This is a genomic window from Pseudovibrio sp. M1P-2-3, assembly GCF_031501865.1.
In the GTDB taxonomy this organism is placed as follows: domain Bacteria; phylum Pseudomonadota; class Alphaproteobacteria; order Rhizobiales; family Stappiaceae; genus Pseudovibrio; species Pseudovibrio corallicola.
Genome location: NZ_JARRCW010000001.1, coordinates 2156373 through 2214043, shown reverse-complemented (window position 1 = coordinate 2214043; position 57671 = coordinate 2156373). Strand labels below are relative to the sequence as shown.

23 protein-coding genes, 4 pseudogenes and 1 riboswitch (1 of these 28 only partly in view) are annotated in these 57671 nt (G+C 52.0%); of the genes and pseudogenes, 17 read left to right on the top strand and 10 right to left on the bottom strand.

All coding sequences use genetic code 11. From position 1 onward, the window contains the following. Nucleotides 1–171: 171 nt before the first annotated feature. Nucleotides 172–1440: an NAD(P)-binding domain-containing protein gene (locus tag P6574_RS09570; protein ID WP_310620081.1), complete on the bottom strand. Its 1269-nt coding sequence runs from the start codon at nt 1438–1440 to the stop codon at nt 172–174. A 156-nt stretch (nt 1441–1596) separates the two neighbouring features. Beyond that, complete coding sequence (locus tag P6574_RS09565; RefSeq protein ID WP_310620080.1) at nt 1597–3285, bottom strand: thiamine pyrophosphate-binding protein; 1689 nt, start codon at nt 3283–3285, stop codon at nt 1597–1599. 394 nt (nt 3286–3679) lie between these two features. Further along, nucleotides 3680–3800, top strand: a riboswitch (TPP riboswitch). Nucleotides 3801–3912: 112 nt separating this feature from the next. Here P6574_RS09565 and thiC point away from each other — a divergent pair. From thiC to P6574_RS09515, 10 genes and pseudogenes are all read left to right on the top strand, one after another. After that, nucleotides 3913–5712, top strand: a complete 1800-nt coding sequence (gene thiC, locus P6574_RS09560) for a phosphomethylpyrimidine synthase ThiC (protein WP_310620079.1) — start codon at nt 3913–3915, stop codon at nt 5710–5712. Continuing rightward, nucleotides 5709–6647 carry an FAD-dependent oxidoreductase gene (locus P6574_RS09555; RefSeq protein ID WP_310620078.1) on the top strand — a complete coding sequence of 313 codons (939 nt, stop codon included), beginning with the start codon at nt 5709–5711 and terminating at the stop codon, nt 6645–6647. Before thiC ends, P6574_RS09555 begins: the two co-directional genes overlap by 4 nt. Next, complete coding sequence (thiS, locus tag P6574_RS09550; protein WP_310620077.1) at nt 6647–6844, top strand: sulfur carrier protein ThiS; 198 nt, start codon at nt 6647–6649, stop codon at nt 6842–6844. Before P6574_RS09555 ends, thiS begins: the two co-directional genes overlap by 1 nt. Before the next feature lies 1 nt (nt 6845). Continuing rightward, complete coding sequence (locus tag P6574_RS09545) at nt 6846–7613, top strand: thiazole synthase (protein ID WP_310620076.1); 768 nt, start codon at nt 6846–6848, stop codon at nt 7611–7613. Beyond that, the gene (locus tag P6574_RS09540; RefSeq protein ID WP_310620075.1) at nt 7613–8206 is read left to right on the top strand and encodes a thiamine phosphate synthase; all 594 of its coding nucleotides are present in this window, start codon (nt 7613–7615) and stop codon (nt 8204–8206) included. The genes P6574_RS09545 and P6574_RS09540 overlap by 1 nt, the downstream gene beginning before the upstream one ends. 126 nt (nt 8207–8332) lie before the next feature. Beyond that, a pseudogene (locus P6574_RS09535) lies at nt 8333–9360 on the top strand (IS110 family RNA-guided transposase). Between the two features lie 407 nt (nt 9361–9767). Then, nucleotides 9768–10743 (top strand): annotated as a pseudogene (locus P6574_RS09530) (IS3 family transposase). A gap of 129 nt (nt 10744–10872) precedes the next feature. Then, nucleotides 10873–40539, top strand: coding sequence for a non-ribosomal peptide synthase/polyketide synthase (locus P6574_RS09525; RefSeq protein ID WP_310620074.1), 29667 nt, complete (start codon nt 10873–10875; stop codon nt 40537–40539). Between the two features lie 278 nt (nt 40540–40817). After that, nucleotides 40818–41618, top strand: coding sequence for an SDR family NAD(P)-dependent oxidoreductase (locus P6574_RS09520; RefSeq protein ID WP_310620073.1), 801 nt, complete (start codon nt 40818–40820; stop codon nt 41616–41618). Nucleotides 41619–41906: 288 nt separating this feature from the next. Beyond that, nucleotides 41907–42749: pseudogene (locus P6574_RS09515) on the top strand (helix-turn-helix domain-containing protein). Between the two features lie 40 nt (nt 42750–42789). Here the strand turns inward: P6574_RS09515 and istB are convergent. The 3 genes and pseudogenes from istB to istA all read right to left on the bottom strand — a co-directional run. Then, nucleotides 42790–43521, bottom strand: coding sequence for an IS21-like element helper ATPase IstB (istB, locus tag P6574_RS09510; protein WP_310619952.1), 732 nt, complete (start codon nt 43519–43521; stop codon nt 42790–42792). Further along, nucleotides 43518–43811: a hypothetical protein gene (locus tag P6574_RS09505; RefSeq protein WP_310619951.1), complete on the bottom strand. Its 294-nt coding sequence runs from the start codon at nt 43809–43811 to the stop codon at nt 43518–43520. The genes istB and P6574_RS09505 overlap by 4 nt, the downstream gene beginning before the upstream one ends. A 323-nt stretch (nt 43812–44134) precedes the next feature. Next, nucleotides 44135–45019 (bottom strand): annotated as a pseudogene (gene istA, locus P6574_RS09500) (IS21 family transposase); the annotation flags it as partial. A gap of 288 nt (nt 45020–45307) precedes the next feature. Here istA and P6574_RS09495 point away from each other — a divergent pair. From P6574_RS09495 to P6574_RS09465, 7 genes are all read left to right on the top strand, one after another. After that, nucleotides 45308–46105 carry a TatD family hydrolase gene (locus P6574_RS09495; protein ID WP_310620072.1) on the top strand — a complete coding sequence of 266 codons (798 nt, stop codon included), beginning with the start codon at nt 45308–45310 and terminating at the stop codon, nt 46103–46105. Then, nucleotides 46105–46917 carry an MBL fold metallo-hydrolase gene (locus P6574_RS09490; RefSeq protein ID WP_310620071.1) on the top strand — a complete coding sequence of 271 codons (813 nt, stop codon included), beginning with the start codon at nt 46105–46107 and terminating at the stop codon, nt 46915–46917. Before P6574_RS09495 ends, P6574_RS09490 begins: the two co-directional genes overlap by 1 nt. Nucleotides 46918–46950: 33 nt before the next feature. Further along, complete coding sequence (locus P6574_RS09485) at nt 46951–47778, top strand: alpha/beta hydrolase (RefSeq protein WP_310620070.1); 828 nt, start codon at nt 46951–46953, stop codon at nt 47776–47778. 125 nt (nt 47779–47903) lie between these two features. After that, the gene (locus P6574_RS09480) at nt 47904–48146 is read left to right on the top strand and encodes a hypothetical protein (protein WP_310620069.1); all 243 of its coding nucleotides are present in this window, start codon (nt 47904–47906) and stop codon (nt 48144–48146) included. A gap of 118 nt (nt 48147–48264) precedes the next feature. Continuing rightward, nucleotides 48265–49185, top strand: a complete 921-nt coding sequence (locus P6574_RS09475) for a tyrosine-type recombinase/integrase (RefSeq protein ID WP_310620068.1) — start codon at nt 48265–48267, stop codon at nt 49183–49185. Next, on the top strand, nt 49182–50735 hold the full coding sequence (locus P6574_RS09470) for a hypothetical protein (RefSeq protein ID WP_310620067.1): 1554 nt from the start codon (nt 49182–49184) through the stop codon (nt 50733–50735). Before P6574_RS09475 ends, P6574_RS09470 begins: the two co-directional genes overlap by 4 nt. Continuing rightward, the gene (locus tag P6574_RS09465; RefSeq protein WP_310620066.1) at nt 50732–52882 is read left to right on the top strand and encodes a hypothetical protein; all 2151 of its coding nucleotides are present in this window, start codon (nt 50732–50734) and stop codon (nt 52880–52882) included. Before P6574_RS09470 ends, P6574_RS09465 begins: the two co-directional genes overlap by 4 nt. Nucleotides 52883–53333: 451 nt before the next feature. Here P6574_RS09465 and P6574_RS09460 read toward each other — a convergent pair whose 3' ends face one another. The 5 genes from P6574_RS09460 to P6574_RS09445 form a co-directional block, all read right to left on the bottom strand. Further along, nucleotides 53334–53801 carry an acyl-CoA synthetase family protein gene (locus P6574_RS09460; protein ID WP_310620065.1) on the bottom strand — a complete coding sequence of 156 codons (468 nt, stop codon included), beginning with the start codon at nt 53799–53801 and terminating at the stop codon, nt 53334–53336. After that, complete coding sequence (locus P6574_RS22095; RefSeq protein ID WP_405048164.1) at nt 53788–54174, bottom strand: hypothetical protein; 387 nt, start codon at nt 54172–54174, stop codon at nt 53788–53790. The genes P6574_RS09460 and P6574_RS22095 overlap by 14 nt, the downstream gene beginning before the upstream one ends. A 48-nt stretch (nt 54175–54222) precedes the next feature. Next, complete coding sequence (locus P6574_RS22090) at nt 54223–54975, bottom strand: AMP-binding protein (RefSeq protein WP_405048088.1); 753 nt, start codon at nt 54973–54975, stop codon at nt 54223–54225. Between the two features lie 216 nt (nt 54976–55191). Continuing rightward, nucleotides 55192–56255, bottom strand: a protein-coding gene (locus tag P6574_RS09450) for an IS630 family transposase (protein WP_310619047.1) whose coding sequence is annotated in 2 segments (ribosomal slippage) — nt 55192–55772 and nt 55772–56255 — 1065 coding nt in all. Because the reading frame shifts where the segments join, the coding sequence is not laid out codon by codon here. 420 nt (nt 56256–56675) lie between these two features. Further along, nucleotides 56676–57671: the end of a non-ribosomal peptide synthase/polyketide synthase gene (locus P6574_RS09445; protein ID WP_310620064.1), read on the bottom strand. Its footprint extends 34491 nt past the window's final position; only the last 996 of its 35487 coding nucleotides appear in the window; its start codon lies off the right edge, out of view — the gene reads right to left on this strand; its stop codon occupies nt 56676–56678.

Sequence of the window (57671 nt, the reverse complement as noted above, 5' to 3'; positions counted from 1 at the left end):
AACGAGTAGATAAAATAAGCTAATTGACCATAGTGAATACTTGATATGTGCATGCACTTAAATCGCGCCTAGGTCACTTACATTCCTATCACATACTCCAAGTTCTTTATTTTACGCGACTACTTTAACTTATGGGGGGGGCTAAAGTAAGAAAATATGGGCTTCAGGAACCTAAATAGGGTCGTTTGTTAATCCCTTGATGTCGTACGAGAATAAAAAATTACGATAATCTTCCTGATAATAACGTTTGTGTTCGTTAAGAGCGGTTAAGTATCCTCTCCAGTCAGTAGAGCAATTTCCGTTAAGCCGGCTCAATTTTTTGAAACTTTCAAATACTTTATCATGGTATTTTTTCAAATTTGCGGGATCTAATTGAAGGGCGCAGCCCTCATTGGCTAGTTCCCGCTTCATCTCTTCAATCGGTGGAAGCACAAGCTCTCTACTTAGAATTTTTGCACAATAAAGGCTTTGCAAGTGTACATAGGCAAAATGAACAGAAAACCGCGGCAAACCGAGAAAAATTAAGGTGGGATCTACTGGATAGAACATATTTAGATACAGCGGCCCAACGAAACGACCTCTTAATTCAACATCGGTCAAGGCATTCTGTAATAACGGAAAGCTATAAATATACCCAGTACAAAGAATGATGATGTCCACATTGGAAAGCACCGTGTTATCCTGAAGGTGGATGTTATTTCCTTCAACTTTCATAGGTCTTGCGTGTTGGCTTATATTGCGCATTTGCCCATAAATGCCTGATTTTGCAAAACACTTGTGCCCACTTGAAGGAAAAGTTCCACAAATATAGATCCGCCGTGCCCAAGCACTTAGGTCATGCGAGATATCCTGTGCCGAAACGCTGGCACCAATCAATACGATGCGTTGGCCTTTATAATGTTGTGGGAGGCGGTAGAACTGGGAGTGCGTAACCTTACCTGTAAAACTTTCCAAACCATCTATCTCAGGGACACTTGGAAAGCTATCCTTGCCAGTTGCTACAATGACATGTGAAAAAGCCTCTTCAGATTTTTCTGTTGTAACATGCCAACAGCCGCCCACCTTTTTTATATTTTTGACTGGCATGTTGAAGCTGATCATTGGAAGGATATTTTCCACGTTTACCGTGGCTTCCAAATAGTTCAAAACATCAAGACGTTGCGGAAATTGCGGTAAATCTTCAGGAAGTTTATAGTCACAGACCTGCATAGCACGTTTTGTGAGGTTTGTCCGAAGCTTGGGATACATAGCAGAGGAAATATATTGACTTTGTGTGCCCCGAATATCTACAGGTTCATCGATAACCTCTTCGTAAGCCCACTGACCACCTATGCAGTTTCTGGTCTCAAATATGGCTGCTACTATACCATGACGTTTGAGCTCAATAGCTGCAGAGATCCCTGTTGGGCCCGCCCCGACAATAGCAACTTTGAATACCATGAAGACCTCACTCCGATTATTGAGTTTATCGTGTTCATTTGCATCACGTTTTACACTTCAACTTATTATTTTGATCGAAAGTTGTGAGTATTCAAAGCCTGTTTTACTTACTATTTCTTCCGCATCAAAGAAGGAGGGTTAACAGTGTTACTGTTCCTAGATCATCTTAGGTGGTCGGCCGTTATTTTTGGCAACATAAGCACCCCATTGCGATAGCTTCTCGCTACAGTCATGACGGTCTACCACAACCTCAATCAAACTTACTCCACAATTGTTAAGCGCGGTTTGTATTGCCGTATCCAACTCACCAAGGGATGTAACTGTCATTCCCAGCCCCTGACCGTCTTCTGCGCTAAATACATCTACAAGCTTTGCATAGTTCCAGTTCTTAATAACATTATAACTGCCATCATGTATTTCTACTTCGATCGTATACCCGCCATTATTGACAAGGAAAATAATAGGATTGAGCTCATAGCGGATCATTGTAGAGAGCTCCTGTCCAGTCACCTGAAAAGAGCCATCACCAACTATTGCTACGACACGGCGCTTGGCATTGGAACCTACGGCATATCCCAAAGCGGCTCCAACCGACCAGCCGATAGAACCGTACTGCATCTGTATTTCAAAGCATGTACTATCAGGTAGTTTCAAAGCGGTTGCGTTGAACCATGTATCTCCAGTTTCAGCGATAAGAGCAAAGTTGGGTTGAAGCATATTTTGAATCCGGGAAAACAATGCCCGAGTTGTAACCTGTCCTTCCGGATCCGCCGCGACCTGAATTTGCGTAGGTTGGAAGTTTCGACGAAAAGCCTGCAGTGCCATCTCATTATGCACCAGTTTCTCACTCAGCTGGTCAAGAAAAGATTCCATAGACACAGGCCCGTAGGTTTGTCCTTCAACAACAATTCTGCCAGCATCAACCAATATCATCTTGGATCGATCCAGTAGCGCAGCATGGCCGACGGTACTGTAATCATTGAATCTCCCACCAGCTGCCAGAATCATATCTGAAGCTTCTATAATTTCTGCACATCCGCGTGAGCTGACAGGTCCCCAGTAGATGCCTATAAAATTATTATCACTTTCACGGTAAAAACTTTTTGCATCTGCCATCACTGCAGTCGCATATCCTGATACAGAAGACAGTTTATGAAAGGCGTCGATTGCGTTGAACGCACGTAAACGCGCTCCCCCAAGCAAAACAGGTTTTGTAGCATCATTTAACAGGCGTGCCGCATGCGATACCGCAGCAATACAGGCAGCCTCATCATTCTGACAGATCCTATCAAATTGTCGTGGCATAGCCGCAGACGTGATTGCAGAAGAAATGTTACAGGCAATTTCGATGTACACTGGCTTACGTTTCGTGAGGGCAACTTGAATCGCCTCATCTATTTGCCTAGGTGCCTCTCGTGGATCGATAATGACAGCATAAGCTGCCGTTACATTATTGTAGATACGCCTTTGATAGCCATAATCAATAGTTCCAAGTGTATGATGAAGAACTTCAGCTTCTGCAAGTGAATTGGTATTGGGAGCGCCAGAAACCACAATCAGTGGTAAATCCTCTGCAAAAGCACCTGCGACTGCATTTAGAGAACTTAACCCACCTACACTGTATGTCACAATGATGACACCGGGTGTTTGTGTTGCCCTTGCATAACCATCGGCAGCATAGCCAGCATTGAGTTCATTGCAGCAGCTGATCAATTGCAATCTCTCATTTGTAAGTAACTCATCAAGTAGGACAAGGTTGTAGTCTCCCGGCACTGTGAAGTAATGCGTTACACCTATTTGCTCCAAACGAGATGCAAGGTATCCCCCCACTGTTAAGTATGACATGACATATTTCCTTAATCTCATTAGAAACGCATCTAAGAAAATACTTCACATAGTCATTGTAGAATGTTGATAAATATATGATATATCGTCTTCAATGTGAAGTATATTTGATCATTTGTCAGTGTAGTACATGTCAGTCATCGGGCGCGATAATACTGTGCATGTACATCTTACTCACTTGCAATATGAACAAGCTAATTTAAGATATCCTTGCTGTACGATATTCTTCTGAGTTCTGTTGAGAGTGACTTAGTGTAATACTCACTATTTCCAATTTATGGATTTGAGTAGGCTTCCGAAGCTTGGAAATCAGTAAAACAAAATGGTTCAACAGTTCTTCACCGCTCTTAGGGGGAACTTGTCTTGACACTCATTCACATTCGTTCTAGCAAAACCACTTATGCAGGGGAGTCTCACCAAGGAGACTGAGAGGCTGACAGAGCAAATGCTCGGCGACGCGACCCTTTGAACCTGACCCAGTTGATACTGGCGGAGGAAGCACGGATCGCGTGGGGTGTTACAAAACCAGTGTAGAGTCCACGATCCAAACGGCAGAGTGTCTTCTGCAGTTTCCAGCCAAAATTCATCTGGTGTCTTTTTCGAGTTATGAACTTGAGGAGCACCATAATGACATTGTCCCAACCATCTATAACCACTGGGCGATTGCCCGCTTCGCAAAAAATTTATGTTAACGGTGAATTACACCCTGATATACGCGTCCCCATGCGAGAGATTTACGTTCACCTAACTGCCGGTGAACCTCCGCTTCCAGTTTATGATAGTTCTGGTCCATACACTGACCCTGAAGTACTGACGAATATTTCGGAAGGTTTACCAACCCTACGACAGAGCTGGATTGAAGCAAGAGGCGATACAGAAGAATATGAGGGACGCCATATCAAACCTGAAGACAATGGCTTTGCGAAAGGTGACCACCTTGTTGCTGATTTTCCGGTAAAACCACTCCCACGACGTGGTAAGGACGGACAACCTGTTACTCAGCTCGCTTATGCACGCGCAGGCGTGATCACACCGGAAATGGAGTTCGTCGCAATTCGTGAAAACCAATTACGAGAAACTCTACCCGAAGAGCGCTCAGGTAATGATTGGGGAGCCAATATTCCTGACTATGTAACACCGGAGTTTGTGCGCAAGGAAATTGCAGCAGGCCGCGCAATTATTCCCTCCAATATAAATCACCCAGAGAGCGAGCCGATGATTATTGGACGGAACTTTCTGGTCAAAATCAACGCTAACATGGGTACATCCGCCGTTACTTCCTCTATGGAAGAAGAGGTTGACAAGATGGTATGGGCGATCCGGTGGGGCGCGGATACCGTAATGGACTTATCTACCGGACGGAATATTCACAACACCCGAGAATGGATCATTCGTAACAGCCCTGTACCAATTGGGACTGTACCGCTTTATCAAGCTCTTGAAAAGGTGAATGGAATTGCCGAAAACTTAACCTGGGAAATTTTCCGTGATACCTTGATCGAGCAGGCAGAGCAGGGTGTAGACTATTTCACCATCCATGCTGGGGTGCGCCTGCATATGGTACCTATGACCGTTAACCGCGTTACTGGCATTGTATCACGCGGGGGCTCTATCATGGCAAAATGGTGTCTGCACCATCATAAGGAAAGTTTCCTCTATGAACACTTCTCCGAGATCTGCGATATTTGCCGACAGTATGATGTGGCCTTTTCATTGGGGGATGGCCTTCGTCCGGGGTCAATTGCTGATGCCAATGATGATGCTCAGTTTGCGGAGTTGGAAACACTTGGTGATCTGACAAAAATTGCCTGGGCCAGGGATTGTCAGGTAATGATCGAAGGACCAGGGCATGTGCCCATGCACAAGATTAAAGAGAATATGGATAAACAGCTGGAATGCTGCCAAGAAGCTCCTTTCTATACACTTGGCCCACTCACCACTGATATTGCCCCAGGTTATGATCACATCACTTCAGGTATTGGTGCTGCCATGATCGGCTGGTTCGGCTGTGCCATGCTTTGTTATGTCACGCCTAAAGAGCATTTAGGGTTACCAGATCGTGATGATGTCAAGACAGGTGTGATCACCTACAAGATTGCTGCCCATGCTGCAGATTTAGCTAAAGGCATACCAGGCGCTGGGCGCCGAGACGATGCCCTTTCCCGCGCGCGCTTTGAGTTCCGCTGGGAAGATCAGTTCAACCTGTCCCTCGATCCTGACACAGCCCGCGAGTTTCACGATCAGACTTTGCCTAAGGATGCGCACAAAGTTGCACATTTTTGCTCCATGTGTGGACCAAAGTTCTGCTCTATGCGGATCTCGCATGACATACGCGCGGAGGCCCAGAAGGAAGGCATGGAGGCCATGGCAGCAAAATTCCGCAAAGAAGGGGAACTTTATCTGCCACTTGCTGAGGTAGAGCAATGATTACGATTGCAGGAGCTGGCCTTGCCGGACTGGCTTGTGCCTTCGAGCTGGCAAAAAAGGGGGGGGCTGTCACCATCTATGAAAGAGGTGTAGCCCCAGGAGAGAAAAGCGTTGCCCGGTTTGCTGGAGGCATGCTCGCTCCCTATTGCGAACTAGAAAGCGCTGAAAAGGAAGTTGTGACACTTGGGAGGCAAGCTGCTGACTGGTGGTCGCAAATTACATCCGTCACTCAGCGGGGAACTCTGGTTGTGGCTCCGTCACGCGATCAAGCGGAATTGACACGATTTTCCCGGCGAACATCACACTTTGAATATGTTGATGGGCAAGTCATCAGCAAGCTTGAACCGGCCTTGGAAGGACGTTTCAACCGCGGACTCTTTTTCAAAGAGGAAGCTCACCTTGACCCAAGGCAGGCACTGATAGATCTCAGCGCAGCTGTTCAAAAGCTTGGTGTGGAGATTGTCTACGGGACAAACGCACCTGCCAAAACGGATATGGATTGTACTGCAACTGCAGCCAACCTTCCTAACTTACGCTCTGTGCGTGGGGAAATGGCTATTTTGCATTGTCCTGAGCTGGATTTGTCCCGAGTTGTTCGTCTGCTGCACCCCCGCATGCCACTGTATCTTGTACCGCGAGCAGATGGACTATTCATGATCGGCGGTACAATGATAGAAAGCGATTCTAAACGCCCGCCAACTCTACGTTCCTTAACCGAGATGATGAGTGCAGCCTTTACTATTCACCCAGCTTTTGCAGAAGCCAGTGTCGTGGAAATAGGGGCAGGGTTACGCCCTGCCTTTCCCGATAACCTGCCACGCCTTGTCGAACATATGGGGACCCTTCATCTCAACGGGCTTTATCGCCACGGTTTTTTACTTGCCCCAGCAATGGCGCAAAAAGCTTCAAAACATTTCTTAGTGGAGAGCCATTGATGAAGATCATCGTTAATGGAGAGTCTCGAAAAGCCACTGGAAACACCTTAGCTGATATCCTTGTAGAAATGGGCTTCACAGGTCCTGCAATAGCAACAGCTTTGAACGGCTATTTGGTTCCCCGCGAAAATTATCAGCACACCGTTATCGAGGAAGGTGACCAATTGGAAGTTCTCGCACCTATGCAAGGAGGGTGAAATGCAGCTATATGGCACAAAAGTAACTAAGCGCTTATTACTAGGGACAGCACAATACCCCTCTCCAGACATCTTAAAAAAAGCGATTACCATCAGTAAAACTGAGATTGTTACAGTTTCCCTTCGCCGTGAAACTGCCGGAGGTTCTGGAGCTGGTTTCTGGGAGTTATTAAAAACTAGTAACTGCAAAATTCTTCCCAATACCGCCGGATGTCACAGTGCAAGGGAAGCGGTTACAACAGCCCACATGGCCCGAGAATTATTTGGGACCAACTGGATTAAACTGGAGGTTATCGGTGATACTGATACGCTTCAGCCAGATGTATTCGAGCTCGTGGAAGCTGCAAAAATTCTCTGCGCAGACGGCTTTAAAGTTTTCCCCTACACAACTGATGACCTTGTCGTCGGTACTAAGCTTTTGGAGGCTGGGTGTGAGGTGCTAATGCCATGGGGGGCTCCCATCGGTTCGGGTCAGGGTCTGCGCGCCCCAGATGCGTTAAGGGCTATGCGCGCGCACTTTCCAGATACTCCGCTGATCGTCGATGCCGGTATCGGACGCCCTTCGGATGCAACAAGGGCTATGGAACTGGGTATGGATGCTGTTTTACTTAATACAGCAGTAGCCAAAGCGGGGGATCCCGTTTTAATGGCGTTAGCTATGGCACAAGCAATTGAGGCGGGGCGACTAGGGTATTCTGCCGATCCCATGGAGCCGCGTGACATGGCCGAGCCATCTACTCCAATTATTGGCATGGCGGAGTTGTTTTAATGGAACGCTTTTATTTAATTACCGAGCATGTGGACTGGATCGAGAGACTTGCACCCTTTGGAGTGAATCTGGTTCAGCTCAGGATAAAAGATCAACCGGAAGAAGAGGTCCGCCGCCAGATTGTAAAGGCCCGGGATTTTTGCAACCAGCAAGGCCTGCAACTTATCATCAACGATTACTGGGAGCTGGCTCTGGATCTCAGCTGTGACTTTGTCCACCTTGGACAAGAAGATATGGATAGCGCGGATTTTAAAGCCATCCGTAAAGCTGGAATGCGTTTTGGCCTTTCTACTCACGATGAGAGTGAGTTGGATCGTGCTTTATCATATACGCCGGAATATATTGCTCTGGGCCCAGTGTACCCAACTAAACTAAAGAAAATGAAATGGGCACCACAGGGCCTTGAACGTGTGAGACGCTGGAAGCAACTGGTAGGCAAAACACCTCTGGTAGCCATTGGGGGGATCACACCGAAGCGGCTTGCAGATGTATTTGCTTCGGGGGCCGATAGTGCTGCTGTTGTTACTGATATCCTGCGGGCAAGTGATCCGGTTTCTAGGACGAAGGAGTGGGTAAAAGCCTGTAAACAATAATCAGGCTTTATTCTCAGAGGACTTTTATGCGAACTCTTCGAAGGTAGTGATGGAATGGATGCCTCTCCCGGCGCATTTCTGCAATACTGAGCAGAGTGTAGCTTTTGGAAAAAGAGGGACGCAACCATGAAGAACCTTGCCGTTGTTGGAGTTGATTTATCAAAGAACGTCTTTCAACTGCATGGAGCCGCTGCAGACGGACATGTCGTGTTTTCAAAGAAGGTTTCTCGTGCGGGTTTTTGAAAGCTTTGGGTAAGCTGCCAACTTGTCCTGTCGCAATGGAGGCTTGTGCGAGTTCCCATTATTGGGGAAGAGAGGTGGGAAAGCTGGGGCTCGAGGTTCGCTTGATTGCGCCGATTTACGTCAAACCCTTTGTTAAGCGCCAGAAAAACGACGCCAACGATGCTTTTGCCATTGCCGAAGCCGCCGCCCGTCCCACCATGCGCTTTATGGAGGTCAAAAGCGAAATTCAACAGGCCCGTTCGATGGTGTTCCGCACCCGTGAGATTCTAGTGCGACAGCGAACCCAGATGATTAACGCGCTGCGGGCGCATTTGGCCGAACATGGACTGGTCGTCCCTCATGGCGCGGTCCATGTTGAGAAGCTGAGGCAGCGTCTTGAAGCGGATGGGGGACATCTTCCTGAGATTGTTCATGAAATGGCGAGGTTGTACTTTGAACAGATTGGCGAGCATACGCAAAAGATTAAGGTGCTTGAGAAAAAACTTCAGACATTGGCCAGAAACAGTGGTACGGCAAAAATTCTGCAAACCATTCCCGGGCTCGGCCCAATCACCGCGATAGCGATAGAGGCTTTTGCCCCCGCAATGGCCACGTTCAAGCGCGGGCGGGATTTCGCCGCTTGGCTGGGCCTGGTTCCCAAGCAGCACTCAACGGGGGGCAAAACGCGGCTTGGGAAGACGTCTAAAGCCGGCCAGCGTGATATTCGCAGGCTGCTGATTATTGGCGCGACAACAGTTATTTGGTGGGCCCGCAAAAAAGGCGCGCCCCGGCATCCGTGGCTTGAGGCCTTGCTGGCAAGAAAAGCTCCTCTGGTGGCCGCTGTGGCGCTGGCAAATAAAATGGCGCGAACAGTATGGGCAATGATAACAAAGGGAGAAACCTATCGAGATCCGGCAAGCATGGCTGTGTGAACGTGGCTTGTCTCGTCGGTAAGCCGGGAGGGATTGCAAGGGACATCTGACAGTTAAGGACCCAGGATCACTAAGATCGGATCAGGAAAACCAGTTTGCGACACGGAGCTTTGAGCTCGTGGTTATGATATTGGACCTGATCGGCGCTTATCCATAACGGCCCGCGAGGACAAAATCTCGCAAAAAGGCCTGATACACGTGCGCACTTGATCCCATGGTTTTTACGTCTGAGAAACTCTCGCATTGACTAAGGCATCCATACATGTCGCAAACTTTGTCTGGTCTTAGGTTCAATCTATGGTCTTGACGCAATTATCCTGCGAGTACCATGAACTGACGATAGGCTGGAATGGACTTACCCCGTAAAAGTGGAGGTACTTCTGCTAAAGTAGCAACAGGAGGATCGCATGAAGCGACAGGGGCAAAAGAATTATACAGATGAGTTTAAGCAGGAAGCAGTACGTTTGGTGGAGAGTAGTGGACGCAAGGTTGCAGATATTGCCGACGATCTTGGTGTCCCACGCTCTACGTTAAACCGCTGGACTCGAGAGTATCGGGACCAGGATTTGCTATCGGGGCCGCATAATGATGTTGAAAAAGAGCTTGCTCGCCTGCGTAAGGAGGTCACGCTTCTTCATCAGGAAAGGGAGCTACTAAAAAAAGCGGCAGCGTTCTTCGCCAAGGAAACAAGTCTTTGAAATTTCAATTCATTGATGCGCAGAGCGCCTCCTACCCTGTTCGTTTTTTGTGCTCATTTATGGGCGTGAGCTGTAGTGGGTACTATGCTTGGAAGCAGCGCTGTGCCAGCAAACGTCAACAGGAGGGTATGGTACTTCTGGCCCATATCAAAGAAGTCTTTGCAACCTCACGCCAAACCTATGGTGACCCTCGAATTCACGCAGAACTTAAGGAGGTAGGCATTGCTGTGGGTCGCAAACGAGTTGCCAGATTGATGCGGGACAACGCTTTGCGGGCCATACGCAAACCCCACATCAAGAAAATCACCGACAGTTCTCACAACAACTCTTTTGCGCCCAAACTCCTTGAACTGGATTTTACCTGTACAGGTGAAAATCAAAAGTGGGGAGTAGACATCAGCTTTCTCTGGACAACTGAAGGATGGTTGTATTTGGCGATTGTCCTGGATCTATATTCCCGCCGGATCGTTGGTTGGGCCACAAGTAAACGGATGACTGCAAAGCTGAGCTGGTGTGGCGCACTGTCTTTCAACCGCGAGAACAGGCTGAAAGAGAGGTTGGCATTTACATTGACGGATCTTATAATTCGCTAAGATGTCATTCCGCATTGGGATATCAATCACCGATAAAGTTTGAGAAATCGGCAAGAAAAATGAGACAGTGTATCTCCACTAAAGTGGAGTAAGTCCATTCTACGAGATGCCGCATTAATGCTATAGAGTAATTGGTCTGGAGGAAACATCACAAATATAGAATAGTTCTGGAATAACAAGCTGCAGCTGGTGGGGGTTCTCGTTTTTTGAAGAGTACCCTGATGAATATAAGATCGTTTTCGCTGGAAACTTTATCTCACTTGTTAGAGATACGGGCGCAAGGGGGAGCAGATCAGCTTGCCTTCCGGTTTTACCGTTTTGGAAGTGCTGAGGGTGAGAGTTCCACCCAGCTGTCCTATCAGCAGCTGTGGCAGCGGGCGCGCATGGTTGGCGCACAGTTGTCCCGGCAGCTAGAGCCGGGCGAGCGGGCCTTGGTGGTGTGCCCGCCGGGGCTGGATTACATTACCGCCTTTTTTGCCTGTCAGCTGGCTGGAGTGATCGCCGTTCCAGCTTACCCGCCGCGCAATAGCAAACATATGGAGCGGCTGGAAGCAATCCTCAAAGATGCCGAGGCCCACTGTGTTTTGTGCCTGCAAGACCAACTGGGGAGGCTAAATTCTTGGGAACAGGCAGATCATGCACTGGCCTGTCTGGCTGTTGATCAGAGCGAGCTGGGGGACTGGGAAGACTGGCAGCCTGTCAAATCTGATCCCGATGCGATTTCCTACCTGCAGTATACATCTGGCACCACCGGATTGCCCAAAGGGGTGATGGCCACCCACCGGCAGATCTTGGAGAACCTGCAGCGCATTCAGGAACTGGTCTGCGGCGGCTATGAGGGCGCAGAGGAGACTGCAGAGGCCATGTGTAGCTGGTTACCGCCGTTTCATGATCTGGGCCTCATTGGTACCATCTTGCTACCGCTGTATCTGGGGTGTCCGGCCCACCTGATGGCTCCGGCGCACTTTGTGCAGCGCCCGTTGCGCTGGCTTGAGGTGATCAGCCAGACCCGCTCGACACTCACCATGGCCCCCAACTTTGCCTATCAACTGTGCTGCGATGACATTTTGCCGGAACATCGGGCAGGGCTTGATCTGTCCAGTCTGCGGTTCGCCCTCGTTGGTGCAGAACCAATACTGCCGACAACTCTGGAATCGTTTACCCATGCTTATGTTGACCATGGCTTTCAAGCCTCCGCATTCTGCCCTGCCTATGGTATGGCGGAAAATGTACTGGTAGCCACCGCCCGGCAACCGTGGAAAGAGGAGAGTTCTGCCAGCAAAGAGAGGGCAGGTCACATTCATACTCACCCCGGAACTGTGTTTGATCAAGCGGAGAATGTTCAGCTTGGCGAACGGGCTGTGGTCTCGTGTGGGCAGGTGTTAAACACACAGCAGATTGTTATCGTGGATCCGCAGACCTGTGCGGAGCTACCGGACGGGATAGTGGGCGAAATCTGGCTCAGCGGTCCATCCAAGGCCAGCGGCTATTGGCGCAAGGCAGACCTGACCCGACAAGTATTTGAGGCACAGGTTTACGGAGAGACCAGCGGGCACAGGTGGCTGCGCACCGGCGATCTGGGGGCTTTGCGGGAGGGAGAGCTTTACGTACTGGGCCGGGTGAAGGAAATGGTGATCGTTCGCGGTCAGAATTACTATGCAGTGGATCTGGAGGTGACGGCCAATGGCAGTGATCCGCTTTTGGGCAATGACCGCACCATCGCCTTCGGGGTAGAGCAAAATGGCCGGGAGGACCTGGTGTTTGTTCATGAGTTGAGCCGCTCCAGTATGAAGCGGTTCGATCCGAATGTGTTGGGAGAGGCTATTCAGCAGGCGGTGCTTGAGGCACATGAAATTGACGTTGCAGCGGTTGTTTTCATTCGCCCCGCTAGTTTACCGAGGGCCAGTTCTGGTAAGTTGCAACACCTGAAGGCACGGCACCAGTACTTAACGGGGATACTGGCCGAAGTGGCCCGCTGGTATGGAAACGCAGGTGTCTCCATTTTGAGTTTGCCAGCGGTGATCCGAAGGTTTGCGGGCTGGCCACGGGGGGGGAGCGTACCTTCAGTCGTTGATGTGGCCGAACAAGTGCACGCACTGCCACGCTGTGCAGGAGCTCGGGCCCTCTGGTGTCTGCGGGGGGATCAGGTGCACTTGCAGGTTGGGCTGGTTCCTGCACAGGAATGTTTAAAGGTTTTGGATTTCAGCGACTTAAATGACGAGCAAACCAAAGATTTTGTTGTGTCGGTGGAGACGCACTTGCTGCAAAACTTCCCCCAGCTTGCACCGTTTTTGGAGTTCATTCTGCTACAGCCTGTAGAGCTTGCTGGATGGGAGGGAGGTACGCTTCACAAGGGCAGGCAAGCGGGATATGGGGAAGCACCGCAAGGGCTCTTGGAGGCGTTGGTGGCCAAGACGTTTGCAGAAGTGCTTCAACAGGCCCCCGTTTTTCGGGAGAGCGACTTTTTTCACTGTGGCGCCAATTCTGTACAAGTGATGCGTTTAATCGGGCGGTTACAGGATCAAACCAACGATGAAATCCCACTGCAACTGATTTATGAAGCCCGGACAGTCTGGCAGATTGCCGCCGCTTTGAAAGATTGCAAGCCGATAACCGCTGCAAAGTTGAAGACTGGCACGCGTGCGCAGCAGATCCCTTTGTCCTATCAGCAAGAGGCCCTATGGTTTTTGGCAAGGCTCGATCAACGGGCGAGTGTCGCCTATAATGAGATTTATAGTTTCCAACTTGATGGTCCGCTAGATTCCCTTGCTTTGAAAACAGCTATTTATCGCCTTCAGGTGCGCCATGAGGCCCTGCGGACGATCTTTACTCAAGGGAGTGAAGGACAACCGTACCAAAGAATTGTTGCCCAATCGAAGGTTGATGACCTTTGTGTGGAAGCTGGCGAGGGCCTGAACCATGAGACCTTGATAAAGCGGGTGGATGCTCTGGGCAACTGCCCTTTTGATTTAACCCATGGTCCGCTGTTTCGTGCTGTTTTGTTATACCTTGCTCCCCAATCGCATGTACTGGTTATAGGCGGGCACCACAGTGTTCTCGATGGCTGGTCTCTTGCTGTTTTATGGCGTGAGCTTTCTGCTCTTTATCAGGAATCCAAGACCGGGATGCCTGCCCGGTTGCCAGATCTACCCGTACAGTATGCAGATTATGCCCTGTGGCAACGGCAAGTGCTGTCACAAGAGTATTTGCAAGGCGAGTTGGACTGGTGGCGGCAGGAGCTTGTCAATATACCGGAGGCGATCTCCTTGCCGCTGGATCGTCCCCGGCCATTACAGCTGGACTATAACGGGGCCAGAGTTCCGGTTTGTATTCCACTGCACACAAGCAAGGCGCTGTCAGAATTCGGGCACAGAACAAACGCTACCTTATTTATGGTCTTAGAGACGGTGTTTGCGGTGCTTCTTACCCGTCTTGGGGCCGGTGAGGATGTGGTGATTGCCACTCCTGTGGCGGGACGGCCTAGGCCCGAACTGGAAGGTTTGATTGGTTTTTTTGTCAATACGTTGGCTCTGCGCAATCGTGTGGATTTGAACCTGACTTGCGCGCAGCAGGTGCAGCGATGCCAACAGACGATTTTATCCGCCTTTGCCCATGCGCAAACCCCATTTGAAACGGTGGTGCAAGCAGTGGAACCAATCCGTTCCATGGGGATCGCCCCCCTGGCGCAAGTGTCTTTGGTCCTACAAAATACACCGGACGGGGAAAAAACGCTTCAGTTGGATGCGGTGGAAGTCTCACCCTTTTCTCAGGCAAGCGCACCATCGGCGAAGTTTGAATTGACGCTTGAACTGATGGAGCGCGAAGAGGGGCTCTCCGGTTCTCTTATCTATGCCAAGCAAGTCTTTGAGCCTGACACTGCAGAGCGCATTGCTGCTATGTTTTTACGTCTACTGGAAGGAGTTCTGAACCACCCGCAAGCCTGTCTCAATGACCTTCGGCTTCTGGATGAAGCCGAGCGCACTCAACTGTTGCACGGCTTCAATGACACTGTGGTTGACTACCCAGAACAGCAAACGGTAGTGGATCTGTTTGAGGCGCAAGCCCGCCAGCAGCCCGGCGCTGTCGCGGTGATCGATGGGGAACACCAGTTCAGCTACGGTGAACTGGAGGCCACTGCCAACCGCTTGGCCCGCTACTTGATGGCACAAGGGGTGGGGCCGGAGCAGGTGGTAGGCGTGTGTCTGGAGCGCTCCGCTAAGCTGATCGTCACCCTTTTGGCCATCTGGAAAGCCGGCGGGGCCTACCTGCCGCTGGTGCCAGATGATCCGCCAAAGCGGCTGGCGTTTATGGTCAAGAACGCTGGTGCAAAGCTGGTTGTGGCTCAGCGCTCTACGATGGGAACTCTACCATGTATTTTATTGGATGATTGGAAAACAAGACAAGCTCTTTCAGCCCTATCACTAACCCCCATCACCAACGAAGAGCGCCTCTCTGCTATCTGTCCAAGTTCCCTCGCTTATGTCATTTACACGTCAGGCTCGACGGGACAACCAAAAGGGGTTTGCCAAACACATGCAATGTTAACCAATTTGGTTTTCTCAATGGCAGGTGATGAAGCTGGCCGTGAGCGATCTGCAACAGCGGTTTCAACGACAATTGGTTTTGATGCCTCTATTCAACAAGTGATTTTTCCTCTGTGCTTTGGCGGCTGTTTGGTGCCCTGGTCGAAATTCGATATTTTTTCTCCCCAGTCCCTGCATAAAACACCCGAAACTGCCGTTAGAAATTTATATGTTACTCCAACGCAGTTTGCGTTCTGGAGCAGGCTTCCCCGAGCAGAATTCGGGACTGGTATTGCACTTGATACAATTACATTTGCGGGTGAACCGCTGCACATAGATGAAGCTATGCAGGCCTATTTGCAGGCGATAGGAAACCCAATTTTAATCAATGCATACGGGCCTGCAGAAACGCATGTGGTCACGCGAAATATTGGAGTTCATCACTGTGGAAAGGTCTCTATTGGGCGGCCTCTATCAAATATCCAGATATACATTGTGGATACCCATTTGGAGCTTTGTCCTGTTGGCGTCAAAGGGGAAATCCTTGTAGGTGGTCCACATGTCTGCCGCGGCTATTTGGGACGTCCTAGCTTAACAGCCGAGAAGTTTATTGGAGATCCCTTTTCAGGTAAACCCGGACAACGTCTTTATCGTACGGGAGATCTGGCTCACTGGTGTGCAGATGGGACTCTGGATTACCTATGCCGCATGGACCGCCAAGTGAAGATCCGAGGAATGCGGGTAGAGTTGGGCGAGATTGAATCTGTACTTCGAGAACAAAGAGAGATTGTACAGGCTGCTGTGGAAGTGCACGAGAGCGAAGATATGGGCGCTCAGCTCGTTGCATACGTGGTGCCGCAATATGTTCACGCTCAGAACGGGGAGGTGCCTCATGATCACAAGGATATGAGTGCTGAAACTCTGTTCGATCAGGTTAGCCCTCAAGTTTTGTCACTGGATGTTCTGCCTGACCTGATGCAATTTCGTCGGGATTTGCAAAGAACACTGCCACAGCATATGGTGCCAGCATATTTTGTGGGGCTTTCCCATTTGCCATTGACATCGTCGGGTAAAGTTTACCGTAAGGCTTTGTCGCAATATACAGATTTCACAATCCACAAACAGTATCTCCCACCGATTAGTTCTATGGAGTGGTTGGTTGCAGAAAACTTCTCCGCCATTTTAGATGTGGAGCAGGTGGGGCGGCATGACAGTTTTTTTGATCTAGGCGGCCATTCTCTCAGTGCAGTACGATTAGTGTCACGGTTGTCTCAGGCCATGGGCAAGGCCGTCGCGGTGCGTGATGTATTTGAAGATCCGACTGTTTCAGGGATGGCTCAACGCCTGCAGACCATAACGCCCTTGTACGATCAGGTGCCGCTGGTGCCTCAAAACCATGAGCAGCCCCTGCCTTTGTCGTTACAGCAAGAGCGGCTGTGGTTTCTGGACCGTCTTGATGCTCGGGCCGGGGCGGCCTATCACACGCTGATGGCTGTCTGTCTGACCGGTCCATTGAATATTGCGGCTTTGGATTTAGCTGTTGCCAAATTGATTGCCCGACACAGTGTCTTGCGTACCACTTTTGAGGAACGCGGCCAAGGTCAAGTCTATCAGTGTATTGCCCCAGCAGCAGAAGGTGGGCTTCTGCGCGTGGAGGGGGGAGACAACTTAAGCGAAACGGAGCAGGATGAATGGGTACATGGCTGTCTCACCTGTCCTTTTGACTTGGCAAAAGGCCCCTTGTTTCGGGTGAATATTTTGCAGTTGGCTCAGGAATGCCACTTGATGGTCATTGTTGGTCATCACAGTGTATTGGATGGCTGGTCCTTTGGGATCATACGCAAGGAGTTAGCTGCATTTTATCATGAAGCCGTGGCGGGGGATATAGCCCATCTGCCACCCCTTTCTGTAGATTATGCTGATTATGCGGTGTGGCAACGGCAGGCGTTGACAGCAGATCGCATAAAGCAGAAGTTGGCGTGGTGGTGTGAAGAGCTGTCAGGCGTCCCTGAGGCGATCATCCTGCCGTTTGATCGCCCAAGACCTCAAGTTATGGACTATCAAGGAGGTACGGTAGACCTAACCGTGTCGGCACAGCTTACTCAAGAGCTCAAACAACTGGGACAGGACCATAAAGCTACTTTGTTCATGGTGCTGGAAACGGCGTTCGCGGTGTTGCTGTCCCGTCTGGGGGCGGGGGGGGATGTGGTGATTGCCACGCCGGTGGCCGGAAGAACCAGAACAGAGCTGGAAGGTTTGATCGGGTTTTTTGTTAATACGGTGCCGCTTCGCAATCGTTTGGACCTGAATCGGTCTTTTTCTGAACAGCTGCGTGTGTGTCAGGAAGCGATTCTAACCACACTTGCCCATGATACAGTGCCTTTTGGTCAGGTTGTGGACGCTGTGGCACCTGACCGCTCCATGGGGCATGCACCGGTCACCCAGATATTGTTGGCTTTACAAAACGTGCCCGATTGGGATGTGGAATTTACTCTTGGTGAGGCTGTTGTGACTTCGGTGCCCGTAACCAAGGGGCTGAGCGCGAAGTTTGAGCTGGAGCTTGTCCTTTGGGAAACCCAGCAGGGTCTGGAAGGTACACTTGTCTTTGCAACTCAAGTATTCGATCAGCAGACGGCGAAGCGTATTGTCGCTCAATACGGCCGGTTACTCAAGCTGGTAACACAGAGCCCGCAGACTTGTCTTTATGACCTACCACTGCTTGATGAAGCCGAACGCACTCAACTGCTACACGGCTTTAACGATACACATGTGAGCTATCCAGAATATCAAACGGTTGTGGACCTGTTTGAGGCGCAAGTCCGCCAATGGCCAGAGGCGGTTGCTGTGGTCGATGGTAAACATCAGCTGAGCTATGGCGAGTTGGATGCTGCGTCCAACCGTCTGGCCCGCTACCTGGTTGCTCAAGGCGTGGGGCCGGAGCAGGTGGTAGGGGTATGCTTGGAACGCTCAAGAGAACTGATCATTACCCTACTGGCCATCTGGAAAGCTGGCGGGGCCTGTCTGCTGCTGGATCCAGACTATCCTCAAGAGCGGCTCGCCTTTATGCTGAGGGACGCAGACACTAAAATACTGATAAGCACAGGTGAGTTTGTCTTAAGTCTTACTGGTGGTTCAGCCTCCTTCGGCACAATCTTGTATAATGTACCGTCTACCCTTGAACACATCGAAAGCTATTCATCCTCTACCTTAAATACATGTAAGTATTCCCAGCCCATTCACCGGCATAGTTTAGCTTATATCCTATATACATCTGGTACTACAGGCCAGCCAAAAGGTGTTTCACTTGAACTCTTAAGTGTTACAAATTTTATCAGGGCGTGCCAGAAAGACTGTGGTCTTACCCCACAAGATCGCGTTCTATTTTCTTCAAGTCTATCATTTGATGTGACTATTGAGCAGGTTTTCCTACCGCTTTGCCATGGGGCTTCTATTATCATCTTAGATCCTAAAGAGCTGGTGGACGCCAAACAACTAGAGCATATCTGCAAGCGTTATAAACCAAGTTTCATCCATGCCACACCAAGTCTGTGGTATTCCATGAAAGAAGCTGGCTTGCAGGCCAAAGAGCTCACTTGTGTAGTTAGTGGGGGAGAGGCGCTTGGATCTGACCTTGCGCACTATTTGACTGAATTGGCTCCCACGGCATGGAACACATATGGGCCAACTGAATGTACTGTTACAGTCACTACCAGTCGACTGACTTCAGAATATAGCAACTCCATCGGAGTTCCGGCACAAAATGTACAAGCCTTTGTGGTGGACCCATGGGGGCAGCCGGTCCCGATTGGAGTTTCTGGTGAACTGTTGATTGGCGGGGTTCAGGTGAGCCGCGGCTATCTAAGGCGTTCCGGTTTAACCGCTGAGAAGTTCATTGCCGATCCGTTTTCCGGCAAAGCGGGGGCACGGCTGTATCGCACCGGGGATCTGGCCCGCTGGCGATCTGATGGCACGCTGGAGTATCTGGGCCGTATGGACACTCAGGTCAAAATCCGTGGCATGCGGGTGGAGCTGGGGGAGATTGAAGCGGCGCTGCAAGCGCAAGAGAACATTGCTCAGGCCGTTGTGGTAGTGCGAAACCTAAATGACACCTCAACAGCTGAGACCACGTTGGTGGCCTATGTGGTGCCACGACTAGATGCGGAGGGCCTGTTGACCTGTACGCTTGACCATTCGGTTAAGAGTGATGGAGATACGGACCATCAGGCCATGCATATTTTGAGACTGGAGAGCGTGCTGGATGTGGCACAGGTGCGCTCGTGTCTGGCCTCTATCTTGCCCGGCCATATGATCCCCTCCGAATTTGTTGGGTTGTCGTGCCTGCCACTCACTCCGTCAGGAAAAGTAGACCGCAAAGGCATGCCGGATGTAGCGGGAACAACCGTGCAAGTGGGCTATGTGGCGCCGCGAACCCAGCATGAAGAGCTGATCTGCCAGATCATGCGCGATGTGATTGCCCATGATCGCCGTTCTCTGGAGCGGGTGGGACTTGATGATAACTTCTTCGAGATCGGGGGCCATTCTATTTTTGCCGCCCAGTTGGCGCTGCGGCTGGAAAAAGCCCTTGGTATGCACGTGCCGGTGCGCCTTGTGTTTGAAAGCCCCAGTGCCCGCCAGCTGGCTACACGGCTTGAGGAGCGTTTTGACAAGCCGTTGCCAGCTGTGGAGCCGGTGGATCGCAAGGCGCCCATTCCGGCCTCGTTCGAGCAAGAGCGCATGTGGCTGGCCAATGCCCGCTTTGAGGGGCAGCCAGTCTACAATGAAGGCATGCCGCTGATCCTGTGCGGGGTAGTGGACACACCGGCCCTTCGTCAGGCGGTGCAAGGGGTGTTGGAGCGCTATGAGGTGCTGCGCACCCGGTTGGTCAGCCGCGATACCCGCCTGTGGCAGGAGATCGACCCGCCTGAAAGCCTGCAGAACGTGTTTGAGGATTGGTCACAAGAGGGGCAGCCATTGGAGGCGTTGCAAGAACGGGCACAGCAGCGCGGTGCCCGGCTGCTCGCCGCCGCCTATGATCTGAGCACTGATCACCCCTGTCGCTCGCTGGTGCTCAAGCTCTCGCCAACTGTTCATGTGTGGTGTCTGGCCACCCATCACAGTGTGGGGGACAACTGGTCGCTCAGCCATGTGCTGCCGGCCGATTTTGCCGCGCTGTATCAGGCCGCCAAAGAGGGACGACCAGCTACCTTGCCCCCCTTACCGCTACACTATGCAGACTATGCCGCCTGGCAGCGGTCCGAGGCGATGGCGCCGGTATTGGCTGAAGAGCTGCAGTGGTGGCAACAGACCCTGTCTGGCATACCACAAGCGTTGGACTTGCCGTTTGATCGGCCGCGGCCACCGCAGCGCAGCTTTGCCGGACGCCGGATTATCACACCGGGATTGGACCGCGATCAGTGGCGGCAAGTAGAGACGTTTGCCGCCCGTCATGAGGCCACGCCATTCATGGTGTTTGTGGCAGCGCTTTCCTGCTTCCTTGCCCGGGTCTGTGGTAATCAGGACATTGTTCTGGGTACGCCGCATGTGATGAAGCCCGATGCGGCCTTGTGGCCCGAGTTTGGCTACTTTGGCAATACATTAGCCCTGCGCCTGCCGGTGGATGGACAGGACAGCTTTGAGAGTTTGGTGACACAGGCCCGTACCTGCGTGCAGGACGCCTTCGCCCATCAGTATGTGCCGTTTGAACAGGTTGTTTCCGCTTTGGGGGACACAGCTGCCACCGTCACCCCAGTGTTTCAGGTGCTGTTGGTGATGCATGCGTATCGCGATGAGGCGGATGAGCTGCTGGAGAATGTTGAGGTGGGTGATCTTGAGGGCTCACATCCGCCGATCTCGAAATATGATCTGACGGTGGATATCAACCCCTGCACCTCAGGTGTGATCCTCTCCATGGAGTATGCCACAGATGTCTTTGATGAGGATACAGTCCATCGCCTCGGGGCCATGCTGCAGCGGTTCTTAACTTCTGCATTGCAAACACCTGACACACCCGTTGCGTTGCTTCAGCTTTTGGGTGGGGCAGAGCGTGTGCAGCTGCTGCACGGCTTTAACGACACACACGTGAGTTACCCAGAGGATCAAACGGTTGTGGAGTTGTTCGAAGCGCAAGCCCGCCTACGGCCTGACGCTGTTGCGGTGGTGGATGGGGAACACCAGCTGAGTTATGGTGAATTGGATGCCGCGTCCAACCGTTTGGCGCGCTATCTGATTAGCCAAGGGGTGGGATTAGAGCAGGTAGTCGGCGTGTGTCTGGAACGCTCCGCCCAGCTGATCATCACCTTGCTGGCCATCTGGAAGGCCGGCGGCGCTTACCTGCCGCTGGATCCAGACTATCCGCCAGAGCGCCTCGCCTTTATGCTGAAAGATGCCGGGGTGAGGGTGGTTCTCACCCACCGTAATATGAGGGAAGCTGCTGCCCTGAATGCGAAAGCAGGCGAGATACGTCTGGTTGTTCTGGATGATATCGATATTCGACAATCGTTAACGGCGTTCAGCGGCACAGCACTAGCGCAAGATGACACAGAGAGTTCACTGAGACCCCGTTCCCTTGCCTATGTGATCTATACCTCTGGTTCCACTGGCACCCCAAAAGGGGTGATGATCAGTCATAAAGGGCTTAGTAACCGCCTGGCATGGATGCAGGAGGTGCTGCCTTTGGGGCCTGAGGATGTCCTGTTACAAAAGACACCTTACACCTTTGATGTATCAGTCTGGGAGTTGTTCTGGTGGGCCTGCCATGGTGCACAAGTGGTGATGCTCCCCCCAGGGGGGCACCGGGACATTGATTTGGTGTGGCAGGCAATGCGTTTGCACAAGGTGAGTGTCTTGTATTTTGTACCCAGCATGTTTGCTAGTTATTTGGATGATTTGAAGGTTGGCAAAGATCGTGAGAGCCTTGCTACGCTGCGGGCGGTGGTGACTAGTGGCGAAGCGCTGCCACTTTCTTTTGTAAGGAGTTTTTATGAATTTTTAGTTCAAGAGCAATGCTCCACCGCACTGGTCAACCTTTACGGTCCCACCGAGACCACCATTGATGTGACGGCGTATCAGACCACAGGCACTGAGGAAGTGGTGCCCATTGGTTTTCCTATGTCTAATACGCAGGCCTATGTGGTGGACGCAAGGGTCCAGCCTGTCCCGATTGGAGTTTCTGGTGAACTGTTGATTGGCGGGGTTCAGGTGAGCCGCGGCTACTTAAGGCGTTCCGGGTTAACTGCGGAGAAGTTCATTGCCGATCCGTTTTCCGGCAAAGCGGGCGCGCGGCTGTATCGCACCGGGGATCTGGCCCGCTGGCGATCTGATGGCACGCTGGAATTCCTTGGCCGTATGGATACTCAGGTCAAAATCCGCGGCATGCGGGTAGAGCTGGGGGAGATAGAAGCGGTATTGCAAGCTCAAGAAGGGATTCGTCAAGCGGTTGTCGTCGCTACCTGCTCAGAGGCTTCACAGGCAGCCCAAACACAGCTGGTGGCCTATGTGGTGCCCAGTACTTTACAAGATAGGGAAGATCCTTCTTCGTCACCAACACCAGACGTACAGGAAAGGGGAGCGAATGCACCGGCCTCTGTCCAGCTGCAATTGGATGGCTTGATTGATCTGGTAGCCTTGCGTACGTCTCTCAAACGAAGCCTTCCCGATTATATGGTGCCAAGCCAGTTTGTCGGGTTGTCCTGTCTGCCACTTATGCTGTCAGGCAAAGTCGACCGCAAGGCCTTGCCGGATGTGAGTGGAGAGGTGGTGCAAAGCCGGTTTATAGCGCCAGCCAACGCGACAGAACAACTGGTTGCCTCAATCTTCAGTGAGCTGCTTGGGGTGGAGCAGGTGGGACGAGAGGATAACTTCTTCGCCCTTGGCGGCCACTCGCTTCGGGCTGTTCAGCTGGTGACACGGCTACAGGCGGCAACCGGTAAGGCGGTCACAGTACGTGATGTGTTTGAAGCGCCCACGGTTATTGATCTGTCTGCCTATCTCGATCACACCCTGTTGGCCACAGAGCAGGTGTTTTTGGTACAAGCGGACCGGTCTCAGCCGCTGCCACTGTCGTTCCAACAGGAACGCCTGTGGTTTTTGGACCGACTGGATTCGCGGGCCGGTGCCGCCTACCACATTGAAGGGGCGTTTCTTCTAAACGGCAGATTGGAGCTGGAAGCTTTGGATCAGGCGCTTTGCATCTTGGTCTGCCGTCATGAAGCGTTGCGAACGGTCTTTGAGGCGGGTGAGAACGATCTGCCCTATCAAGTGATCAAAGAGGTTCGGGAAACTGGCATCTTGGTGCTGGAGGATGGCCATGATGTCAGCGAGCGTGTACTGGCCTCTCTGGTTCGAGATCTACTGGCCCGTCCTTTTGATCTGGCGGCAGGTCCTTTGTTCCGGGTGACCCTCATCCGTGTCGCCTCCCACACACATGTGTTGGTGGTGGGCGGCCATCACAGTGTGGTGGATGGTTGGTCTTTGGGGATATTATGGCAAGAGCTCTCTACCCTTTACCGGGAAGCTGTCACAGGGGAGGAGGCCGGTTTACCTTCCCTTACCGTGCAATACCCTGACTATGCGGTGTGGCAACGGCAGGTCCTGAGTCAGGGGCGTCTGGAACAGGAACTCACGTGGTGGCGGGAAGAGTTATCAGGCGTGCCGGAAGCGATCACGTTGCCGTTTGACCGGCCCAGGCCTCAGATCATGGACTATCACGGGGGAGCGGTGACATTCACAGTGCCGGCAGACCTGACCTTGAGGCTCAAACAACTGGGGCTGGCGCATTCGGCCACCTTGTTTATGGTGCTGGAAACCGTGTTTGCGGTGTTACTGTCCCGTCTTGGGGCGGGCAAAGATGTGGTGGTTGCCAGTCCAGTGGCCGGACGCCCGCGACCAGAGCTTGAAAGTTTGATTGGGTTCTTTGTCAATACTCTGACACTGCGCAACCGTGTGGATTTAAACGGTTCCTTTGAAGAGCAGCTACAGCGCACACAGGAAATGGTGCTGTCCGCCTTTGCCCATGCCGAAGCGCCGTTTGAGGTAGTGGTGCAGGCTTTGGAACCGGTGCGTTCTATGCAGCATGCGCCGGTGGCACAGGTGGCTTTTATTTTGCAAAACATGCCTGAGGTAGGCTTTGCACCTCACTTAGGAGAAGTCGAGATCTCCGGGTTTCCACACGCCCCGCCCCCAGCTGCAAAGTTTGAATTGGCTTTTGAGTGCTTGGAAACCGATGCTGGCCTTGAAGGCAACGTCATTTATGCCACCCAGCTGTTTGAGCGGGAGAGTGTGGCGCGCATTGCTGCTCAATACGGCCGGTTACTCAAGCTGGTAACACAGAGTCCGCAGACTTGTCTTTATGACCTACCACTTCTTGATGATGCCGAACGCACTCAACTGTTACACGGTTTCAATGATACACATGTGAGCTATCCAGAAGATCAAACGGTTGTGGACCTGTTTGAGGCGCAAGTCCGCCTGCAATCCGACGCTGTTGCGGTGGTCGATGGGGAACATCAGCTGAGTTATGGCGAGTTGGATGCCGCATCCAACCGTCTGGCCCGTTATCTAGTCACCCAAGGAGTAGGGCCGGAGCAGGTGGTGGGGGTATGTCTGGAGCGCTCCGCCCAGCTGGTCATCACCTTGCTGGCCATCTGGAAGGCGGGCGGGGCCTACCTGCCGCTGGATCCAGACTATCCTCAAGAACGGCTCGCCTTCATGCTGGAAGATGCAGGGGTAAAGCTGGTGGTGACAGACAACCGGCATACAGGTTTTGTGGTTACAGAATTCGTTGATAAAAAGGAAGTGTCTTGGCTCCTTCTGGATGACTCCAACGTCAAAGACTGCTTGCAAGAGCTTGCGAATACTAGGATCCTACCTGAGAAGGTGGACTGCGTTCTCAGAACACATGACCTTGCTTACATTCTTTATACATCGGGTTCGACAGGGCGCCCCAAAGCCGTTTCCATTTCACACGGCAATGCGGTGAACCTAGCAATGCATCAGGCTACGTATCTTTCAAAGGATAAAAAGCAGCGAGTGGCTCAGTTCGCGGCTATAGGATTCGATGCTTGCCTCTCTGAGATCTTTATGGGGCTTTGCTCTGGGTCAGTCTTGTGTGTAATATCGGATCAAGCGCGTGGTGCAGGGACACTGCTTGCAAGAGAAGTGGAACGGCAAGGCATTACTGTACTGACCCTCCCTCCGGTTTTGCTGGGTGATTTTCTAACAGCACCGCCAAGCTGTTTACAGACTTTAGTGACAGCAGGAGAACAAGTGAATGCGGATTTGGTGCTTCAGGCCGCCCGAAAATATTTTTATATCAACGGTTATGGTCTGACTGAAACCACCGTGGGCGCTACCAACTTTATTTTCCATGGTGATTTTACTGATTCAGTAATTTCTATTGGTTTTCCTATGTCTAATACGCAGGCCTATGTGGTGGACGCAAGGGTCCAGCCTGTCCCGATTGGAGTTTCTGGTGAACTGTTGATTGGCGGGGTTCAGGTGAGCCGCGGCTACTTAAGGCGTTCCGGGTTAACTGCGGAGAAGTTCATTGCCGATCCGTTTTCCGGCAAAGCGGGCGCGCGGCTGTATCGCACCGGGGATCTGGCCCGCTGGCGATCTGATGGCACGCTGGAATTCCTTGGCCGTATGGATACTCAGGTCAAAATCCGCGGCATGCGGGTAGAGCTGGGGGAGATAGAAGCGGTATTGCAAGCTCAAGAAGGGATTCGTCAAGCGGTTGTCGTCGCTACCTGCTCAGAGGCTTCACAGGCAGCCCAAACACAGCTGGTGGCCTATGTGGTGCCCAGTACTTTACAAGATAGGGAAGATCCTTCTTCGTCACCAACACCAGACGTACAGGAAAGGGGAGCGAATGCACCGGCCTCTGTCCAGCTGCAATTGGATGGCTTGATTGATCTGGTAGCCTTGCGTACGTCTCTCAAACGAAGCCTTCCCGATTATATGGTGCCAAGCCAGTTTGTCGGGTTGTCCTGTCTGCCACTTATGCTGTCAGGCAAAGTCGACCGCAAGGCCTTGCCGGATGTGAGTGGAGAGGTGGTGCAAAGCCGGTTTATAGCGCCAGCCAACGCGACAGAACAACTGGTTGCCTCAATCTTCAGTGAGCTGCTTGGGGTGGAGCAGGTGGGACGAGAGGATAACTTCTTCGCCCTTGGCGGCCACTCGCTTCGGGCTGTTCAGCTGGTGACACGGCTACAGGCGGCAACCGGTAAGGCGGTCACAGTACGTGATGTGTTTGAAGCGCCCACGGTTATTGATCTGTCTGCCTATCTCGATCACACCCTGTTGGCCACAGAGCAGGTGCTTTTGGTAAAAGCGGACCGGTCTCAGCCGCTGCCACTGTCGTTCCAACAGGAACGCCTGTGGTTTTTGGACCGACTGGATTCGCGGGCCGGTGCCGCCTACCACATTGAAGGGGCATTTCTTCTAAACGGCAGATTGGAGCTGGAAGCTTTGGATCAGGCGCTTTGCACCTTGGTCTGCCGTCATGAAGCGTTGCGAACGGTCTTTGAGGCGGGTGAGAACGATCTGCCCTATCAAGTGATCAAAGAGGTTCGGGAAACTGGCATCTTGGTGCTGGAGGATGGCCATGATGTCAGCGAGCGTGTACTGGCCTCTCTGGTTCGAGATCTACTGGCCCGTCCTTTTGATCTGGCGGCAGGTCCTTTGTTCCGGGTGACCCTCATCCGTGTCGCCTCCCACACACATGTGTTGGTGGTGGGCGGCCATCACAGTGTGGTGGATGGTTGGTCTTTGGGGATATTATGGCAAGAGCTCTCTACCCTTTACCGGGAAGCTGTCACAGGGGAGGAGGCCGGTTTACCTTCCCTTACCGTGCAATACCCTGACTATGCGGTGTGGCAACGGCAGGTCCTGAGTCAGGGGCGTCTGGAACAGGAACTCACGTGGTGGCGGGAAGAGTTATCAGGCGTGCCGGAAGCGATCACGTTGCCGTTTGACCGGCCCAGGCCTCAGATCATGGACTATCACGGGGGAGCGGTGACATTCACAGTGCCGGCAGACCTGACCTTGAGGCTCAAACAACTGGGGCTGGCGCATTCGGCCACCTTGTTTATGGTGCTGGAAACCGTGTTTGCGGTGTTACTGTCCCGTCTTGGGGCGGGCAAAGATGTGGTGGTTGCCAGTCCAGTGGCCGGACGCCCGCGACCAGAGCTTGAAAGTTTGATTGGGTTCTTTGTCAATACTCTGACACTGCGCAACCGTGTGGATTTAAACGGTTCCTTTGAAGAGCAGCTACAGCGCACACAGGAAATGGTGCTGTCCGCCTTTGCCCATGCCGAAGCGCCGTTTGAGGTAGTGGTGCAGGCTTTGGAACCGGTGCGTTCTATGCAGCATGCGCCGGTGGCACAGGTGGCTTTTATTTTGCAAAACATGCCTGAGGTAGGCTTTGCACCTCACTTAGGAGAAGTCGAGATCTCCGGGTTTCCACACGCCCCGCCCCCAGCTGCAAAGTTTGAATTGGCTTTTGAGTGCTTGGAAACCGATGCTGGCCTTGAAGGCAACGTCATTTATGCCACCCAGCTGTTTGAGCGGGAGAGTGTGGCGTGTATTGTCGCTCAATACGGCCGGTTACTCAAGCTGGTAACACAGAGCCCGCAGACTTGTCTTTATGACCTACCACTTCTTGATGATGCCGAACGCACTCAACTGTTACACGGTTTCAATGATACCGCTGTCAGTTATCCGGAAGACCAAACAGTTGTGGACCTGTTTGAGGCGCAAGTCCGCCTGCAATCCGACGCTGTTGCGGTGGTCGATGGGGAACATCAGCTGAGCTATGGCGAGTTGGATGCTGCGTCCAACCGTCTGGCCCGCTACCTGGTTGCTCAAGGCGTGGGGCCGGAGCAGGTGGTAGGGGTATGCTTGGAACGCTCAAGAGAACTGATCATTACCCTACTGGCCATCTGGAAAGCTGGCGGGGCCTGTCTGCTGCTGGATCCAGACTATCCTCAAGAGCGGCTCGCCTTTATGCTGAGGGACGCAGACACTAAAATACTGATAAGCACAGGTGAGTTTGTCTTAAGTCTTACTGGTGGTTCAGCCCCTTTTGGCACAATCTTGTATAATGTACCGTCTACCCTTGAACTCATCGAAAGCTATTCATCCTCTACCTTAAATACATGTAAGTATTCCCAGTCCATTCACCGGCATAGTTTAGCTTATATCCTATATACATCTGGTACTATAGGTCAGCCAAAAGGTGTTTCACTTGAACTCTTAAGTGTTACAAATTTTATCAGGGCGTGCCAGAAAGACTGTGGTCTTACCCCACAAGATCGCGTTCTATTTTCTTCAAGTCTATCATTTGATGTGACTATTGAGCAGGTTTTCCTACCGCTTTGCCATGGGGCTTCTATTATCATCTTAGATCCTAAAGAGCTGGTGGACGCCAAACAACTAGAGCATATCTGCAAGCGTTATAAACCAAGTTTCATCCATGCCACACCAAGTCTGTGGTATTCCATGAAAGAAGCTGGCTTGCAGGCCAAAGAGCTCACTTGTGTAGTTAGTGGGGGAGAGGCGCTTGGATCTGACCTTGCACACTATTTGACTGAATTGGCTCCCACGGCATGGAACACATATGGGCCAACTGAATGTACTGTTACAGTCACTACCAGTCGACTGACTTCAGAATATCGCAACTCCATCGGAGTCCCGGCACAAAATGTACAAGCCTTTGTGGTGGACCCATGGGGGCAACCGGTCCCGATTGGAGTTTCTGGTGAACTGTTGATTGGCGGGGTTCAGGTGAGCCGCGGCTATCTGGGGCGACCGGGGTTAACAGCCGAGAAGTTTATTGCAGATCCGTTTTCGGGCAAGAAAGGTGCACGCCTCTATCGTACCGGGGACTTGGCTCGCTGGCGATCTGATGGCACGCTGGAGTATCTGGGCCGCATCGATACTCAGGTCAAAATCCGCGGCATGCGGGTGGAGCTGGGTGAGATTGAGGCGGCGCTGCAAGCGCAAGCGGGCATTGTTCAGGCTGTTGTTGTGGCACGCAGTTTTGAAGGGACCTCAAGAGAGGATGTTTCTCTCGTGGCCTATGTGGTGCCGCAAGGTAGGACGGAAGATCTGGTGGCCTGTGCGCTTGACCATTCAGTTGAGAGTGATGGCGGCGCTAAGACAGACCAGCAGGCCATGCACATCTTGCGGCTGGAAGGGGTGCTGGATGTGGCGCAGGTGCGCTCGGGTCTGGCCTCTATCTTGCCCCGCCATATGATCCCTTCCCAGTTTGTCGGGTTGTCGTGCCTGCCACTCACGCCGTCAGGAAAAGTAGACCGCAAAGCCCTGCCGGATGTAGCGGGAACAACCGTTCAAGTGGGCTATGTGGCGCCGCGAACCCAGCATGAAGAGCTGATCTGCCAGATCATGCGCGATGTGATTGCCCATGATCGCCGTTCTCTGGAGCGGGTGGGACTTGATGATAACTTCTTCGAGATCGGGGGCCATTCTATTTTTGCCGCCCAGTTGGCGCTGCGGCTGGAAAAAGCCCTTGGTATGCACGTGCCGGTGCGCCTTGTGTTTGAAAGCCCCAGTGCCCGCCAGCTGGCTACACGGCTTGAGGAGCGTTTTGACAAGCCGTTGCCAGCTGTGGAGCCGGTGGATCGCAAGGCGCCCATTCCCGCCTCGTTCGAGCAAGAGCGCATGTGGCTGGCCAATGCCCGCTTTGAGGGGCAGCCAGTCTACAATGAAGGCATGCCGCTGATCCTGCGCGGGGCTGTGGACACACCGGCCCTTCGTCAGACGGTGCAAGGGGTGTTGGAGCGCTATGAGGTGCTGCGTACTCGGCTGGTCAGCCGCGATACCGGCCTGTGGCAGGAGATTGATCCGCCCGAAAGCCTGCAGAACGTGTTTGAGGATTGGTCACAAGAGGGGCAGCCATTGGAGGCGTTGCAGGAGCGGGCACAGCAGCGCGGTGCCCGGCTGCTCGCCGCCGCCTATGATCTGAGTACTGATCACCCCTGTCGCTCGCTGGTGCTCAAGCTCTCGCCAACCGTTCATGTGTGGTGTCTGGCCACCCACCACAGTGTGGGGGACAATTGGTCGCTCAGCCATGTGCTGCCCGCCGATTTTGCCGCGCTTTATGAGGCAGCCACAGAGGGACGTCCGGTAGCTTTGCCTCCCTTACCGCTGCACTATGCAGACTATGCCGCCTGGCAGCGGTCCGAGGCGATGGCGTCGGTATTGGCTGAAGAGCTGCAGTGGTGGCAACAGACCCTGTCTGGCATACCACAAGCGTTGGACTTGCCGTTTGATCGGCCGCGGCCGCAGCAGCGCAGCTTTGCCGGACGCCGGATTATCACACCGGGACTGGACCCGGACCAGTGGCGGCAAGTGGAGGCGTTTGCCGCCCGCCTTGAGGCCACGCCATTTATGGTGTTTGTGGCGGCGCTTTCCAGCTTCCTTGCCAGGGTCTGTGGTAATCAGGACATTGTTCTGGGCACGCCGCATGTGATGAAGCCCGATGCGGCCTTGTGGCCCGAGTTTGGCTACTTTGGTAATACATTAGCCCTGCGCCTGCCGGTTGATGGGCAAGAGAGTTTTGAGGGGTTGGTGACACAAGCCCGTACCTGTGTGCAGGACGCCTTCGCCCATCAGTATGTTCCGTTTGAACAGGTTGTTTCCGCTTTGGAGGACACAGCTGCCACCGTCACCCCGGTGTTTCAGGTGCTGTTGGTGATGCATGCGTTTCGCGATGAAGGAGCTGTGCTGCTGGACGGGGTTGAGACGGAATATCTTGAGGGCTCACATCCGCCGATCTCGAAATATGATCTGACGGTGGATATCAACCCCTGCACCTCAGGTGTGATCCTCTCCATGGAGTATGCCACAGATGTCTTTGACGAGGATACAGTCCATCGCCTCGGGGCCATGCTGCAGCGGTTCTTAACTTCTGCGTTGCAAACACCTGACACACCCGTTGCGTTGCTTCAGCTTTTGGATGGGGCAGAGCGTGAGCAGCTGCTGCACGGCTTTAACGACACACACGTGAGTTATCCAGAAGATCAAACGGTTGTGGATCTGTTTGAGGCGCAAGCCCTTCAGCAGCCTGAGGCTGTTGCGGTGGTGGATGGGGAACACCAGCTGAGTTATGGCGAGTTGGATGCGGCCTCCAACCGTCTGGCCCGTTATCTGATTAGCCAAGGGGTGGGATTAGAGCAGGTAGTCGGCGTGTGTCTGGAACGCTCCGCTGAGCTGATCATCACCCTGCTGGCCATCTGGAAGGCGGGCGGGGCTTATCTGCCGCTTGATCCTGAGTATCCGCCAGAGCGGCTCGCCTTTATGTTGGAAGACGCCGGTGTGATCATGGGTGTGACAGATAATAAACACGCCAACTCAGTGATGACAGAGTACTTTAATAATAAAGAATACGCTTGGATCTTGCTGGATGAGGCCTCCGTCAAAAACTGCCTAAAGGGGGGTACGCAAAGCAGGATATTTCCTGAAGAACGGGGAGCAGGGCTCAGGGCTCAGGGTTTAGCTTATATAATCTACACTTCCGGATCGACGGGAAGACCTAAAGCCGTTTCCATTTCACACGGCAATGCGGTGAACCTAGCAATGCATCAGGCTACGTATCTTTCAAAGGATAAAAAGCAGCGAGTGGCTCAGTTCGCGGCTATAGGATTCGATGCTTGCCTCTCTGAGATCTTTATGGGGCTTTGCTCTGGGTCAGTCTTGTGTGTAATATCGGATCAAGCGCGTGGTGCAGGGACACTGCTTGCAAGAGAAGTGGAACGGCAAGGCATTACTGTACTGACCCTCCCTCCGGTTTTGCTGGGTGATTTTCTAACAGCACCGCCAAGCTGTTTACAGACTTTAGTGACAGCAGGAGAACAAGTGAATGCGGATTTGGTGCTTCAGGCCGCCCGAAAATATTTTTATATCAACGGTTATGGTCTGACTGAAACCACCGTGGGCGCTACCAACTTTATTTTCCATGGTGATTTTACTGATTCAGTAATTTCTATTGGTTTTCCTATGTCTAATACGCAGGCCTATGTGGTGGACGCAAGGGTCCAGCCTGTCCCGATTGGAGTTTCTGGTGAACTGTTGATTGGCGGGGTTCAGGTGAGCCGCGGCTATCTGGTGCGGCCGGGGTTAACTGCTGAGAAGTTCATCGCAGATCCGTTTTCCGGCAAAGCGGGGGCGCGGCTGTATCGCACCGGGGATCTGGCCCGCTGGCGATCTGATGGCACGCTGGAATTCCTTGGCCGTATGGATACTCAGGTCAAAATCCGCGGCATGCGGGTGGAGCTGGGGGAGATCGAAGCGGCGCTGCAAGCGCAAGCGGGCATTGTTCAGGCTGTTGTTGTGGCACGCAGTTTTGAAGGGACCTCAATAGAGGATGTTTCTCTCGTGGCCTATGTGGTGCCGCAAGGTAGGACGGAAGATCTGGTGGCCTGTGCGCTTGACCATTCGGTTGAGAGTGGTGGAGAGACGGACCTGCAGGCCATGTATATTTTGAGACTGGAGAGCGTGCTGGATGCGGCGCAGGTGCGCTCGGGTCTGGCCTCTATCTTGCCCGGCCATATGATACCTTCCCAGTTTGTCGGGTTGTCGTGCCTGCCACTCACGCCGTCAGGAAAAGTAGACCGCAAAGGCCTGCCGGATGTGGCAGGAACAACCGTGCAAGTGGGCTTTGTGGCGCCGCGAACCCAGCATGAAGAGCTGATCTGCCAGATCATGCGCGATGTGGTTGCCCATGATCGCCGTTCTCTGGAGCGGGTGGGACTTGATGATAACTTCTTCGAGATCGGGGGCCATTCTATTTTTGCCGCCCAGTTGGCGCTGCGGCTGGAAAAAGCCCTTGGTATGCACGTGCCGGTGCGCCTTGTGTTTGAAAGCCCCAGTGCCCGCCAGCTGGCTACACGGCTTGAGGAGCGTTTTGACAAGCCGTTGCCAGCTGTGGAGCCGGTGGATCGCAAGGCGCCTATTCCGGCCTCGTTCGAGCAAGAGCGCATGTGGCTGGCCAATGCCCGCTTTGAGGGGCAGCCGGTCTACAATGAGGGCCTGCCGTTGATCGTGCGCGGGGCTGTGGACACACAGGCCCTTCGTCAGGCGGTACAAGGGGTGTTGGAGCGCTATGAGGTGCTGCGCACCCGGCTGGTCAGCCGCGATACCCGCCTGTGGCAGGAGATTGATCCGCCCGAAAGTCTGCAGAACGTGTTTGAGGATTGGTCACAAGAGGGGCAGCCATTGGAGGTGTTGCTGGAGAAAGCACAGCAGCGCGGTGCACGGCTGCTCGCCGCCGCCTATGATCTGAGCACTGATCACCCCTGTCGCTCGCTGGTGCTCAAGCTCTCGCCAACCGTTCATGTGTGGTGTCTGGCCACCCATCACAGTGTGGGGGACAACTGGTCGCTCAGTCATGTGCTGCCGACCGATTTTGCCGCGCTGTATCAGGCCGCCAAAGAGGGACGACCAGCTACCTTGCCCCCCTTACCGCTACACTATGCAGACTATGCCGCCTGGCAGCGGTCCGAGGCGATGGCGCCGGTATTGGCTGAAGAGCTGCAGTGGTGGCAACAGACCCTGTCTGGCATACCACAAGCGTTGGACTTACCGTTTGATCGGCCGCGGCCGCAGCAGCGCAGCTTTGCCGGACGCCGGATTATCACACCGGGACTGGACCCGGACCAGTGGCGGCAAGTGGAGGCGTTTGCCGCCCGCCTTGAGGCCACGCCCTTCATGGTGTTTGTGGCGGCGCTTTCCAGCTTCCTTGCCAGGGTCTGTGGTAATCAGGACATTGTTCTGGGCACGCCGCATGTGATGAAGCCCGATGCGGCCTTGTGGCCCGAGTTTGGCTACTTTGGTAATACATTAGCCCTGCGCCTGCCGGTTGATGGGCAAGAGAGTTTTGAGAGTTTGGTGATACAAGCCCGTACCTGTGTACAGGATGCCTTTAGCCATCAGTATGTTCCGTTTGAACAGGTTGTTTCCGCTTTGGGGGACACAGCTGCCAACATCACCCCGGTGTTTCAGGTGCTGTTGGTGATGCATGCGTTTCGCGATGAAGGAGCAGTGCTGCTGGACGGGGTTGAGGCGGAGTACCTTGAGGGCTCACATCCGCCGATCTCGAAATATGATCTGACGGTGGACATCAACCCCTGCACCTCAGGTGTGATCCTCTCCATGGAGTATGCCACAGATGTCTTTGACGAGGATACAGTCCATTGCCTCGGGGCCATGCTGCAGCGGTTCTTAACTTCTGCATTGCAAACACCTGACACATCCGTTGCGTTGCTGCCGCTTTTGGATGGGGTAGAGCGTGAGCAGCTGCTGCACGGCTTTAACGACACACACGTGAGTTATCCAGAAGATCAAACGGTTGTGGACCTGTTTGAAGCACAAGCCCGCCAGCAGCCTGAGGCAGTTGCGGTGGTCGATGGGGAACACCAGCTGAGCTATGGCGAGTTGGATGCCGCATCCAACCGTCTGGCCCGCTTCCTAATCACCCAAGGCGTGGGACCGGAGCAGGTGGTGGGGGTGTGTCTGGTGCGCTCCGCTGAGCTGATCATCACCTTGCTGGCCATCTGGAAGGCGGGCGGCGCCTACCTGCCGCTTGATCCAGACTATCCTCAAGAGCGGCTCGCCTTTATGCTGAGGGACGCAGACACTAAAATACTGATAAGCACAGGTGAATTTGTAGTAAACCCTACCGGTGATTCAGCCTCCTTCGGCACAATCTTGTATAATGTACCGTCTACCCTTGAGCACATCGAAAGCTATTCATCCTCTACCTTAATTACATGTAAGTATTCCCAGTCCATTCACCGGCATAGTTTAGCTTATATCCTATATACATCTGGTACTACAGGCCAGCCAAAAGGTGTTTCAATTGAACTCTTAAGTGTTACAAATTTTATCAGGGCGTGCCAGAAAGACTGTGGTCTTACCCCACAAGATCGCGTTCTATTTTCTTCAAGTCTATCATTTGATGTGACTATTGAGCAGGTTTTCCTACCGCTTTGCCATGGGGCTTCTATTATCATCTTAGATCCTAAAGAGCTGGTGGACGCCAAACAACTAGAGCATATCTGCAAGCGTTATAAACCAAGTTTTATCGATGCCACACCAAGTCTGTGGTATTCCATGAAAGAAGCTGGCTTGCAGGCCAAAGAGCTCACTTGTGTAGTTAGTGGAGGAGAGGCGCTTGGATCTGACCTTGCGCACTATTTGACTGAATTGGCTCCCACGGCATGGAACACATATGGGCCAACTGAATGTACTGTTGCAGTCATTACCAGTCGACTGACTTCAGAATATCGCAACTCCATCGGAGTTCCGGCACAAAATGTACAAGCCTTTGTGGTGGACCCAAGGCTCCAGCCTGTCCCGATTGGAGTTTCTGGTGAACTGCTGATTGGCGGGGTTCAGGTGAGCCGCGGCTATCTGGGGCGGCCGGGGTTAACTGCGGAAAAGTTCATTGCCGATCCGTTTTCCGGCAAAGCGGGGGCACGGCTGTATCGCACCGGGGATCTGGCCCGCTGGCGATCTGATGGCACGCTGGAGTATCTGGGCCGTATGGACACTCAGGTCAAAATCCGTGGCATGCGGGTGGAGCTGGGGGAGATTGAAACTGCCTTGCAAAGGCAAGAGAACATTGCTCAGGCCGTTGTGGTAGTGCGAAACCTAAATGACACCTCAACAGCTGAGACCACGTTGGTGGCCTATGTGGTGCCACGACTAGATGCGGAGGGCCTGTTGACCTGTACGCTTGACCATTCGGTTAAGAGTGATGGAGATACGGACCATCAGGCCATGCATATTTTGAGGCTGGAGAGCGTGCTGGATGTGGCGCAGGTGCGCTCGGGTCTGGCCTCTACCTTGCCCGGCCATATGATACCTTCCCAGTTTGTCGGGTTGTCGTGCCTGCCACTCACGCCGTCAGGAAAAGTGGACCGCAAAGGCCTGCCGGATGTAGCGGGAACAACCGTTCAAGTGGGCTATGTGGCGCCGCGAACCCAGCATGAAGAGCTGATCTGCCAGATCATGCGCGATGTGATTGCCCATGATCGCCGTTCTCTGGAGCGGGTGGGACTTGATGATAACTTCTTCGAGATCGGGGGCCATTCTATTTTTGCCGCCCAGTTGGCGCTGCGGCTGGAAAAAGCCCTTGGTATGCACGTGCCGGTGCGCCTTGTGTTTGAAAGCCCCAGTGCCCGCCAGCTGGCTACACGGCTTGAGGAGCGTTTTGACAAGCCGTTGCCAGCTGTGGAGCCGGTGGATCGCAAGGCGCCCATTCCCGCCTCGTTCGAGCAAGAGCGCATGTGGCTGGCCAATGCCCGCTTTGAGGGGCAGCCAGTCTACAATGAAGGCATGCCGCTGATCCTGCGCGGGGCTGTGGACACACCGGCCCTTCGTCAGACGGTGCAAGGGGTGTTGGAGCGCTATGAGGTGCTGCGTACTCGGCTGGTCAGCCGCGATACCGGCCTGTGGCAGGAGATTGATCCGCCCGAAAGCCTGCAGAACGTGTTTGAGGATTGGTCACAAGAGGGGCAGCCATTGGAGGCGTTGCAGGAGCGGGCACAGCAGCGCGGTGCCCGGCTGCTCGCCGCCGCCTATGATCTGAGTACTGATCACCCCTGTCGCTCGCTGGTGCTCAAGCTCTCGCCAACCGTTCATGTGTGGTGTCTGGCCACCCACCACAGTGTGGGGGACAATTGGTCGCTCAGCCATGTGCTGCCCGCCGATTTTGCCGCGCTTTATGAGGCAGCCACAGAGGGACGACCAGCTACCTTGCCCCCCTTACCGCTACACTATGCAGACTATGCCGCCTGGCAGCGGTCCGAGGCGATGGCGCCGGTATTGGCTGAAGAGCTGCAGTGGTGGCAACAGACCCTGTCTGGCATACCACAAGCGTTGGACTTGCCGTTTGATCGGCCGCGGCCACCGCAGCGCAGCTTTGCCGGACGCCGGATTATCACACCGGGATTGGACCGCGATCAGTGGCGGCAAGTAGAGACGTTTGCCGCCCGTCATGAGGCCACGCCATTCATGGTGTTTGTGGCAGCGCTTTCCAGCTTCCTTGCCAGGGTCTGTGGTAATCAGGACATTGTTCTGGGCACGCCGCATGTGATGAAGCCCGATGCGGCCTTGTGGCCCGAGTTTGGCTACTTTGGTAATACATTAGCCCTGCGCCTGCCGGTTGATGGGCAAGAGAGTTTTGAGAGTTTGGTGACACAGGCCCGTACCTGCGTGCAGGATGCCTTCGCCCATCAGTATGTGCCGTTTGAACAGGTTGTTTCCGCTTTGGAGGACACAGCTGCCAACATCACCCCGGTGTTTCAGGTGCTGTTGGTGATGCATGCGTTTCGCGATGAAGGAGCTGTGCTGCTGGACGGGGTTGAGACGGAATATCTTGAGGGCTCACATCCGCCGATCTCGAAATATGATCTGACGGTGGATATCAACCCCTGCACCTCAGGTGTGATCCTCTCCATGGAGTATGCCACAGATGTCTTTGACGAGGATACAGTCCATCGCCTCGGGGCCATGCTGCAGCGGTTCTTAACTTCTGCGTTGCAAACACCTGACACACCCGTTGCGTTGCTTCAGCTTTTGGATGGGGTAGAGCGTGAGCAGCTGCTGCACGGCTTTAACGACACACACGTGAGTTATCCAGAAGATCAAACGGTTGTGGATCTGTTTGAGGCGCAAGCCCTTCAGCAGCCTGAGGCTGTTGCGGTGGTGGATGGGGAACACCAGCTGAGTTATGGTGAATTGGATGCCGCGTCCAACCGTTTGGCGCGCTATCTGGTCACCCAAGGCGTGGGACCGGAACAGGTGGTGGGGGTGTGTCTGGAACGCTCCGCCCAGCTGATCATCACCTTGCTGGCCATCTGGAAGGCCGGCGGGGCTTACCTGCCGCTGGATCCAGACTATCCGCCAGAGCGCCTCGCCTTTATGCTGAAAGATGCCGGGGTAAACCTGGTGGTGACCAGCAAGACGACCTGTGTATTCATCGGTGAACTGGTAATAGGTAAGTCTGTTTACTTGCTCTCTGTGGATGGACAGAACACAGATACTGAAATAGCCGGGCTTTCTGCTAAGCAGCTGCTACCGCAGGAGCGCCTTGCCTGTCTCTCGCCGAGCACACTTTGTTATACTCTATTTACGTCCGGCTCTAGCGGGCGGCCCAAGGGAGTTTGTGTAGAACACCGGCAGTTGACTAACTATCTTGTTTTTTCCAATCGCGCATTTGCGAGAAAAAAAATCGAGCGGGTACTTCATTATACGAGCCTTGGATTTGATTATTCGGCAGAAGAGATATGGTGGCCCCTAGCTTATGGACACACAGTTGTAATCTTGACAAGCGCACGCCAGACTCTCGGGGAGACTTTGGGGCGCTGTATACATCAAAACGGCATAACTACTCTGGTCGCGGTGCCTTCACTTCTTGGGACCTTGCAAGAACAAGTTAGCTGGACGGGGAGACTTGATTTACAAGTGCTGTGCGGGGGTGAGGCACTCCCCCCGTTGATGGCCCAAAAGCTACTAAATGCAGAATCCGTGGGGCGTCTGGTCAATCACTATGGTCCTGTGGAGACCACCATCAATGTATCTTATGCTGTGATCGAAGAGATAAACAGTACTTCGATACCTATAGGTTCTCCTGTGTCCAACACGCAGGCCTATGTAGTGGACCCATGGGGGCAGCCAGTTCCCATGGGGGTTTCTGGAGAATTGCTTGTTGGTGGGGTTCAGGTGAGCCGGGGGTATTTGGGGCGGCCGGGGTTGACTGCTGCGAAATTCATCGCCGATCCGTTTTCCGGCAAATTGGGCGCACGTCTCTACCGCACCGGGGACTTAGCCCGCTGGCTAGCTGATGGCACGCTAGAGTTTCTTGACCGTATGGATACTCAGGTGAAGGTACGTGGCATGCGTGTGGAGTTGGGTGAGGTAGAAGCGGTGTTGCAAGCGCAAGACGGGATTCGTCAAGCGGTTGTCGTCGCCACCTACTCAGAGGCTTCACAGGCAGCCCAAGCACAGCTGGTAGCCTATGTGGTGCCCAGTACTTTACAATATGGGGAAGAGTCTTCTTCGTCATCAGCACCAGACACACAGGCAAGGAAAGGATTTGCCCTCGCCTCTGTCCAACTGAGTTTGGAGGGGCTAATTGATTTGATTGCGCTATGTGCCGCCCTTAAACGTCACCTACCAGTTCATATGGTGCCAACCCAGTTTATCGGACTGACCCATCTGCCACTGATGCCGTCGGGCAAAGTGAACCGTAAGGCCCTGCCGGATGTGAGTGGAGAGGTGGTGCAAAGCCGGTTTATAGCGCCAGCCAACGCGACAGAACAACTGGTTGCCTCAATCTTCAGTGAGTTGCTTGGAGTGGAGCAGGTGGGACGAGAGGATGATTTCTTCGTCCTTGGCGGCCACTCGCTTCGTGCTGTCCAGCTGGTGATACGGCTGCAGGCGGCAACCGGCAAGGCGGTTTCCATTCGGAATGTGTTTGAAACGTCAACTGTGAGAGCCTTGGCCCAGTGCGTTGATAACACACCAACTGGGTATTTACCTCTTGTTCCTTTATGGAAGTCTAGGGCATCCTCTCGAGCAATTGTGTGTTTCCCCCCATTATTGGGAATGGCGATCCCCTACAACCAAGATGTCATAGTGAAGCAGTGGGGAGAGTTTGGGGATGTTATTGGAATACAAGCACGAGGTCTTGGCCCAGATGAAGTTCCTTTTGAAACCTATGAGCAGATGCTGTCATGCTACTTTAACTCATTGAAGCAGGAAAAATATGAGTCGCTGATATTCGTGGGGTGGTCAATGGGGGGGAAGGTTGCTCTTGATGTTGCCTTAAGATTTCAAAGGATGCATCGGTCGATTGATGGGCTCATAATATTGGATACAGGCCCATTTAATGAATCCAAAAGTACTCCTGAGACAGTCTTGAATGATTTGGTTTTGTCATTGTATGATGATTTAACGGAAGGCTTTATACAAAGGCTTAGTGAAGACGAGAAAAGAGAGTATCTTAAAAAAAATATTGAAAGCTATGCCGTTGAGGAAAGTGGGGTCTCGACGCCAGAAGGGGAGGAACTGGAGGCGTTAGTTGATATGTTACTCGCACACAGTAAAATATTGCATCAACGACCAGACCCTATGTCGCTTGAATGTGAAGCGTATCTTATTCGAGCAAAAGAAAGTATAGGCACTAATAAGCATTCAGAGCTGGGTTGGTCTAAGATATGCGAAGAAGTTCACACTATGGATATTCACCTTGCACATACTGAGTTGTTTAATATGAAAAATGTTAGAAAGACGGCAGCTCTTGTTAATAAGTGTATCCGTTTTTGTATTAGTGATGGTTGAAGTCCATCCCGGATTCCGGACAATCAAGTTTATTAGCCATGATTGTCTCAGGAGCCGAGAATTAGCGTAACCGGTGTTTTAACCCCACCTGTTCATAGGCGGTTATGCCGTAGAGGAGTTAAAGGCGACCTTGGTAGCACTAAGCGCCGCCGTGTCTATAAATATCTCCCACTTGTTCGCTGTCCAAGCCCATTGGATTTCAGAGCTTGCCGGATGTGCTTGAGCGGCAATTACTAGCAGGGAGATAAAATTTCATGGTTTTTGAGGGGGGACGCGAAATGGTCAAGCAATTTAGGACAGAGTATGGGGAATGGGCGTTGGTGACCGGGGCAACATCTGGGATCGGGGCCAAGCTCGCCGAACAAGTTGCTGAGCGGGGATTACATGTTGTCTTAACAGCACGCAGAGCTGGCCTATTAAAGAAAATGGCAACTGAAATCTCGCGCAACTACGGGGTCAAAACCCATGTTGTTCCCGCAGATCTTTCCTTGCCTGAGGGGATTGAAACGCTGCGGGCCATTAAGCAGGATATCGGACTCCTTGTTCATGCCGCTGGCCTTGAGGTCAACGGGGCGTTTGCGAAAACAGCGCTGGCGGAAGAAGAGCGGATGATCATGGTGAACGTCATGTCTGTTATGCAGCTGTGCCATCATTTCTGCCGCCCCATGGTTTCGCGCGGGCGCGGTGGCATTCTTTTGGTGGCAAGCATCGCCGGGCATATGCCAAATCCTTATTTTACCAGCTATGCTGGAACCAAGTCCTATGTGGTTAACTTTGCGGCCTCTCTTTATGGCGAGTTGCAGCGGAAAGGGGTCGATGTGTGTGTACTCTCACCGGGGCTGACTGACACGCCTATGGTCACGGACAATGGCGTCGACTGGGACAAAGTTTCGCTGAAGATCATGAACCCGACAGAGGTGGCAAAACGCGGCTTGGACGGACTGGGCAAGCGCCTATGCGTGGTCTCCGGGGTGCGGAACAAGTTTCTTGTTGGCACGGCAAAGTTAAGTTCCATGGCAATGAGTGCGCGTCTTGGCGAAAAAATGATGCGGCCGGCCATAGATGCGACCAGAATCTAGCCTGAGGAGGTTTCGGGTGAAGTCGTAAGCAAATTTTTATATCCGGCAGGACATTGGTTTAATTGCTCAGTGCCAGACTGGTATTTCGGGAAACACTGGTCACCGTAAATTTGCCTTTCTCAAGATCATTTGTGCGATATGGTTCCCGTGAGCCTCGCTCCATGGAACCATCCCTCAGCCGAACTCCCGATATGCTACTGCTTATACCAACAGCACCTGTTTTTGACTTGGGATGAGGATTCCAAAATCACTTGAATTATGATTCAACATTGGGAAAGGAGATTCCCAATGTCAGTGATCCCATTGCGCCGAGACTATGATGCTTCTTCGTTACGAACTCTTGCTTGCCAAAGTAAGGATGCAGGCAGAGCCGCCGCCTTCTTGCTCTTGCTGCTGTTTATGATGGGGTGTCGCGCTTGAAGGCGGCACGCATGGGCGGCATGGACTGCGAGACTGGGTGCATCGGTTTAACGCAGAAGGGCCGCAGGGCCTGTACAATCGTAAGATCCCAGGCCGTGCCCGGTGGTTAAATAAAGAGCAAATGGCTGAATTTGCAGATCTGGTTGAGGCTGGACCTGATTTACAACAGCACGGCGTAATTCGCTGGCGGCGGCGAGATCTGCAAGGTGTGATCGAGCAGAAGTTTGGGGCCAGTTATAGCGAGAAGGCTAATTCAAACCTCCTCAGAGTTCTGGGGTTTTCTCGGGTCAGCGTTCGGCCACAGCACCCGGCACAGGACGAGCAAGTTATGGAGACATATAAAAAGACTTCCATGCCCGGCTTAAAGAAATAAAAGCGCGCTTGCCCTCACAAACATCCATGGAAATCTGGTGACAGGACGAAGCCCGCATTGGTCAAAAAAATGGGCTCACCAGAAGGTGGGCAAATGGGCACACGCGGTGGTCCTGATGGATCAGGCGGGTTGGCACACAACAGTAAAAATGGCTTTCTACTCGAAGCTTTAAAAACTATCAGGAAATTGTCGATGCTACCTGTCACGCTTGGAACAAGCTTGTTCAAGAACCCCACACAATCCCATCTGTCAATAAGCATTCAAATTTGACCCACCTTCAGCACTTAAAGTTGACCCACCTTTGGGCCCAGAGCAGCCTGGCTGCAGAGGCCGTTTGAATAGGTAAGTCTGTGTAGCCAGGCTGCTCTGGGCCTCACCTTATTTTTGGTTTCCAGTCTTGGACTGTGCAAATCGGTAGGAGGAGTTTCCTGTCTCCAGAATTATGCAGTGATGGGTGACGCGGTCTATCAGCGCCGCTGTCATTTTGGCGTTGCCAAATACACTGACCCACTCTTTGAAGACGAGGTTGGTGGTCAGGATAATTGAGGTTGTCTCATAGAGCTTACCAATCAAATGGAACAGCAGTGCGCCGCCAGACTTTGGAAACGGAATATAACCCAGCTCATCCAGGATCACGCAATCTGCAGCGAGCAGTTGTTTTTGCAGCCGTCCGGCCTTGCCCTCTTTTTCTTCCTTTATCAGCGCATTGACAAGGTCAACTGTATTAAAGAACCGCACTTTCTTCTCCGCCTCAATGAGGCTGGTTCCAAGGGCTGAAGCCACGTGGGTTTTGCCGGTTCCAGGTCCGCCAATCAGGATCAGATTCTGAGCTTTGGCGGTAAACTCCCCACTGGCCAACTCTTGTAGCTTTGCCTGCTCCACAGGACACAGTGCATAGTCAAAGCTGGCAAAGTCCTTGTGATGGGGAAAGCGGGCAGCTTTCATACGATTTTGAATAATACGCTTGTGTCGTTCACTGCGCTCACAGTGGATGAGTTGGCGCAGCGCCTCTGGCAGGCTCACCGCCCTCTGGCTTGCCAGCAACTCTTTGGCCGCCTGCGCCATCCCATGTAAACGTAGCTCACTCAGCTCCTCAATCAGGCCATTCATAGGTGCTCTCCCGGGGACTGGAGGAGCAGGTCATATTGCCCGCAATTGGCAACCGGAGGCATCTGGAGGGCTGGCGTATCTTGCCCCTCAAGCGGGATCTGTTTTGGCAATGCTGGCTCTGTGAGGTCATAAAGAAGAGCAAGGATTGCAGACAGCTGCGTGGTTTTATAGTCCAACGCCAACTCACAGGCCATTTCCACGGCCTCTTGTCCATGTTTTTGGGTCAGGCTCAGTAGTTCAACAAAGTCTCGGTCCCCACCACGCTGGTTGCGATAGTGCTTCCAGATCATGGCCAGAGCCTCAGGGGCTTCCCAGTGCCGGAACGGCGCTCCATTGCGTAAAGCCCCGGGGCGCTGCTTAAGCAGCGGCAGGTAATGCCAGATCTGAAAACACTTTTGATGGCGGCCAAAGCAGCGTTTGTGCGTAGCCAGAACCCGCTGGCCATCGGTAATGGTAATGTACTGCGCATAACTGCGCAACGAGACCGTTTTAAAGCTGTACGCGCAAGGAACGGAATAGCTGTTGTATCATACTGGACCAAACAGGTGCCGCTGACACGAGCTGTCCGCTCCCGATAGCCATCGAAAGCCCGGCCTTTGGAACGCAAACAAGCATGCTCCCTCTGGAAAACCTCAGCAATCGTCTGGCTCTTGTCTTCCGGGTGACCCTTTTGCGCCAACGCCTCACAGCGCAATCGCAGATGGGCATTGAGGTCCTCAAGCGTTGCAAACGACAGTTTGGGACAAAACACTTGTCCGCGCATCACTTTGACCTGATTTTCAACCTGCCCCTTTTCCCAGCCGCTGGCCGGGCTACAGGCAACAGGCTCTGTGGCGTAATGGCTCATCAGTGCTTGAAAACGGGGATGAAATACCCGTTCCTTGCCTTTGCCGATCTGAAGCACCATGGTTTTGGGATTGTCGATAATGACCCGCTCGGGGATCCCGTCATAAAAGGCAAAAGCCTCATTAAAGGCATCCAGAACCATCTCCTGGGACTCACGCAAATAAGCAATCAGAAATGGTTTGCGTGAATGACACAGGCGAAAATGAGCCACATATATCCGTTGATCCACCCCACCAAGGCACACCACCTCATGGCTCCAGTCAAACTGCACCGCATCGCCAGCGTCAAACTCGAGCGGAACATACCCCTTTAACGGACCGCCTTTGGTTTTGAGGCGTAAAATATACCGCCGTACCGTATCATAGGACCCTTCAAAGCCTTGTAAAACTAAGGCCTCATAAAGACCACGCATACTTCGGCGCTCTCTGGAAGGACGTAAAAGGTCAGCCTCAAAAAGAGACTTGAGGTAAACTTCATAGTCCAGCAAGCTGCGCAGCGGACGCGCTGAACTCAGTTTATACTTTGGCTCGACGATATCATTGCGCAAATACTTGCGGATGGTATTACGGGAAATGCCGGTGCGCCGGCTTGCCTCCCGAATTGACACTCCATCCACCAGAACCCAACGACGGATCTTAGCAACTGTTTCCATGCATAACACCTGACTGCTTCTCCGTGCCCGAAAAGACACGAAAATTTAAACACAGAAGGTGGGTCAGTTTTCAATGCAAATTAACCCACCAGGTGGGTCAAATTCTCATGCTTTTCTACAGCCCATCAATCGGCAGCAGAACCTGGGCTAGTGTAGGTCATCATAAATGCCGTTGGTATTAATATTTGAAATTGCTGCGTGAGAGGAGGAAAATGCCATTTGCTCTCTCCCTTATTCTCCGCTATGGCTGCCATCTGTTTAACTTGAGAAAGGTGATGTCATAATCCCATGCTTATAGATAGCCATTGCCATTTGGACTTTCCTGACTTCGAAGAGGAACGAGATACGATCATTGCTCGTGCTCATGAAGCTGGAGTCAAACTTATGGTTTCCATTAATACCCGTATCCGTCAGTTCGACGCGGTCCGGGCAATCACCGAAGAGTATCCTAGTGTTTTTTGCTCTGTAGGAACCCATCCACATAATGCGGAGGAGGAGCATGGAATTTTAGCGGAGGAAATTGTGCTCCGAACCAACCACCCCAAAGTTGTCGCCATCGGGGAAAGTGGCCTTGACTATTTCTATAATAATTCTCCGAGAGCTATGCAGCAGGACTGCTTCCGTGCGCATATCGCGGCCTCTAGAGAAACTGGGCTGCCACTAGTTATTCATACCAGGGATGCTGATGGAGATACGGCAGCAATATTAAGGGAAGAAATGGGGAAGGGTACTTTTCCTGCTTTACTACATTGCTTCTCTTCTAGCCTAGAACTTGCACAAGAGGCTATAGACTTGGGACTATATATTTCCTTTTCTGGCATTTTGACATTTAAACGCTCATCTGAACTTCGGAGCATCGCAGCTCAGCTGCCCATTGACCGGTTACTAGTAGAAACTGATGCGCCTTACCTCGCCCCTCAACCTTGGAGGGGTAAACGAAATGAACCGTCCTATGTCACACACACAAATAAAGTTTTGGCGGAAGCGCACAGAATTGACGAGAAGGAAATGGCGCGTGTAACAACCGAGAACTTTTTTCGTCTATTTTCTAAGGTTCCTAAACACCTTTGGGAAGAACAGGCATAGTGAGTGACAGTCAACTGAAAATAACAATACTGGGCTGCGGTTCCTCAACTGGCGTGCCGAGAATTAATGGTGACTGGGGAGCATGTGACCCAAATGAGCCTAGAAATTGGCGTAGACGCAGTTCAATATTGCTGGAAAAACAAGGTAAAACTGGTACGACAACTATTGTTATCGACACTGGGCCGGATATTCGGGAACAATTTCTTTCGGCGAATGTCCAGAGTTTGGATGCGATTGTCTACACACATGCGCATGCTGATCATATTCATGGCATTGATGATCTCCGGTTCTTCTCTATCGTACAAAAGAAACTTCTGCCGGTTTTCATGGATTTAGAGACTTCACAGAGGCTTCGCCAAGCGTTTGACTATTGTTTTCAGACACCATCTGGGTCTGGATATCCTCCAATCATGGAAGAGTGTAGAATTATTAGTAAACAAGAATTTGTAATAAGTGGAGCAGGGGGCGCGTTACCATTAATTCCGATCCCGTTGAAACATGGACGTATAGATTCTCTTGGTTTTCGCTTTGGTGATGTGGCATATACTCCTGATCTGAATGATATTCCGAAAAGCTCCATTAATTATTTGAAGTCACTGGATTTATGGATTGTTGACGCATTGCGGTATCGACCCCACCCTAGCCATTTTTGTTTAGATGATGTTTTAAAGTGGGATGGAATCCTTCAACCCAAAAGAGTTATCTTGACTAACATGCATTCAGACATTGATTATAACAAGGTTGCACGACAGTTGCCCAAGCACATTACTCCCGCTTATGATGGGTTGGGTATATATATGGATAACTTATAATATTTTAATTCTGAACTTTACATTTGAGGGGCAATGGGAAATTATACATCTATAAAGGATTGGGATACCGCTTATAGTAATAGCCGTGCTGTTCCTGAGGCCCATCAAATATTCCAGTCGTGGGCAGCCTTGTCGGAGCGCTACCGTCAAGAGATGCCATGCGAGCTTGATATCGCATACGGCGGCGGGCAAAGAGAACGCTTCGATATTTTCCATTCTGCAAATAAACCACCAAAAGGATTAGTTGTTTATGTTCATGGCGGATATTGGAAAGCCTTTGATAAAAATTCTTCGAGTTTTATAGCTGGTGGGCTTAATAGTCATGGGTATTCCGTGGCTGTGCCAAGCTATAGTCTTTGTCCTCAAGTGAGTATATCAGATATTAGAAATCAAATAGCGAAATCAATTGAGTGCGCTGCTGAACGTATTGATGGCCCAATTATTTTGTCAGGCCATTCTGCTGGAGCTCAACTGGTTGCCCGGATGATCTGTGCAGATACACAACTTCCTGATTACATTTTGGGACGCATTCAAAATGTAGTTGGCATTAGCGGTGTCTATGATCTTAGACCCATAATAAACACAAGTATGAATCAAGAGCTCCTAATAGATGAAAAAGAAGCAAGAGTTGAAAGTCCATCTTTGAAAGACCCTGCAAGTGGCAAGAAGATGGCTTGCTGGGTTGGAGCGCAAGAGCTACCAGAGTTTTTGAAACAGAGCAGAGATCTCTATAGAAGTTGGAAGAACTCCGATTGCCATATTCAATATCAGGAAGCTCAGTTCCAAAACCACTTCACAGTACTTAGTGATATGACTGAAGCTGCAAGTCCTTTAGTAAGAGCACATCTCACTGAACTATAAATTTAGCCAATAAGTTCCATAATATATATTATCCGACACGACCAAGGTTTGAAATGTGGTGCGTATTTTTGTGTTTCCACGCACCAGCGGCTTAAGAAAGCCTCTAATCCAAATCCCGTTTGCGCTTGACCAAGTCGCCTCGCGGTTCCATGGTCTTGGCTATGACTGTGACCGTCCTAAGAACCAGTGAACTGGCAGCGCGTCTAAGTGAAGTGAGTTGCCTGGAGGATCAAACCGGCCTGCCACGCTATTGGGCCACGGTTTGGACAGCGTGCTGCGGCGCGCATTTGCAAGCCGCCACCATAAGAAAACATCTGTCACGCTCTCTACCGCTGCGCCCACCGGCAATGCGGCGCCGACTGCCTTGACCAGCTTCTGTTCGATCTGGATCTGGCTAAACTCGAGACCGTCGCCTCCGGCTTTTACACCGAAGAACACAATCGTGCCCTGCAATATAGGGTCGATACCTCGTCTCGGTGGAACAGCGTGCATCGGTTTTTACTCGATACCTTGCGTCTGGCTGTCGGGTCTGTAAACGACACTTCACGCGTTAGCGCGCTGCAGGCGTCACTGGGGCGTCTTGGCGTGCAACTGAAAAACCTGTCTCCGGCGCCCCATAGAAAGAAAACCCGTGCATTGCGTGCATTGCCGGCCATCGTCGTTGAGGAGCTCTATGATCTGGCGAACCCGGAAAGCACGAGAAACCCGTTCCGGACCGAAAGCGCCCGGTGGCGAAATTTCTGTATTATTCTTGCCATGCGGCATCAGGGACTACGGAGCGCTGAAGTGCTGTTGCAACCGGTGAGTGCCATCAAGCATCAGATCCATCCTCAAACGGGCAAGCCCACGTACTGGCTCAATGTCGACACACGATATGAAGACAACGACCCCCGCTGGTCACGGCCACCTAGGATAAAAACCAATAACAGTATTCGCCAGATTCCCGTTACGGCTGAACTGGCAGAGTACTTTCAATATTATGAAAGCTCGTTCCGCGGCCGTCACGCCCATCCAATGCTGTTCGTCAATCCGGCTGGCGCCCCTCTCTCCGGTCAAGCCGTTCTCGATATTTTTGCGGCCGTATCGAAAGTGTTGAGTGAGCCCGCCCGAAAAGCGCTGATCGCCAACATGCGGGATCCCGTTATTCGCGCCCATGACCTTCGCCACACCTGCGCGGTCCTGATGCTCACCCGTTTCCGCAAAAGCGGCATTGATGATGTTGAAGCCCAACAGAGGCTCAAAGCCTTTTTCGGTTGGTCCTACACCTCGCAAATGCCGCGCCATTATGCGCGGGCGTATTACGAAACCCGACTGGCGGCCGTCTGGCACCAGACCTTCGATGCCAATCTCCAGACCCTTCGCTCTCTTGATACTGAGCAGGAAGTTTGGTCGGGAGTAAGGTCATGAGCAATGCTTTCCAAGCCGATCCGAAAGAGGTGATTGAAAGCAAAATGGCTTTGGCGGAGGCCGTGAGCAGGTTACCGCCCCTGCCCTCCGTCATTCGCTACTACGACACTTACTTTGAAACAGTCCGCAGTATCGAAGCGCCGGCAACATCAATGCGCTGGCCCATCTGGCAAAATGGGGTTTTGTCTTCGATTGGTTTTGAGCGAATTGACCCTTCAGTCAAGCCGCTTTTGCAAGGCTGGGTCGTGTGGATGCTTATGAATTTAGAACCATACACCAGTATTGCTTATTATTATCGATTGCATTCCAATGCAGATTTAATACACGAAGTCATGCCGTTTCTATTTCTTGAACCTATAAAAGTAAAGTACTACTGGGAAACTTACGTGCTTTCTAAGTGTACTAATAATGAACTCACTATCGCACTAAAATCATTATTAAGTTATTTGTGCAATCAGGCAGTTGGTCCATGGTCTAATGAATATGCCATATTTGTTAGTGAGTTTTTACATGGAGGAAAACGAGACAAGTATCGGGCAGTCCGAGACGGTGAAGTCTTTCTCTCAACCCAGGAAGAGGCGCTGATTGTAGAATATTTCGATACTTTAAATGAAGCAATCAGAACGGGTCCCCAATCGATTGCCGACGACGAACTCAGAGACGCGTGTCTTTTGTATTGGAATTATCAACATGGGTTCCGATCGGTACAGTTATCCTTGATAAATTTGAATGATGTACGCCAACTTCCGTGGGAAGACGGTCCGCCGACGATCCATGTGACCTTTGAGTACGCCAAGCAAAGGACCGGAGCGAGCCGATATAATCCAGCGCAGAATCGGACAATGAACCGTGACTGGGTCTGGATGCTCTCTATATGGCTCGAGCGCCGAAAACAACGTCCAGAGTCACTGGAGTTGGATCGCCCAAACTCCCTTTTTGGCATGCCAAATGTCGAAATCGCCGATGCGATCTGTCGGTTGACTGAAAAAATCACGGGGCGTCGTCGAACCCCAACAGAATTACACCACACGGCGGCGCAACGTCAGGTCGATGCCGGGTGTTTCTCGTTGGAACTGGCCGAATTTATGCTGCACGCCCAGATTACCACAGGCCTAGTCTACTTCGACTTTTCCCCGACGCAAGCCGATCGCATCAATAAGGCCTTGGGGCTGTCACCTGTTTACAGTGCCCTTTCCGAAGTCATCAAAACCGGAAAAATTGACAAGGCAAAACTTCTGGGGTTGCCTAACGATCAACAAATTGTCGCCGCGCCGCACGGACGTCTTATTATCGGCATTGGCGGCTGCGGCATTGGCCAGAAAAGCTGCACAAAAAATCCTGGCCTTTCGTGCTATACCTGCCAGAAATTTATGCCACTGAACGAACGCGACGTTCATGAGGAGGCCCGCAATGCGGTTGAAGCTACCGTGCGGGAGTTCATTGCAGCCGCCAGATTTGACAAGGGAAACCCTGCTTTCATGCAGTTGCGTCGAACACTGGAAGCAATCGATCAAGTGCTCGATGATGTAGATCCCGAGGTCGGAACATGAGCAGCGTCGCTCAGGAAAATCTTCAAAGGTTTGTGCGTCTCCACCGCCAAATTGCGGAAGACCACGGTCTCACGTGGGCGCTGCCGTGCAATCCACTTGGTAAAATAGACAAATCGCAGAGATGGGACCTTAACGAGATGACCGGCGCCAGTGGCCCGAAAAACTACATTGGGGATTTCGGCTGCGATGATCGGGCGCTTTTATTGATCAATGAAAGACGCGCAACAGCCGGACAATCACTTTTACCGCATACAATTTTACCGCAAAGCTGGCGCGAGTTCATCAAGGCCGTCGCGGTGAAGGGGGCATTTCGGGATAAAACAAGCCCGAGTCATATTTCCAGGCAGACAGTTCGGTATATCCGTATTCTGGGGACCTGCGCTTACGGGAAAGACTTATGGAACCTGACGGCAGACGATGTCTGTTCAACACTGGAATTTGCCAAACAAATCAACACAGCTGTAACGAACCAAATCAGCTATATTGTAAAGCACTACATTGATGTTGAACATCTATCTGATTGCTCTCCCCTTCTCATTGAACGATTTTTGACGCAAAATAAATCCAATCGATCCCCCTTGCAAATCCGAAAGGAGTTGGAAGAGCGAAAACGGGCAGAACAGCTGCCGAACGCAAAAGCTTTTTGGGAATTGGTCCGTATTCTTTGGGAAGAAAAACCGGCAACTTTTTATGACCGTCTGCGCTTTGAAATGGCTAGGCTGCTGCTGCTGCTGGGACTACGCGGCACCGAAATCGCGTCGATACCGGAAGATTGTATAAGGTGGCGTGAATATTTCGATCCCAAGGGCAATCGCGCCGATACCCGTGGCGGGATCGGCAAGTCGCTGTGGTTGCGCATTTTTGCGCTCAAACAGGCGTTGAAATCCGAAAGCGGCCTGGCTCTTTATGAAACAACGATCAACATTGATCCGGAGTTCGAGCAAACTGTCTTGAGCTCCGTCGAACGGATAAAAATCTTGACAAAACCATTGCGGGAACGTCTCAGGCAGCAACGGCAAACCGGCCGGATCTTTCCAGAGTTCACTCCTGACAGTCTCGTTTCCCTGCTTGAGGTCTACACACGCTTGTCCGCGGACTACAATGGGAGCGGTCATGCTGTTATAATTTTAGACAAGATCGAAAGCCGGCAAATATTACGCAATGCAGCTGCGGACAAATTCCGTCGCAAAGGCAACGGCGGCTTTCGAAAAGCAGTCCGGAATTATTTTTCCAAGAAGTGTGGCGAGGCCAGAAAGCACGGTATCCCTCTTGTTTTCAGGCTTGCCGATGGCTGCGAAACGGGTCATGGTTTCAGGAAACTCCACGTCCGTATATCCGATCTGGAAGCCTGGGCGGCCAAGGCTATGCCAACAAAGCTCAGCGATGTGGAACCACTAAACCTCGACAGAGGACAAAAGCTCTATCCCGATGAACTGCTGTTGCTCGGCCCGAAACGGGTTATGATTGAGGAACGAGACGGGATTCCCTGTGATGTCAGGAAATATCCGTTTGTCGGCAACATGACGATCGTCGATGTTATAAATGGCTTAAGTCAAAAGGCATCCTGGGATCGTTTTGGCCAGCAAGATGGATCACTGTCTTTGTTCCAAAAGTACGGTGAAACCGCTGAGGATTGCGAGCACCTGATCGAAACCCACGATTTCCGGCATTTGTGGAACACAGAGATGTTTCGGGCCGGACTGGCCGACACAATCCTCAGCAAGCGGTTTAATCGGAAGAGCGTCGCACAAAGCTATGAATACGATCATCGAAGTTTGGCGGAAGAGCTTGATGTCATCACCGTTCCAGCTGAGCTTGATCCTCTGCTGCTGGGCAAAGCGCGCGACGTCTATAAGCTGATCATGACAGGGCGCGGCAAAGGCAAAATCGCGGACCAATTCATGAAAATTCAAAAAAACGAGGGAGAAGAAGTGAGCAGCGATCGTCTTTTTAGCGGCAGAAGCCGACGGATATCACATCACACCGTACGGAGCTTGTCTAAACTCGTTTGTGGCCGAGCCCTGCCCTCACCATCTCGAGTGTCTTGCTGGCTGTGTCCATCTCTATCGAATCGGCCTTCCAAGAGAGCAACGAGCCCTCGTGAAGCTGGAAAAGCGATATCTCGATCTGCTCAAAGCCCTCCATAAACATCCCGGGTCCGATGCTTCAAAACAAAATGCGCGCGAACACGCAGAGCGCCGTCTCAAAGGCATCCAGAAAGCCAAAGGAACGGCGCCGGGTGACCGTGTCTTTCCAGACGGCAAAGACCTGAGCAGACTGATCGATGGGACGTATAAAGGACCCTTACGTGACCCAACCTCATAACGATGACCCTTTCACCGGACCCGATGAGCGGATTGGCAGCGCCTGTCGATCACGGCTTCTGGAGGACGAAACCATTACGATCCGCAGCATCGCACGGGTACTTGGTGTTGCGCACACTACCTTATCGCGCAATCGGATAACGAAAGCACAAATCAATAAATGCGCTGCCATTCAGGAAAGTGCGCGAGTGATAGAAACCAAGCAGCGCAAAAGTGGGAAAGACCTGAGCGTTGCTCTTGCAAAGGCCAAACAGCGCATTGCAGTTTTGGAGCATCAGGTCGCTCTGCTGGCTGGCAGCCATAAGGCGATGATTGTTGCTGTTGGCGAGATCGGCGGCATGGACGGCTGGAAACGCTTCATACTAGAACGGCTCAGCTCATGCACAAACACAAGTTCTTCCCGTTCTTCCCGCTCCACCCCGAAAGCGATGGTGTGGTCATGGCCCAGAAGACTATCGCTGCTATTGGCTGTAATCTCCAGATCTGCTGCAAAATAGTTCTGCCCGCGAATGATCACCATTTCCTTCAATCGGCCCAACACATAAAGCTGACCGTTCCGCAAAGCTCCCAAATCTCCGGTACGCAGCCATGTGCAGCCGTTGTCATCATCATGCTTCCGCACCTGAAACACCTGAGATGTTAGCTCTGGCTTGTTCCAATAGCCACTGGTTGTAGACGGGCCGGACAACCAGATTTCGCCGACGGATCCTTGCGGTAGCTCCATACAACTATCCGGATCCACGATACAAAGTCGCTGCGTGTCCAGCACCTGCCCGCACGCCACCACCGCCCGTCTGCCCACCTGCCCTTTGCTCAAACGCTGTGCCCGGGTAGCTTTGAAAGCATTCCTCGGTTGCATGGTCGCCGCTTCCCTTGTATTTCCAAGGTTGGCGAGCTGTGGCCAATAACACCGATTCGGCCAATCCATAGGCAGGGCAAAATACTGAAGCCCTAAAGCCATTTGTGCAAAAAATGGAGCTAAACGTCTCCATAGTTGTTAGTTGCACCGACTCTGCAGCATTAAGCGCAAAGCGCAGGCTGGACAGGTCAAGCCCGAACCTTTGTTCTTCGGAAATCTGGTCACAGCACAGTTGATAGGCAAAGTTAGGAGCCATGGTCAGAGTGGAGCGGGTTTGGCTGATAATCTCCAGCCAACGTCTTGGCTATTGTACAAAGCTGGCTGGAGCCATCAGATGGGCGGGCACCCCCATGTAAAGCGGTAGCAATATCGTACCAATGAGGCCCAGATCATGGAACGGTGGTAACCAGCTGCACATGGCATCAACAACCTGTGTCCCGGTACTGTAACCACCGCTCATCAGCTTTTGAATAAGATTCAAATTCTCCAGAATTTGCTGGTGACTGGCCATCACCCCTTTGGGAAGGCCTGTGGTTCCTGAGGTGTATTGCAGGTAGGAAATAACATCCGCTTCAGATGTTACAGGTACCCAGTGTGCATGGCTCTGAAGCAAACATTGATCAACCGGCAAACATGCCAATTGTAGCTTTTGCTCCCAGTTGTGAAGCTGTCTCAATTGACTGCTTAGGCATAAGACACTGTGGGCCTTGGCATCCTGAAGGATCGCCCCCAGCCGTTCCATGTGCTTGCTGTTGCGCGGTGGGTAAGCTGGGACTGCAATAATACCGGCTAGTTGACAGGCAAAAAAGGCGATAATGTAATCTAGGCCCGGTGGGCAAACGATCAGCGCTCGTTCCCCTGGCTCTAGTCGCCGCGCCAACTGCGCGCCCAAAGCCCTTGCCTGTTGCCAAAGCTGCCCATAGGACACCTGCAACTGGCTGCCTGTTTGGGCAGCAGTAAACCGGTAAAACTGAAAAGCAAGGTGACCCGGTGTGGACTGTGCCGCATTCGCTAAAAGATCGACAAGGCTGTTTACTTGAAACGGTTTTACATCCATTTGGGTGCTCTTTGCTAACTAAAAGATCCCACCAGAAGGCATATGAATATATAAACTATCCCGCATTATTTAATGTTCACATATATCAAAGACGATATACCGTTAATACGCCATTGATTGGGTTCAAATGATGCAACAGTTAAGTACGGCCGAGTGAGTGTAGCTTAGCACACGCGGCTTTATCCAAGCCTCTCTTTCGAGTTATACCAACGGCACTTATAATTGACCTGTATGCGCCCAATTTCGTCTACCGATTGATGTGATTGTGTGGGGTTGTTGAATAAGCTTATTCCAAGCGGAACAGGCGGCATCGACAATTTCCTGGTAGTCTTGAAAGGTTCGGTTAGAGAGCCAGTTTTGCCGTAAGTACTGCCAAACATTTTCAACCGGGTTGAGCTCCGGAGAACGGGGTGGGAGCAGCAAGATGGTTATATTATCAGGCAACTTCAGTTTTGCCGTTGTATGCCAACCCGCTTGATCCATCAGGACCACTGCGTGCGCCCCTTTGGCGACGGTTCGGCTGATTTCTTTAAGGTGAAGCTGCATGGAATTGGTATTGGCTTTGGGCAAAACAAGTGCTGCCCCTTTGCCGTGGGCGGGGCAGATGGCCCCGAATACATAAGTTGATTGATAGCGCCCGTCGCTGGGAGCCCGTGGTCTCGTTCCTTTTTTTGCCCACCTTCTGGTGAGCCCATTTTTTTGACCAATGCGGGCTTCGTCCTGCCACCAGATTTCCATGGATGTTTGTGAGGGCAAGCGCGCTTTTATTTCTTTAAGCCGGGCATGGAAGTTTTTTTATATGTCTCCATAACTTGCTCGTCCTGTGCCGGGTGCTGTGGCCGAACGCTGACCCGAGAAAATCCCAGAACTCTGAGGAGGCTTGAAATAGCCCTTTCGCTATAGCTGACCCCAAACTTCTGCTCGATCACACCTTGCAGATCCCGCCGACGCCAGCGAATTACGCCGTGTTGTTGTAAATCAGGCCCAGCCTCAACCAGATCTGCAAATTCAGCCATTTGCTCTTTATTTAACCACCGGACACGGCCCGGGCTCTTACGATTGTACAGGCCGTGCGGCCCTTCTGCGTTAAACCGATGCACCCAGTCTCGCAGTGTTTGGCGGTCCATGCCGCCCATGCGTGCCGCCTCCAAGCGCGACAACCCATCATAAACAGCAGCAAGAGCAAGAAGGCGGCGGCTCTGCCTGACATCCTTACTTTGACAAGCAAGAGTTCGTAACGAAGAAGCATCATAGTCTCGGCGCAATGGGATCGCTGACATTGGGAATCTCCTTTCCCAATGTTGAATCACAATTCAAGTGATTTGGGAATCCTCATCCCGAGTCAAAAACAGGTGCCGTTGGTATTATCATCGCAATCTCTAGTGTCGAACTGTTGCGACGATCAGTTGAATTCACCCTGACTTCCCCTATAACTGTAAGGAATGAGACTGTCGTGTGAAGGCAGTGTCGCCAAGGTACGCTTTAGAGCGTGTCGATACAGATTGGTTTCGGGATTCCCTAAACCAGCAATTTGTGATTCCATGTCTCTGCGGGACTATACAATTACTTTGAATCACAAATTATTGGGTTTGTGAACCCTATTTGTAAACGGGACCTAGGTGGGACTAGACCAACGGTTACAATAAATCATGGTTAATATATAATTAAATTATATGCTTATGGCTATATCCAGTATGTATTTATGTGAGGTCTGTGATACATTCTCTAACGAGAGCTGCAGTTTTCGCGGCCTTATTCAAGTCAAACAACTCAGTATGTGCCAAGTGAATATCCATGGTATGAACTTCGAAGCATATATTAGACCAACCCAAATCAGGCTTTTTTTCACTTCTGATATTTTCTTGTGCTCGGATTATATACCCTATGCATTCCAGTGGCGTTGGATCAGGTCGCTGAAGCCATATTTCCCCGTGCGCAAGCGACATATCAACCAACATTTCAAGCTCTTTCTCTCCCAGAATAGAGTCTCCGGTCTCCTCAATTTCAGAGCTTATAAGATCTCGTTTAAGGTAGTCTCTTTTCTCACCTTCGCTCAAACCTTCTATAAATTCCTCCGACAAATCCCCACAAAATTCCTTAACCAAAACATCTAGGATATCCTTTGGGCTTTGTCTTGGTTCATTGAATGGATCGGTATCCAATATGATGAGTGCGTCAATTGGCCGGTTTACACTCTGAAATCTCAAGCCTACATCAAGAGCAACTTTTCCCCCCATTGACCAGCCAACAAATACCAGCGCGTCATATTTTTCCTTCTCCAATGCTTCAAAGTAGCAGGAAATCATTTCCTCATAGGTCTCAAACGGCACTTCATCTTGTCCAAGACCTCTGGCTTGTATACCAATTACATCCCCAAACTCTCCCCACTGGTTCACTATGACATCTTTGTTGTAGGGAGTCGCTATTCCTAGCAAAGGGGGAAAACACACAATTGCTCTAGAAGAAGGCCCAGTCTTCCTGAAAGGAACAAGAGGGGAGTACCCGGTCTGTGCATTATCAATACACTGGGCCAAGGCTCTCACCGTTGGCGCTTCAAATACAGTGCGAATGGCGACAGCCTTACCGATCGCGGCTGTCAGGCGCATAACTAGCTGAACAGCGCGAAGAGAATGTCCCCCGAGATTAAAGAAGCTATCTTCTCGTCCTACCTGTTCTACCCCAAGCAATTCACTAAA

Bases quoted from the DNA above. Each gene is read 5' to 3' on its own strand.
- thiC (WP_310620079.1), top strand. From the start codon at position 3,913: ATGACATTGTCCCAACCATCTATAACCACTGGGCGATTGCCCGCTTCG.
- P6574_RS09545 (WP_310620076.1), top strand. From the start codon at position 6,846: ATGCAGCTATATGGCACAAAAGTAACTAAGCGCTTATTACTAGGGACA.
- P6574_RS09570 (WP_310620081.1), bottom strand. From the start codon at position 1,440: ATGGTATTCAAAGTTGCTATTGTCGGGGCGGGCCCAACAGGGATCTCT.
- P6574_RS09540 (WP_310620075.1), top strand. From the start codon at position 7,613: ATGGAACGCTTTTATTTAATTACCGAGCATGTGGACTGGATCGAGAGA.
- P6574_RS09505 (WP_310619951.1), bottom strand. From the start codon at position 43,811: ATGATCTGGAAGCACTATCGCAACCAGCGTGGTGGGGACCGAGACTTT.
- P6574_RS09555 (WP_310620078.1), top strand. From the start codon at position 5,709: ATGATTACGATTGCAGGAGCTGGCCTTGCCGGACTGGCTTGTGCCTTC.
- P6574_RS22095 (WP_405048164.1), bottom strand. From the start codon at position 54,174: ATGGCTCCTAACTTTGCCTATCAACTGTGCTGTGACCAGATTTCCGAA.
- P6574_RS09465 (WP_310620066.1), top strand. From the start codon at position 50,732: ATGAGCAGCGTCGCTCAGGAAAATCTTCAAAGGTTTGTGCGTCTCCAC.
- P6574_RS09485 (WP_310620070.1), top strand. From the start codon at position 46,951: ATGGGAAATTATACATCTATAAAGGATTGGGATACCGCTTATAGTAAT.
- P6574_RS09470 (WP_310620067.1), top strand. From the start codon at position 49,182: ATGAGCAATGCTTTCCAAGCCGATCCGAAAGAGGTGATTGAAAGCAAA.
- P6574_RS09495 (WP_310620072.1), top strand. From the start codon at position 45,308: ATGCTTATAGATAGCCATTGCCATTTGGACTTTCCTGACTTCGAAGAG.
- P6574_RS09525 (WP_310620074.1), top strand. From the start codon at position 10,873: ATGAATATAAGATCGTTTTCGCTGGAAACTTTATCTCACTTGTTAGAG.
- P6574_RS09520 (WP_310620073.1), top strand. From the start codon at position 40,818: ATGGTCAAGCAATTTAGGACAGAGTATGGGGAATGGGCGTTGGTGACC.
- P6574_RS09565 (WP_310620080.1), bottom strand. From the start codon at position 3,285: ATGTCATACTTAACAGTGGGGGGATACCTTGCATCTCGTTTGGAGCAA.
- thiS (WP_310620077.1), top strand. From the start codon at position 6,647: ATGAAGATCATCGTTAATGGAGAGTCTCGAAAAGCCACTGGAAACACC.
- istB (WP_310619952.1), bottom strand. From the start codon at position 43,521: ATGAATGGCCTGATTGAGGAGCTGAGTGAGCTACGTTTACATGGGATG.
- P6574_RS22090 (WP_405048088.1), bottom strand. From the start codon at position 54,975: ATGGATGTAAAACCGTTTCAAGTAAACAGCCTTGTCGATCTTTTAGCG.